Below are 57,671 nucleotides of genomic sequence, written 5' to 3' on the forward strand. Positions count from 1 at the left end.
TAGCGAAAGGGTAAGCTTACGTGGAATTTGTCGTTCCATGGAAGTGAGCATGACTTGGCTGATGAACTTTGCGGCTTCAATCTGGGAGCAAACGCCGGACAATTTGGGAGTAGATTACGAGCTCCTAGAGAATCTGAGTGATGAAGAGCTACAATCCGTTGAAATTCAATTAGATGAGATGTGGTCTTTCGTCGGCTGCAAGAAAAACAAGCGTTGGATTTGGGTAGTCTATTGCCCAGCGATCAAGCAGGTTTTGGCCTTTCATGTTGGAGGTCGAGGCAAAGCGGACGCCGAAAAAATGCTAGATAAGCTCCCGCAACGGTTAAGAGATCACTGCCAGTTTGCTACCGATTACTGGGAGGCATACTACCAGACGATACCAAGTGACCAGCATCATCCGAGTAAGGCGCTTACTTTTTTCATTGAAGGTTATTTTACGGGCGTCAGAGCAAGGGTAAGTAGATTGGTTCGGCGCAGTGTCGCTTTCTCGAAGAAGCTAGAGAACCATGTGGCGGCCATTGGCTACTTCCTCTGGCAGCGAAACTTGATGGCTCACCATTACTATTGATACACCGCAATATTTTTTAATGTTTTTAAAACCCAAATAGATTCTTCAAATACATATATTCTTCGGGAGCAGTATTAGGAATAAACAAGCCTTCTGCTCTTAAAATTACATCCCCGAAGGCTTTTCCGGCGATGGGGGAAGCGTCGGTTACGCTGGCGAGGCGAGTTCCGGTGGTCCCAAGCGCATTCATTCCAGCGATGTGGGTAGTTGCGGTCATGCGGCTAAGATAATGGTTTTTGCGGGGCGGATGGAGGGCTTGGTTTTGGCGCAGTCCAAACCAGCGAATCCGCAGAACTGAACCTCCCTAGAAAAGGCCAGACCACTTGGCTGGTAGTTCTTCCAACTTCAAATCTTAACAAAACAGGCCAGACGGCTGGTTGCCGCTGCTATCTTGTCTGAATTAGGATTTATTGGATTTGAAGATTGGCTAGATGTGCTGGGGAAGCAATGCATTTGGCCTTCGGTGAAGGGGCTGGGATTGGTCGATAGCTATGGTTACGGTTTGATGGCACTGAACAAGAAATATAGTCTAGCTACCCGCTTTTGCCCATGTCTGATGGTTAAACGATACTTGTCACGAAACTTACATATCTAAGAGCTTGTCTAAAATTTTTAAGAACTGATAATCAATGACTTACGGTTCTGGCTAGACAAAAAATTGCGCGCATAGTGAATTACGTAAGCCATTTTTTGTGACGCTAGGTTCGTAAGTGCTTGGTTATCAAGAAGTAAAAATTTGGACAAGCTCTAAATGAAGGAGAATTATAATTTTGGACAGCTTCCCGGGAGACCGGGCTGTATCAATTTATTAGTAAAGGGGTCAAATTCAAATTTATAGTATAGCTCTTTCCCCATAAGTGGAGGGTAATGAATGTAGTGATGATACGAAGAGTCGCTTCTGCTGAGTTCAATTTTTACCGTCGGCTTAACGTAATTACCTGTCACTTCGTAAAAATCGATTAGCCTCATACCGGTATAGAAATCAGGGCACTTTTTATAAATTTTTTTTAGCTCTATTTCAAAAGCTATACGCCTATAAACTTCCACCCCGTAGGGAGCTAAAAGAATCAAAACCGTCAAAAAATAAAACCACAAAGAAATTTTTTTTTGGAACATACTAGCTTATTTTCCGCGTGGAAACCCAACGGGTAGTGGAGAAAAATTTGGTACTTGCCTTTTGTATTGCCCTGCCAATTCACTGTATCTAGGAGCAAATATTGGTATATAGCCGCGCACTGTAGGTACCCCTTTACCTGAATTGCCGCCATTTCCATTGTCTCCATAACCGTCATATCCAGCCACTTCGGTAGGAGGAACGTTGCTCCAATTTGGGGCATTATCAGGGGTAGTAGCATATAAGCCGGTAAACCAGTCTTTCAAAGCAGCAAGAAATTCCGCACCTTCTAGATGGCCAAATTTCTTGGCAAAAAGCTCGCCTTGAAGATTTGATTGGAGATCTTCGTAGCTATAGGTACTCGGGTTTCCCACCAATGCCTGATAGCCTTCCACAACTTCTCCCAAAAACGTTCCAGGGTATATAGAACTTAAACCAGAGTTAATAAAATGCGAGATATCGATCCAGCCTGCTCCTTCTGTATATATGTAAAGCCAGCTAGCACCAGTACCATCTCGTCGGTCACTATTAGTCGCAAACTTCCTCTGAAAGGTCGAAAGCTTGAAATAATCTTGCATCCCTTTAAGGCTAGTTACCCCATTCCCTTCAAGATCGGATATTAGATTGTCAATTGTAGTTGCTCCACTTTTGACAGGTTGCTCTTCATTCATACTATTCTGAAGATTAGCAAAGAAGTCCTGTGCAGCTTGGCCTGTCAGTGTTATTGAATATGCTCCATCAGGATCAATAACGTTGATTGGGTTATTAAGACCATAATTATATGGGGAAACAGAGTTGAAACTTGCGGCTGCTGGATCCACCTGCCCCCATCTCCCCACCGTCGGATCATACCACCTCGCCCCATAATCCATCAACCCCAACTCCTCATTCAATTCCTTCCCATTAAACTTATACCGCACATCCTCCGCCCCAGCAGCATTCATCCAACTGTAGTTTTGCGCCAGGCCGAAGGGGTAATAATGGTTCTCCTGTAGCACCTCGTTGCTGCTCGTGTTCGTCACGTCTATTTTGTTGTCGCCGTTCAGGTCGGCGAAGGTGAGTCGGGTATTCCCCAGGTGGTCGCGAATGGCGTATTCGTACTGCCATCCGCCGCCGGATTTTGGGGTCACGCGCCCTTCTTCGTGGTAAATCGCTTCCAGCAATCCTTTGCGGTATTCGATGCCGCCTTCGTAGTCGTGGACATAATTATCCGCTGGCAATGGCCCGGCAGCGGTGGTCCGCAGTTTAGTGCCCGTCGCGTCGTAAACCATCGTCAGCGACTTTCCGCCGCTGTAGTTGATCGTTTGCGGCAGGTTCAAATAGTTGTAAGTGATCGGGGTCGTGATGCCTTTGTAGGGATCGGTGCTCAAATTCCCGTTGGCGTCGTAGCCGAAGGTGCCCGTGCCTGGTTGGAAGCCGAAGGCTTTGCCGGCGGCGGGGGAAGCGTCGGTTACGCTGTTGAGCGGGGTTCCGGTAGAACAACGCTTGATTATTCCAGCGAAGTGGGCAGCTGCTGTCATGCGGCTAAGATAACAGTTATTGCCGGGCGGGAGGAGGGCTTTTTGCGTGGCGGCGGGGGTTAGTCCTTCAAAATTCGCCAGATATCGGCAGGGGTATTACACATGGCGCCTTCGCATTGGTTCCTGCGAAGTTCCGGCGGGCGCTGAAAGCTGGCAAGATGGGGTTGGCCGGACGGTTACCCAAGACGAATACCGCGTGTAACTACTCATTGGGGCAAGGGGGGGCAGGGTGGCAATGCTATTTTAAATGACCCAGAAGAAATCATCTCCGCTAAAGAAACTGGCCATATTATTGTCTCACAGATACCAGTTTCTACCCGTGTGAGTCCCGATTCTTTTAAAAAAAACTCAACCGTTGCATGTGGGTAGTCATTCATTGCCCCAGGGTACAAATCATCCTTTTTTTCTTGTGCTAATCTTAATGAGGACTCCCATATTGTATTATAATCTTCAAAATCCACGGCTCTGCAATTTTCGGTAAAATCCTTCTTCAAGGGGCCACCACTAATTTCCTTTTGACAAACCAGAAAATGAGTTGAAAACTTTGATATGGTAAATATATTACCATTAAGACCTAGTGGTCTACTTATAGATAGTCGAATCTTGTCCACTGGGCTGTTTTCAAGCATGTCTTCACCATTTAATGACCAGCCATAAATTTCTCTCGCTCGTGCGAGCTCGGCCTCTGATGGTTCTTCATCTTTTGATTCATTACTCGGGCACCCTAACGATATTAGAGTAATAATGAAGTAAAAAATATATTGTTTTCTCATTTTGTTATCTAGGTATTCTATGGCCAAGCCAGTTTATAACTTGCCCAACTCCGTTAGGTATTTCGGTTGCTAAAGTTTTTGGATTCATTCTAGTACTTGAGTAAATACTGTAACCATGTACAGAACCTATCAACAACGGCTGACTACGATCAAAACCCTTACTGTGTAAAGTTTTATCATAGTCTACACCATATCCTCCTAAAAGCGATGACGGTTGATGGATTCTGTATACATTATCTCTAGAAATACTAAGGTTATCTGCTCCTTTCATTGGATGCACGTGGCCAGTCATAACGATTCCTGGGAAACTCTGTTTCAAAGAATACGCAGCTGGCATATCAAAACTATTTGCTGACCGATTTCTGTCGCCTATGTCAACTGCTTGGAGTTGTTTCGACCCTTCGCCAAGCACCAATGCAAATGCCCTTTCTTTATTTTCAGATTCTGCTGTATTTACGACTTCGCCCATCTGTCTTCTTGTTTGAGTACCAATAAAATAAGATGATGATGCTCGATATAAACTTCCCATACTATTCGCATCATCTGCGTCAATTCCAATTGCACTTGCTAAATAAGCTACAAAATCGGAAGTGCCATCTTCTATAAAATGATCTTCATTTACGTGGGAATCATTTATCACATTGACTAAAACACCTTGAGTGTCGTATACTCGAGTTGTATCTCCCAAAGGATCAACATTAGTGATTGGATTATTTAACATTGAATTATATGGCGAAGCCCATGTGAATGCCTCAGCCTTTGGATCCACCTGCATCCACCGCCCCAAAGCCCCATCATAACTCCGAAACGGAGCCATCTCCCAGCCCAATTCCTCCACCCGCTCAATCCCATTAAACTTATACCGCACATCCTCCGCCCCAGCAGCATTCATCCAGCTGTAGTGCTGCGCTAAGCCGAAGGGGTAATAATGGTTCTCCTGCAGCACCTCGTTAGTGCTGGTATTCGTCACGTCTATTTTGCTGTCGCCGTTCAGGTCGGCGAAAGTCAGTCGGGTATTTCCCAGGTGGTCACGGATCGAGTACTCATACTGCCATCCGCCGCCGGATTTTGGGGTCACGCGCCCTTCTTCGTGGTAAATCGCTTCCAGCAATCCTTTACGGTACTCGATGCCACCTGCGTAGTCGTGGATATAATTATCCGCTGGCAATGGCCCGGCAGCGGTGGTCCGCAGTTTAGTGCCCGTCGCGTCATAAACCATTGTCAGCGACTTTCCTCCGCCGTAGTTGATGGTTTGCGGCAGGTTCAAATAGTTGTAAGTGATCGGGGTTGTGATGCCTTTGTAGGGATCGGTGCGCAAATTCCCGTTGGCGTCGTAGCCAAAGGTGCCCGTGCCTGGTTGGAAGCCGAAGGCTTTGCCGGCGGCGGGGGAAGCGTCGGTTACGCTGTTGAGCGGGGTTCCGGTGGTCCCGCGCCGATTCATTCCAGCGTAGTGAGCAGCTGCTGTCATGCGGCTAAGATAACAGTTATTGCCGGGCGAGAGGAGGGCTTTTTGCGTGGCGGCATACCCTGTTCTTTGAACATTCGCCTGACGTTGCCGAGACATTCCGCGTAGCGTCTTTGTATTGTTTCCTGCAAGGTCCCTGCGGCTAATCAGTAAGGCAAATCAGCTCCAAGCCCCTCGCTGCCAACGCTTTGCTACACCTTCTTCACAAATTCAGATTTAAGCGCCATCGCTCCGTAGCCCTCGATTTTGCAATCGATGTTGTGGTCGCCGTCCGTCAGGCGGATGTTTTTCACCTTGGTGCCCACCTTGATGGGTTTAGGGTGGCCTTTTACGGGAAGGTTTTTGATCACCAGCACCGTATCGCCGTTTTGCAGCACGTTGTCGTAGGCGTCTTTGACAACCAAGCCGGTCGGCACGTCCGCTGCTTCTTCTTGCGGGGCCGACCACACCAGGTCACATTCCGGGCAGGCGAACGTGTCGTTTTCCAGGGCGTAGGCGTAGGGGGAGCCGCAACCGGGGCAAGTTTTCAAGGTATCTGGCATAGGAACGGATTTTTAAGCGCATCGGCAACCAACGCAGTTGCCGAAGGACAAAGGTAGGGGAAGGAGCCTTAGGGTCCTTGCTTTTGTATTTTTTGGGCGCGGCCGCAGGTGCGAGGTACGCCACGCTGAAAGCAAGGGAAGCCCTAATCTTATTCCAACATCACCTTACCCATTAGGGTCCTTCCGCCGTCGCGCACCACATTAGGGGGATAACTACAGTCCTTCCGTATGCTCCCCTTCGAACCCAGTCAGGCTAATCTCAATGCCGAAAATATGATACCAAATCCTCATTCCTGTATTTCACCTCCGTCATTCTATGATCACCAAGTTGTCCGTTGTCTCGAAATAAGCGTAAAATTGTTGGCTGCCACTGGGGAAAGCTCCGAATTGTAAATGGTGAGGCAGGCTACGCAGAAAGGTAAAATCAGTAGCGTTAAAAATAGACGTGGAACCAGCCGCCAATTGGCCGTCGTCAGAGATGGCAAGGAGGTAGTCATTGAAAGAACCCGCTAAGCTGTTGAGGGACGATGTTAGTCGTTTCTGTCTTCCGTGAAAAAGGCATGCACCGTCCGCAGAAATAAGGATACGGTAATAAAAGGCGTGGAAGAGATTCGTAATGCTGGTCTCCATGGTAAGTAGTCCATCCGCTGCAAAGTAGCGCTGTAGTGTGCCGCCAAAAGGCTCATCGCTCCCTACGTAAAGCAAGCCACTGGCCGCGTGATAGGTAGCCGTGGGATATCGACCAATGGGTATTTCACTCAATAACTCACCAGAAGTTCCACTGTATAACCGCAGCATACCTGGAAAATCATCAGTAAAATATACCAGATTGCCCATACCGACCTCCACCAGACCTGAAGAATGATTATGTGAATCGTCAGAAGGCAATTCAATCTCAATAGTACGCAGAGCCATCTGACGCTCTAGGTCAAATACTTCTACTACTTGTTGTCCTTCGATAAGCACATAAAGCCGGTCAGCCGAAGTATTCAGATGGAAGGACACCGGTTTGCCATTAAGGGGCAGGCTATGCGTTACCGCTCCTGCATCCACATCGATAAAAAGTAAGCGCTCATTCTGCTGATCAAGCGCATATAGAAAAGAACGCGTAGGGTCGGCTATAAGGCCCCCTAGCTTACCGCCAACATTAACTGTGGGATACTGAAATTCTGCAACCAAATCATCTGACACCAAGTTTCGGGATTCTAGTTGTTTTGTAATCCGGTATTTCGCCTCCCTACCAACTATAGCCTCAGTATCGGTAAAAGTACGCTCCGAAAAAGGCAAGAAAGCAATGTCCATCTCCTCTCCCGTATCCTCATAAATACGGGTAACTACGTAACGAATGAATTGGGTGCTGTCCCTGCTTTCCCATTCGATTACTGTGCCTGTCAAGCTCGCTTGAGCAAGTATCAGTACCGGGGTATCGGGCACAGGCACTACATCGACTAAGCCCCTGTCACTATCAGAGAGATCCGTATCATCTGTAATTTTGAAGGTAAGCTCGTGCCTGCCCAGCGAAGTAAGTGCAAATCTTAAATCACTGGCAAAAAAACCTGTCGGCCCTTGAAAAACTACCCCATCAAGACTACTGGTGATTGTTAGACTCCAAGGTATGCCCATCGGCTGGTCCTCATCTCTGATTAAAAACCCTACTGTTATTGAGTCTCCCAGCAAAAATATAGAAGCAAAGTTCTCATTAAATGAATTAATTTCCAGATCGGGCGGGTTATTCCCCTCTCTAAATTTGATCTCTCCGCGAAATACTGGGTGATCGTTTATGGTGAACGCTACAGACATTGTTCCAAAGACAGTATCTTTAGCAACAAATAAATAATCTCCAGTCGGGATATCGCGAAATCGAACAATCCCGTTTGCATCGGTAACCTGAGCCCCTACACCTTCCACAGCAGGAGTAATGGTAACAACAACACCCGTAAGCGGACCATTGGGATTGGTCACCGTTATCTCTGCTGAACCAGTAAGTATCATCTCTACTTTTTCGCAAGTGGAGCCTAACAATATCACCAGCAGCACTGGCAAGCCATAATAAAGAGATATTTTCATAGCAGAACGATTAAAAAGGGCTAACCAGGATAAGGTTGGAAAACATTTCGTGCGAAAAGAGGCGATTGTTGGCTGCATCGTATGCAGTAAAGTCCACACCGATACGAGAAGGCCCAAGAGGGATAAAGTTTTCCATATCCCAAATCCATTCGGCTCCGAGTGCCCGACTACCATCGCGGTTAGTTGCGTGAAGTTGTTCGCTGGCTCGCCCTAACAACGTCAAATCCGTAGCTCGGTATTTAGCCGTATGGTACATCACTACCCTTCCATCGGTACTTAGCGAAAGCCGTTTACTGCCAAAGTCTTCGGCAATTTGCCTGGCGGTAATTTGCCACTGCTGGTTGGGGCTAATGACAAAACGTACCAATTCGCTAGCTGAACTATTAGTTTGGTACGTAAAAAGCGCGTTGCGCTCCAAATTGGCATGTAGGCCAAAGTAGTTGACTTGAGTAACATCCAATAAAAGGCCATCCGAAGCCCTTAATAGAAAGAGATCAGAGACAACAAAAGGCGCTGCACCCACGGCCAGATAACCGCCAGCCAAGTACTCAATTCGCCCGCCACTAGTAATTGCCTGCGGCAAGGGTAAATAATGGCTAATTTGCCGATTGATAAGATCGACTACCGCAATCTGGTTACTTCCCTCGGCAACTGCATAAAGCGTATCTCCCGTCAAATCAAGACTGAGGTCTTGCGGGTTAGCCCCAACGAATAAGGCACTTTCTACCGCCAGGGAATTTGTGTTGATAAAAAGTAATTGATTGCTGGTTTGGTCCAATGCATATAGGTAGGGCCGTCGTGCATCAGCGGTGAGGGCTACAACTGTGTTTTGAAGGGTGATCGCTGGCAAATCCACTCTCCCGGAGACTAATTCACTTATTTCACTGGCATGAGAGGGGAAATTGACAACCAAAAAATAACGCATCTCTTTATTAAAAGGAAAGTCACTGTCTATGTACGTGTTAGCAGACCGTTCAGAAGAAGAAAAAAGCAAATCTTCTAGGGTCTCCCCCTCTCGGTACCTCCAGAGCTGGTATTCGAAGTCACCCGGCCGCTCCCACTCTTCCCAAGTGATCTTCAGGTCAGTGCCGATTTGCTCAACCGAAACAATGGTAGGAAACTGGAGCATCGGTACTACCTGAATAGTCACACTATCCGTAGCAACACGACCCTCAGTATCTGTTACCTCAAACCGGATCAAATGCTCGCCTACGGTAAGATCATCTCGCAGAAAAGTAGAAGTACCATCAGGCTCTGCCCGTTCTGTTGAAAGCTCCCCGTCTAAGCTACTTGTCCAGCGTACCGACAAGGCGGAAGCCTCATCCCGATCATCTTGGACATTACCGAAGAAGTATACATCTTCACCATTGCGAAATATCGCGTTATCGATATTAGTAGGATGCACCAATTCGATTTCCGGAGGGCGGTTTACCCTCCCCTCCAGAAAAAAATAAAAATCGGATGTCTCCTCATCTTTGACGGAAACCAAACCCGTTGCCATGCCAAATTCAGGGTGGCTGGCTTCGACGAGGTAATCGAGAGGGCTAATATCGACGAATTCAACCATTCCAGTGGTATCCGTTAGCATCGATTGCCCACCAGGGTCCAGCGAAATCATTACACCTTCTACCCGTCCGTCTGGATTGGTAACCGTCACCCGCAAGGTCCCCGCCTCTTCCTTCTGGCAACCTAAAACACTAAGTAGTAGGAAACAGCCATAAACCATCGGGGTCAACAGTCGAATCATAAGGCACTGACTTTAGAAAGGTGAAAATGGGTCTAACGTGGCGGTTGACTCTAAGTATAGTTGATCCTCCTGAGTCAAAACGAAAACCATCATTCACCTGTATAGTTTGACTATTAAATGTTAATCTTTTATCCTACTACGCCTCCATCAAACAGGGCATTCACCCCGCTAAAACCAGTATGCTCAAACGTGCCCGTGCCTGCCTTAAACCCAAAGGCCTTTCCTGCGGCGGGTACTGCGTCGCTTATGCTGTTTAACTTGTTCGTCCCGGCTTGGACGCTGTAAGTCAAATTACCAATCAGCCCCCTCCCTCCAAAACCACCTTCCCCATCATTACCCGACCAGCATCCCGCACGGAAATGAGGTACATTCCTCTAGGAAGTTGGGCTAAAGACAAAGTAGATCCTGAATTGGCGTAGCTGGCCACTAAATTACCCAGTACGGAATAAATTTCAACCGTCGGGGCAGTAAAATCAACGGGCAAATCCAATCGAACCACGTCAGTGGCCGGATTAGGGTAAACCTTCAACTGCTCGGCCACCCGAGACACCGAGGCGAGGTTGCTGATGTAACTGGCCTCCACCTTATCCAGTAGAAAAACGGAATAAGCCATCATCTCCGGCACTAAGGCAAATACGTAGCCAAAAGCCTCAAACTCTACCCTAAACTCCGGATACCGCTCCCGCCACTCCGGCAAGATGGTAATGCTGCGCTGCTGAAATTCTTGGTCGGTAGTCCGAATAGTATCCGAAAAAAGCACCTCGTCTTCGATCCCCGCCCGGATTTCCACCAGGCAGTAGCCCAACCCCGCCAGACTATCGCAGCGGGAGCGGTAATCAATTCGGTCCAAATCCCGCGTGGCAATCGTCTGCGCTATCCATCCCTCAATACTCGCATCATAAGCCCGCTGCTTGCTTTCTATTTTGGCGTAGTATTGCTCGCCTTCAATCAGTCTTTCTACCGAGACGTTATTAAAGCCGAAGAAGTCATTGTGGTTGGAAGTCTCCCACATCACGAGACCAAGGTAGGGTTGAGCCGTATCGATCAGCACCCAATCCCGAAACTCGGGATTCGCGAACTGCGCATTGCCCGTAGCCGGAAACAAACAACTCAAAGCAAAAAGGGCAAAGAAAGTGAAGGCGCAAATAGGTCGCTTTAACATGAGCAGGGTGTTTTCTTAAAGTAAATATAGGGCGTACCTCCCTATTCTGGGCTATTCCGTGAATTTGGCAAGCCAAGCGACAATTTATGGCGTTAAAACACGCAGCATGGGCTCGCACCTCCTGGTTGTTCTCTTCGAAAGCGCCAAAACCCGCTCCGACAATTTACCTCCCTAATGCAAAACCTTCCACCCAGACCCAAAGATCCGCCCAGCGCAGCGAGGGGATTCCTCCCCTCGTTTTCGTTACATCAGGACTGCGCAAAGACGATCACCCCCTACCCCTCCAACATCCTCCGCAATTCATTCAGCTTCATCATACACTCAATCGGCGTCATATTGTTGAGGTTCAATTCCTCCAGCGCCGCTTTGATGCGGCCCGCCGTAGGGTCCACCGTTTCGAAAATGGACAGCTGGGGTGCGGGCTGGGAAAATTGCCGGGCCGCAACGGGTTTCGCCTGAGGGCCCGCCTGGCCTTGCTCCTTATCCCGCAACTCCGCACCTGCGGCCGCGCGCCCATCGGCATCAATGTGCTGTGATTCCAACTGCGCCAGAATATCCGTGGCCCGGGTAATGATCTCCGGCGGCATACCCGCCATACGCGCTACGTGGATGCCGAAACTGTGCTGACTGCCGCCGGGAACGAGCCGCCGCAAAAAGATGATCCGGTTGCCGTGCTCCTTGATGGCTATCGAATAATTGCGGATGCGCGGATGGCGGTCCGCCAACTCATTGAGTTCGTGGTAGTGGGTGGCAAACAACGTCTTGGGCCGCGCCTGCCCGTTGCTGTGCAGGTATTCCGCAATGGCCCAGGCGATGCTGATGCCATCAAACGTACTCGTGCCGCGGCCAATTTCGTCGAGCAAGACCAGGCTGCGGTCGGTCACGTTGTTCATGATCGAGGCCGTCTCGTTCATCTCCACCATGAAGGTCGATTCGCCGCTGCTGATGTTGTCGCTGGCCCCCACGCGGGTGAACACCCGGTCAATGAGCCCCAGCCGCGCCCGCTCCGCCGGCACAAAACTCCCCATCTGCGCCATCAGGCATATCAGGGCCGTCTGCCGCAGCAGCGCCGATTTACCCGCCATGTTCGGACCGGTAATCATGATGATTTGCTGGTCTTCGGGGTCCAGGTGCACGTCGTTGGGCACGTACTGCTCCCCTACCGCCAGCTGCCGTTCAATGACCGGGTGGCGGCCCTGGATGATTTCAATGTCCTTGGAATCGTCCAGCTCCGGCATCACGTAGCGGTTGCGGTTGGCGATCTTGGCGAAGGAAAGCAGACAGTCCAGCTTGCCGATCAAGGCCGCGTTCTGCTGCACCGGCGAAATGTAGTCTTGCAACCACACGATGAGGTCTTCGTAAAGCGCTTCCTCGCGCTGGAGGATTTTGTCTTCGGCGTTGAGGATTTTGTCCTCCAGGATTTTGAGTTCCTCGGTGATGTAGCGCTCGCCGTTGGTGAGGGTTTGCTTGCGCGTCCAGTCGGCCGGAGCCTGGTCTTTGTATTTGTTGGTCACCTCCAGGTAGTAGCCAAAGACGTTATTGAAGCCAATCTTGAGGCTGCTGATGCCCGTCCGCTCGGCTTCGCGGCGCTGGATATCGGCCAGACGGCCCTTGCCGTTGCGGGTGATGTCGCGCAGGTCGTCCAACTCAGCGTCGAAGCCATCGGCGATGACGCCCCCCTTGTTGAGGTTGACGGCCGGCGATTCCTGCAGGCGGCGGTCAATTTCCGCCCCCACGGCCGGCAAGTCATCCAGGCGCTCCGCCATGTCGGCCAGCACGGGGTTAGCCGACTCGGCCAGCAGCCGCCGGATGGGGCCCAGCGCGCTGAGGGCAGCGCGGAGCGACCTTACTTCCCGGGGATTGACCTTGCCCAGCGGGACTTTGGAAATCAGGCGCTCCAGATCGCCAATGACGCGGAGCCTTTCGTCGAGGTCCTGCAACAGCGCCGGCCGCTCCACCAGGGCCCGCACCACCGTATGCCGGGCGCGGATGGCTTCAGCGTCGAGCAAGGGCAACACCACCCATTTGCGCAGCAGACGGCCACCCATGGGGGTGACGGTGTGGTCCAGCACCTCCACCAGCGGCACGCCGTTGTCGTGCGGACTGTACAGCAGCTCCAGGTTGCGGATCGTGAAGCGGTCGAGCCAGACGTAACGGTCGTTGGCCAGGCGATTGATGCGCGTGATGTGCTGGAGGTTGCGGTTTTCCGTAGTTTCCAGGTAGTGCAGTATGGCTCCGGCGGCAATCTGTCCCAGCAGCAATTTTTCAATGCCAAAGCCCTTCAGGCTGATGGCCTGGAATTGCCGCAGGAGCTTTTCCTGCGTGTAATCTTCGGTAAAAATCCACTCGTCACGCGGGGTGAGGTAAAAGCGGTCGCCGAAGCGCTCGAGAAAGTCTTTTTTGCGGTCTTTGCTCAGCAGCACTTCCTTGGGCTGGAAGCTTTGCAGGAGCTTATCGGTGTAGTCCGCCGGGCCTTCGGCTACCAGAAATTCCCCCGTACTGATGTCCAGCAGACTCAGGCCATACTGGTCGCGCTTGCCGCCCGCGTAAGTGACGCAGGCCAGGAAGTTGTTCGTCTTGTGCTCCAGCAGTTTATCGTCCACCGCCAGGCCCGGCGTGACGATTTCGGTGACGCCCCGGCGGACGATCTTTTTCTCCTTCGAGGGTTTCTCCAGCTGTTCACAGATGGCCACGCGGTAGCCCGCCTTCACCAGCCGGGGCAGGTAGGTGTCCAGACTGTGGTAGGGGAAACCCGCCAGCTCTACGTCGCTGCCGCCGTTGTTGCGGCTCGTCTGGATAATCCCCAGGGTCTGGGCCGTCTTGATGGCGTCTTCGCCGAAGGTCTCGTAGAAATCCCCCACGCGGAAAAGCAGCAGGCTATCCGGGTGCTTGGCCTTCACCTGCTGGTACTGTTTCATCAGCGGCGTTACCTTGCCGTCGCCCTTGTCCTTGGATTTTGCCATGTGCGCGAAGATAGGCGGTACGCCGCAATGCAGCCACGGCCCATCCCGAAATGTTTGCCCCAGCCACCCAGCGCCAGTTTTGCGGTGCCGTATTTCCTGCCGGGCGCGGCCGCAGGTGCCAGGGGAAGTCTTGAAGAGCAATGCCCGTCCGCCTCCCGCCAACCCAACCCAGGACGAGTCACTTTTACTTACTCATACCTCTCCTTCTTCTCCCGGGTAATCAGATTATGCACCAAACGGTAAACGGTGGTAATGGAAGGCTGATCTTTATATGGATAGTCCTGGTATTCATCATGTAGGCTTTTGGCACGGTTTATGGCCTCTTCACGGCTGGCGCTAGGGTCTTCTTCCAATCGGTTGGCGATATCCAGTGCGGAAGCCGCTTCTTTGCCAAATTGCTCGTAATCCGTTTCCCAGCGTTGGGACAGATCAGCATACAGTTGTTGACGGGCAATTCGAGTGGTTACGTTTTCGTAGTGGAGGCGAAACCAAATCTCGAAAGAATCAATGGAATAGGCCACTTTGACACCATGCTTTTTGGCGTACTGAATCGCGTCAGCGAATTCGGCGTACTGCTCATCACCACGGGCGGGGTTATAGTCAAGATCGAAAACTACCCAGACCTCAGTGTAACTTTTCCCTTCGGAATTAGCAATGGCTTTTTCCACCAACTGTCGGGTAGAAAGTTTGTAGTGCTTGTAATCAACCTTCAGCACGCCTGGAACACTAAAGGATTCGAAGTAAAACTTCTCGGTATTCTCTCCTTCTCCCACCAAGTAAAACACCTCCGGGCTGTTTCTTTGCGGCGGGTTGAGTCGGGTCGCTCGGGATTTTCCGGAAGGTTTTCTACTCCGCGCCATTATTCCGAAACAATTAAACGCTCAATGTTTGGCACCGCTTCATAAAGCCCGCTCAGGTAATCCTTCTCGTGGCTGGCATCATTGCGTACGTACTTAATGTCCGAAAGGCTGAAAATTTCAGACGCGCCCTCTTCATTTCTCTGTACAAAGGCTACCTGATCCCTCCTCAAGAGATTAGAAGAAAGCAGGTTGGTATCATGCGTGGCAACAATCAACTGGGCGTGATTAGGATTACTGTCCGGCTCAATGAACATTTCAATAATTGCGCGCGATAGTGTAGTGTGTAAACGCGCTTCAAACTCATCAATCACCAATACCTCTCCTTTAAGTATTGCGGAGATGATAAACGGCGCCAGTAAAACCAACCGTTGGGTTCCGGCGGATTCCATTTCTTTCACGGGCCAACCATAGAATTCTTTCTGCTTACTTTTTTTGTTAAAATAAGCGTGCGCAAAAATGATTTTACTTTCTCCCAGTTCTCCAATATCTGCCTTAGCTTCCTTCAGCAGTTCCTGATCATCTTCATGTTCAGGATGAATAATGGAATCTACCTTAATTCCGATTTGGCGAAGAAATTTAAGGGTTAATTTTCTTGCTTGCGGGTCTTTGAGAGCATCCTGGGCCAGATCGCGAATGTGTTCATCGATCACCCCACCAACGACGGTAATTTTACTTATGCCAGCCATAACAGAGGTCAGCACATTGCTTTTACGTATAACGCCTAAGCTAAGAAACAAATCATCCTTGTCCAAGGCATCTATTTTAGGATTCAAGCTTTGGTTGATTTTCTCGCCTTCCGGAAAAACTTCGTCATTGAAAATCACGTCATTTCCTTCTCGCTCAAAATACATATTCTCTTCAGCGCCGGAACGGGCGAATAGCCACTCGGAATGAAATTTTTCTTGATCGACTTCGAAACCGTAGCGGTAAACAACCTCTTCGTGATCAAATTCCAATTCGAAGAAAGTTGGTTTATCCTGTGATTCACCATCCAATAGAAAGGGAACTACTTTTTTAAGAATTTTTTTCTCGGAAATTGATTTTTTGCATATCGTCACAAAAGTGGCGAGACCCATTAGCAAGTTGCTTTTGCCACTACCGTTTGCCCCGTAGGCTACTTTCACTTTTAGTCCGGAGATTCCCCCAACGATCGGTACTACACTATCGTTTTGAAAAGAGTACCTCGGCTTCTTGTTTGTAGCGGCGAGGTTAAAAGTCTGCACCTCCCGGAAAGACCTGAAATTACCGATGCTGAAGCTGATGATCATTGTTGTGAAATTTTCACAAATGTAACAAGCCAAAGCCAGAAGTAGTTGCTGCGGATCCCTCCAATCACTGCTTCTCCCCCACTTCCAACCAAACCAACCAGGAAAAACTTCCTCCCCCCAGCTCCTTTTATTCCACCTCCGCACCTGCGGCCGCGCCCCTTTCCCCCTTTAATCCCTTGCCCCTTTACTCCCTTCCCCCTTTAATCCTTTACTCCTTACCCTCCCATCATGCAGCTATAAACAAAAGCCGGCGGCAAATTTGCCAGGGTGTAACTCACCGAAACCCGGTGGAAGTAGTCTTTCAACAGGCTATAATCCTGGAGGGCGTACTGGTACTGCCGGAATTGCCCGGTAGCGCCCAGGACGATGCGCGTTTGGCGGAGAATCTCTTCTTTCACCTCCTGGGGGATCATTGAAAGCGGCAGGCTGGAAATGACGAAGTCAACGCTGCCGGGCGCGAAGTACTCCGTCAGCCGCTCCGCCCCGACGGCCAACACTTCGAGCCGGTCATCACCAATGTTGGCCAGCTCCGCTACGAAGGATGGGTTAATTTCAAACGCAGTCACTTTACTGCCGGGGTGAATCCGTTCCAGTATGGCGTGAGTGATGCTGCCGTCTCCCGGTCCTAACTCAACAATGTTAACCGGTCGGTCAGCCGGGAGTGCCGCCACCAGCCGCTTCGCCAGCGCTGGCGACGAACTGGCAATTGCCCCGGTAGTGCGGATGTTCTTCACCGCCTCTTTAAAAAAGGACCACTTCTTGCCCATGCGATAAGTCAAATTAAAGGACCAAGGTAGTCTTTTTTCAACAGGTATTGTCGGGGCTTTAGCCCAACTATCCCACCTTCTCGACCAAAGGTCGCCCAAGGTATTGTCGCGGCTTCAGCCCGACCACCCCACCTTTCGGGCGTCGGCCCGACTACCCCTTCCTCCCGATCAAAGGTCGCCCAAGGTATTGTCGCGGCTTCAGCCCGACCACCCCACCTTTCGGGCGTCAGCCCGACTACCCCTTCCTCCCGACCAAAGGTCGCCCAAGGTATTGTCGCGGCTTCAGCCCGACCACCCCAAGACCGCAGACCCCAGGTTAATCCAAAAAATACTCCAACAAAGCCTCCAACTCCTGCCCAATGGTCTGGTCCGGGCGGCTCCGGCCAGCCCTGGCGTACCAGTAATCCGCGTTCGGCTTATCCCCTTCCATGCGGTGCAGTAGTGCGTGTATCCAGGCCGCGTCGCGCCCTGGCGTAGCGTCAATGAGGTCGTGGGCCTCCTGCCAGTGCCGCTTACTGATCAACCAGAGGGCGATGATTTCTGGCCCACAGTCTACCGGGGGGGCATCCCCCTCAAGCGATTGCTGAAATTCGTTGCGTAGCAAGGGAAATGGGGAGTTTTATCGAAAGGAAAATGTTCGTTTCAAAAAGTGAAGGTAGCGCGGGTTCCGCTACGGTAGGCTATCCTCGGCCAGTAATTGCTCCAGGCGGTTCCCCCGGCTTCCTTTTACGAACACTGTTTTGCCAGACCAATCCTGCGCCCAAAACCACTTGGCCAGTTCCGTGCTGTTGGCAAACCACGGGCGCTCAAATTCTCTGGCGGCTTCCCGCGTTCCTTCCCCCACCAAAATCACCGTTTGTGCCGCCTGGCCGGCCCGCAGTGCAATGCGTCGGTGGGCAGCCGCCGCCGCCTCCCCCAACTCCAGCATTTCGCCGAGAATGGCCACGGCGGCCTCCGGACGGTAATCGGCCGCAAAACCCGCTAAGGCCGCTTCCATGCTGCTGGGGTTGGCGTTGTAAGCGTCCCAGTAAAAGTTCACATTCCGGTGTTGCAAAGCCTGGCTGCGGTGGTTGGCCGAACGGTAGGCCTCCAGCGCCGCAACAATCTCCCGCCCCGGTACCTTGAAGTATTTCCCCACCGCAATGGCCGTCTTCACATTCTGCAAATTGTGCTGCCCGCTCAGGTGGACCCGGCAGCGCAGCAACGCTCCGCCCCCGCTCAAAAAACCTACCTCAATTTCCGGATGGAGGGCAAAGACCTGGATTTCCATCTCCGGCACCTCCGCCGTTGGCGCCTCGCTGACCTGGTAGCCAATGATCCGCGTACATGCGGCGGCCATTTGGCTCAGGTGAGATTCATCCCGGTTTACGAAGGCCACTCCGTTGGTAGCGGCCAGGTAATCGTACAGTTCTCCCTTGCCCGCAATTACGCCAGCCTTGCCGCCAAAGCCCTCCAGGTGGGCCTCCCCCACGTTGGTCACCAAACCGTGCGTGGGAAGGCCCAGGGTACACAACTCGGCAATATCTCCCCGCCGGTTGGCCCCCATCTCCAGAATGGTCATCTCCGTATCCTCCGGCGTGGCCAGTACCGTCAGAGGCAACCCAAGGTGGTTATTGTAATTGCCCGGCGTAGCGTGGACGCGGTACTGCCGCGACATCACCGCCCGCACCAGTTCCTTAGTGGTGGTCTTCCCGTTGCTGCCCGTGATGGCCAAGACGGGCATCCGGTGCCTTCGCCGGTGTTCAATGGCCAGCTGCTGCAACGCCACCAGGCTATCTTCCACCAGCAAGTAGCGCTTGTCCTGCGTCACCACGGCCGCAGGGTCATCCACTACCGCGTAGGCCGCCCCTGCCGCCAGGGCCTGGGCTGCGTAGTCGCTCCCCTTCACCTGCGTCCCCGTCAGGCCCACAAACAAATCACCCGGCCCCACCTGCCGGCTGTCAATCCGCACCCGGGGGTGGGCCTGGTAAATGGCGTAAAGCGCAGCGTCGCTAGTGTAAGTCATGGGGCAAATATAGGAAGTCCCCGTTGGCAGTGCCAACGGGGACTTTCAGTCATCTTACCCGCCGGTTGCGGGGCAGCAAAGCTTAGCGGCGGGTACGGCGGCTCTTCTTAGGATCCGCACCGAAGCGGTTGCCACTGCGGCCCGTTCCGGATACGGAGGAGTCTCCACCCACGGAAATCATCGCACAACGGAAGCCAACCGTACGGCTGGATTTGTCTTCGTCCATGAAGCGGCGGGTACCGGGGCTCAGCCAGTAGGCACGGTCGGCCCAGCTGCCGCCCTTGTACACGCGGGCTTTGTCACTGATCAGCGTGTGTTCGTTGGTGGCGTATTCTGCTTCACTCTGGTCGTCACCGTCCAGGTAATTGAATACCCGGCCTTTCTTATAGTTGTCGCGCTCGGCGGCATCAGCGTCGTCCACGTATTCGTACTGGAGGCGACCGAGGCTGTCTTTGGGCAGCGGACGTCCATCAACGGGGTCACGCTTCAGTTGGCGGAAATCGTTACCGCGGAAGGAGTTAAGGTCGTGGTTTTCAAAGTCGTTAAGCGTCTGGGAAGTCAGCGGACGGTAAAGGTCTTCCACCCATTCGTTGACGTTACCGGCCATGTTGTAGAGGCCGAAATCGTTCGGGAAGTTTTCCGTGACGGCGGTCGTTACGGAAGAACCGTCGTTGGGCTTGCCGGCAATACCCATGTAGTCACCACCCCGGCGCTTGAAGTTGGCGTACATCTGTCCCTGGTAGCGGTCGTGGCGCTGGTAACGCATGCTGTTGCCAGACCAGGGGTAAATGCGGCGGTCGGTGTAGTTTTCGTCTTTTTCGTTGGCTTGCAGACCGGGCAGTGCCAAAGCAGCGTATTCCCATTCTGCTTCCGTGGGGAGGCGGAACTCCGGCTGGAGCATACCGTCTTCCTTACGTACCTGGCGGTCACCGCCCGTACGCAAGTCTTTAACTCCTTTGCGCACGTCTCCGGTGTACTGGCCAGCGAAGTAAGAGTCGGTAACGAATACCTGGTCGTCCTTCGGAGCGGGGTTGGGGTTGAGGATGCCTTTGTCAATCAGGATGGCCTCGTTTACCCGGTCGGTCCGCCAACGGGCGTACTCGCGGGCCTGCCGCCAGCTGACGCCCACCACGGGGTGGTCTTTGGTAGCGGGGTGACGCAGGTAGTTTTCTACGTAAGGCTCATTGTAGGAAAGTTCGTCCCGCCATACGAGGGTATCGGGCAGGGCCCCCAGGTACACCTCGGGGTAAGACTCACCGTAGGCCAGGTTGGTCCAATCCAGGTACAACAGGTAGTCAGCATTGCTGATCTCGGTCCGGTCCATGAAAAAGGTAGAGACCGTTACACGGCGGGGAATGTTGTCCCAGTCGTAAGGAACGTCCTCTTCGGTGAAACCCATCACAAAGTTTCCGCCGGGGATGAGCACCATGTTGGGGGGCGTTTCCTGACCAGCGTAGTCTTGCTTAGTTTCGAAACCTCCCCACTTGGTGTCGTTCATTTTCCAATTGGTGGTCGCCGAGCGGTCGTTCCGCCCGCAGGAGGAAAGGATAACCGCCAGGCCGAGGAAGGGAAGTGCTTTGAGCAAATATTTCATAAAGCTGAGGTAAACCGGATTGTTGCCAAAATGAGGGCGCAAAGATACAACGCAGTAATATTCTGCGCAGGGATGACGGCGCCTGTGGGAGTTAAACCGTCAAGGCCTCCCCTCTATTGTGTTGGGATTCTTAATTTTTTCAAGCCGGAGCCGCTTTCGGCCGGGCTGCCACTGTGGCGCCGGATCAGTTTCCGGCGGACTTCCGGCGGTTGATCTCGTCTTGCAGTTCGCGCCGCAATTTTTGCTCTACCTCGAGGCGCTGTTTCTTGCTTTTGTCTAGCTCATCGCTCAGTTTTACGTTGTGGCTGCGGGCTTCCTGACTGCTGGCCACGGCCAGGCGCATCCGCGCCAGCGCAAACAGGGCCACTACCAGAAGCAGGATAATGGCCGTCCACATGATGACACTGTACGTTGCCTTAGGTACCCCCACCCCAAGTAGGTTCATGTTGTCCTGTTCATCGGCCAGGATGCGGATCTTTTCTTCCCGCTCGGTGATGTTGTTGGATTGTTCCAGAATCAGGCGCTCGTTGTCCGCAATCTCCTGTTTCAGCGCAGCAATCGTATCGGTGTAGCCGGAGAGCGAGTCCTGCACGTTGTTGATAAAGGCAGCCAGGTAGGCCTCCCGGATGACCCGGAAATCCTGGTAACGGTTGGAACCCTTCACCATATTCTGAAACTGAATCGTCAGAGAGGAAGAATCGGCACGGGCGGGGTTACCCACTTGAGCAAAAGCCAAGGGGGAGCAGCAAAACAGCAAAAAGCAGGAGAAAATAAGGGATCGCAACATCAGTCGTTGAGGTTTTGGGGCAAGTATACGGCGGTAAAGATAGCCCTACCCGACACGGAAGCACAGAATTTTAACGTTATCCTTCCCACCTTTGGCTATTCCCACAGCCGACGCGGCACTTGTTGCGGAAGCCGTGCCGCAGAAGTGGGCCCTAGCGCGTATTTTCGCTCGTCGCCACCGCCGCCGTCCGTTTTGTCTTCCCAATCCCGCGCTATGAAGTATTACCAACTCCTCCTTGCTTCCTTCCTTCTGGGAGCCTGGCTTTTGATCGGCAGCTACCCCGGGCTTGGGGGCTTACCCGTGCCGGCACTGGGGGAATTTTTCAACCCTGCCACCGGTTTCTGGCGCAATACGCAGCCCGCCCTTTCCCTCCGCCGTGGGCAACGCAGCATCGCCAGCGCACACCCGCTGGCCGCTGGCGACATCTTCTTTGACGACCGCGGCGTCCCCCACATTTTCGCCCCAACCCTGGAGAACGCCTGCTTCCTCCAAGGCTACAGCCACGCCGCCGACCGCCTCTGGCAGATGGATATTTCCACCCGTGCAACCGAAGGCACCCTGAGCGAGGTCCTCGGCCAGCGCACCCTGGAGCGCGACCGCGACCAAGTCCGCCGTGGTTTCCGCTCCGCCGCCCAGCGGGAAATTGATACCATGCGCGTCCATTTCCCCGACGATTACCGCTACCTGGAAGCCTACGCCGCAGGTATCAATGCCTGGATCGATCAACTCCAACCCAGGGATTACCCCGTAGAGTACAAACTTCTCGGCCACCAGCCGCTGCACTGGAGCCCCTACCGTACCGCCCTGCTGATGAAGGGCATGTCCCAATCCCTGAGCGGCTACAACGTCGATGCCAAAACCGTAAAAACCCGCGAGCGCCTGGGGGCGGAACGCTACGCAGAGCTGTTCCCCGAGCGCTTCCCCGGCGCCAGCCCGATCGTCCCCGACGCCAGCGGAGCGAGACCCTCGGCCGTTCCCACACTGCCCGTGCTGCCCATTCCTGAGGTTGGCGATGCCAGCGCCCCCGGCCCCACACTTCCGCAGCGGGACTTTGCTGGCCAGCCTTCCCCCGCACCTGCGGCCGCGCCCACTACTACCAGCCGCTCCGCCTACCACGCAGGCTCCCCCCAACTGAATACGCTGACCGACCCACACGCGGTGCCCGAGGCCCTGCCCTACACCCTTCTCCCCCCTCACCCAAGCAACGGCTCCAACAACTGGGCGGTGAGCAGCGAGCATTCCAACACGGGCTACCCCCTGCTGGCCAGCGACCCCCACCTTAACCTTACCCTGCCCAGCATCTGGTGTGAAGTCCAGATTCACCTGCCCGGCGTAAACGCCCGCGGCGTCGGCCTCCCCGGTGCCCCCGGCATCATGATTGGCTTCAACGACCACGTCGCCTACGGCGAAACCAACGTTGGCCACGACGTGACCGACTGGTTCAAGATCACCTGGACGGACTCTTCCCGCACCCACTATCTGCTGGACGGGGCACCGACTCCCGCCACGCTCGTCCGCGATACGCTGCGGGTGAAGGGGCAGGCCGCTGAGGTCATCGTCACCCCCTACACCATTTTCGGGCCGGTGCCTTATACGGAAGGCCCCTACGCCGACCACGCCATGCGCTACCTGGCCCAGGACGCGCCCGGGGCGGGGCAGCGCCCCCACACCATCGTGGGAACCTTTCTGGGCCTGATGCGGGCCACCAACTACGGCGACTACGAGCAGGCGCTGCGGGGTTACGTAGACCCCGCCCAGAATTTCCTCTTCGCCGCCAAGGATGGTGACATTGCCATCCGCCCCAATGGCTTTTTCCCTCTGCGCGGAACGGGCAACGGCACCACCCCCGCTGCCGGAGACACCCGGGCCAACAACTGGCGGGGCTATATCCCCTTCGAGGAGCGCCCCGTACACCGCAACCCCACCCGCGGCTTCGTCTCTTCGGCCAATCAGGTGACTACCGGCCCCTACTACCCTTACCCCTACACGGGAAATTTTGATGAATACCGTGGCCGTTACATCAACCGAAGACTCAGCGACGAGCCCATCTTCAACCAGCGCACGATGAAGGAACTGCAACTGAGCAGCTACTCCCTGCTGGCCGAAGAACTTACCCCCATCCTCATCGCCCGCATCAACCGCAAATCCCTCACCCCCGAAGGCCAGGCCCTGCTGCGCGTCATCTCCGAATGGGACTACCACTACGAAGGCAATAGCCGCGCCCCTACGCTGTTCGAGGCCTGGCGTACCAAAGTATACGACCTGACTTTCGACGAGATCCCCCAGGATTCCGGCTACGTCACCCCCGAACTCTGGAAATGGAATGCTTTGCTTCGTACCCAGCCCGATCATCCCATCTTCGACGTTCAGGCCAGCGACAATTTCGTCGAAACCGGCGCAACCCTCACCCAGCGGGCCTTCGATGAAATTCTGGAATCCCTGGGCGGCGAACTGCCCGCCACCTGGGCTGAAACCCGCGCTTCCTACGTACGTCACCTCGGGGCCATTCCCGGCTTCGGTTCCGGCCTCATCACCACCGGCGGCGGCCGCCACAGCCCCCGCGCCCTCAACGGCGGCAACGGTGCCAGCTGGCGAATGGTCGTGGAGCTCGGCCCCCGCCCCCGCGCCTGGGGAGCCCTGCCAGGAGGAGCCTCCGGCGACCCCGCCAGCATCTACTACGACTTCGAACTAGACAACTGGGAACACGGTCGCTACCACGAACTCGTACGCTGGGAAGACGTCACCGACGCCAAAAACAAAGCAAACGGACACTGGGCGTTCGGGGGGGATTAGCGCAGGATATTCATAGCAAAAATCCAAAACCAATGAATTGGCTCACAAAAATTATCGTCTACCTGAAGTGGAAGAAAGTTGATGTAGCCACTATCAATCGTTGGATCGAGGAAGGAAACGTGGAATTGCTATCCTTCACTTTAGACCACGGATTTTATAAGGAAAGAATCGGAGCCATCCGGGCGCTTACTAAGCTGAGGGCTAAAGCGTTACTCCCCAAACTCCTGACGGTCGCTAAGAAGGACATTGAAGTCGTGGCCAAAGAAGCCATAGAAGCGATCAAAATAATTGATAGCTCATCCGCCTTTCAGGATCAACTCAACGCCCTAGAAAAATACTGGGCCATAAGAAACAGTCCGTCCTCTAGCGACCCATCAAAACGGAAAGTGGAATGGCTGAACAAGAAAGAGAAGATGAAAATGTTGGAACGGGTGCGCGAACAGCTGAAAACAAGGATGCGGTAGCTAGAACCTTCTCCCAAAGCGTTGGCAAATAGGTCTTGCCGGCCCAACTTTCTCTCAACCTTTCCGCTACAGGAACGGGATCTTCACCACCGTCGCCTCAGCAAATTTGCGGCCCAGGTCAATCTGAATGCGCGTTCCGGGCTGGTGAAAGCCACTTTTGACGTAGCCCAGGCCGATGGGCAGATCGAGGGTCGGGGAATGGGTTCCGCTGGTCACTTCACCAATCACGTTACCGTCTTCGTCCGTCAGCGGGTGGCCTTGCCGGGGCGCCCGCCGTCCATCGACTGTGAAGCCGACCAGTCGCCGCGCTAAGCCCGCTTCCTTTTGGGCCAGCAGGTGGTCGCGGCCGAGAAAGTCGCCCGCCGCCAGTTTAGTAATCCAACCCAGCCCGGCCTCCAGCGGCGTCGTTTCGTCGTTGATGTCGTTGCCGTACAGGCAAAATCCCTTTTCCAGGCGCAGTGTATCGCGGGCTCCCAGCCCACAGGGCAAAATTCCGGCGTCCTGACCGGCGGCCATGATCGCATTCCACACCGCCTCAGCGTCTTTGGCGTCAAAATACAGCTCAAAGCCCCCCGCTCCCGTGTAGCCCGTAGCGGAAAGAATGACGTTATCGAGCCCCGCAAAATCCCCCCGCACGAAGTGGTAGTACGGAATATCGGCCAGCTTTTGCGTGGTTAGTTTTTGCAGCACGTCCGTTGCCTTAGGTCCCTGCACGGCCAAAAGTGCGGTGGTGGACGAGATGTCGATCATTTCCGCCCCGAAGCGGTTGTGGGCGCTTATCCAATCCCAGTCTTTACGGATGTTTCCCGCGTTCACCACCAGCAGGTAGGATGGGTGGCCATCGCCCGCGCCCATGGCCGGGTTGGCGGGCAGGCGGTACACGAGGAGGTCATCGACGATCCCGCCGGCCGGCCGGGGCAGGCAGCTGTACTGGGCTTGTCCCTCCGCCAGGCGGTCCACGTCGTTGCTCGTCACGTACTGCACCAGGTCGCGCGCGCCAGGCCCCCGGACGATGAATTCGCCCATGTGCGACACGTCAAACATGCCCACGCCATTGCGCACCGCCGCGTGCTCCTCCTTCAGGCCAGAGTAGGTCAGCGGCATTTCAAAGCCGGCAAAATCAACGAGTTTGGCACCCAGGGCGCGGTGGGTTTCGGTCAGGGGGGTAGTCTGCATGGTATATTTTTGGGCGGTTTTTGCTTGGGCGCTTACGCAGGTGCAAAGAAAAGACTTTAAGCGCGAAGTTGGTCAGAAGGGACGCTCCTCCGGCCACCCACTTAGGTCCTTACTTGGTGGGGAGGTAGATCCGGAAGCGGGTGCCCTTAGGCAAATTGTCCAGCAACTCCAGTTGTCCGCCGTGCTTAGTCACCAGTTCCTTAACGATGAAGAGACCGAGGCCCGTCCCCTTCGTCGTGCGGGTATCTTCGTTGCCCACCCGGTAAAACTTGGTAAACACCCGCTTTTTTTCCCGGTCGGGGATGCCCATGCCGTTGTCGGCTACCTCCCATACCAGTTCCTTGCTGCCGCCGCGTTGGAGAGAGGTATGGATTACGGGCTCAGGCTGACTGTACTTGGCCGCATTTTCGAGCAGATTGACCGCTACGCTGGTGAGACCCAGGCGATCCCCCACCACCAGCCCGACGTCCGGCTCAATGTCCACGTGGATGTTCGCATTCTTGTACTTCATCGCTACCTGGTCTACGGCGTCCTGGATGAGTCCGCCCAGATCAATGTCTTCAGCGTTGATCTGGTAGTAAACGTTCTCCAGTTTGGCACTTAAGAGTAGGTCATTGACGAGGGCGGTTAGCCGGTCGGTCTCCGCCAGCGCATTGGTGCTCAGCTTTTGCTGGATTTCCGGCTGGAGCTCCCGCCGCTTCTGGAAGGTTTCCAAAATCAGGCGTATGCCCGAGAGCGGAGATTTGAGTTCGTGCGTGATGCTCAACAGGAAGTTCCGTTGCTGTTCGGCAGCACTGATCTCTTTGTTCAAGTTGCGGTAAAGCAAAAACAAGCCCCCGGCCAAGCTGAACACCAGCAACAGGGCTTCCCCCATGATCATGAGTTGCTGCCGCTTAAAGTCTGCGGTGAGCTGGGCGTACTGCTCCGTCTCCCGGAAGTCCGCCGGCGCGTTGATTTGCCGTTGGACCGCCAACCGGTAGGCCAGTTCATTGACCTGCGCCACGTGGGCTTCCTTCGTTTTACGCAACAGCAGTACCGACCACCAGGCGAAGGCCAGCAGCATGTAGGCAATGATGGCGTAACTGATCAGGGGCAGACGGCGCATGGGGCAAAGGTACGTTTAGGCCCCACCTGAGACGGCTGGGGAACTTTTCTGCACTTCCGTTTTCCAGCCCGGGCCCCCCCTTCGTGAGGAGGGTTTACCTACACCGGATGACGAGGCACACGGAACTACCAACCGCACGCTGCGTTGGTACGCTTACTCGAAGAAGGAGTCGTACTGGTTCTTGCTGCCCGTCTGCCGGGCCCGTTCGGGCACGGGAGCATCCAGGTCCAGCACATCCGAGTCATTCTCGGCTTGCAGGAGCAGCTGAGATTTCTCTTCGCCCAACAGCAAGCTGGTGGATTCTTTCTCCCACTGCTCAAGCATCTGCATGCCTTCTTCTTCGAAGACGCCGTTTTGCAGGTCTACGGAGTCCATAAAGTTGGCCGACATTTCCATGAAGCGCTCCATTTCTCCCACCTTGCTCGCCACGTCCTCCGTGATGTTCTCCATGGCCATATCGAACATAGCGCGCTGGTCTGGATCTCCGTTGATGACGGACATGGCCGACTTCATCGCGCCGTGGCTGGCGTGGATGGCTTTACGCTCCTGCTCTTTGACCTTGACCTGATCGTCAATGTCTTCGGCCAGGATCTGGCTGTTCTCGTACATTTTGGTAAGCACCCGGTAGAGGACTTCCATTTTCTTGTACAAGGTCTCCAGGCGGATGTTACTGTCCTTCAAGCGGCCGGCACGGCGGCTCTTCAGAATCATTACGTTGCGCTTGTCGGTCTCCTTGGCTTTGCCCGCCAGCTGGAGGTTGCTCTTGATCTCCCGTTCGTTGTTCACGATCAGTTCTTTGAGCTTATGCATCTGGGCCCGCAGTTGAGAAATCTGCTTGTTCATCTTGCGGAGGTTGTTGTGCAACTCCTCCACGTAGGTCTTCAGAATCCCAATGGGGTCAATCTGAACAAACATCCCAGTGATGCTGCGCATCACGCTTTTATACATATAAAAGATGAGGTTGCGCATCTTGGGATCCAGCACCATGTACACCAGAACACCCAGCACGGCAATCACCCCCGCCATGTAGAGCGTATTGGCCAGGATGGTTCCCCAGGGCAACGCGGCGGCCAGGAAGCCAACCGCTCCCAGGATGGCCACGAGAAAGAGGAGGCCGGTGATGCCTTCCGGTCTTTGCCAGAAGGACTTTTGTTTCATTTGTGGTGCTTCCATAATTTTTTTCGCTTGCAGTATTTACATGGCGGCGGTCAAAGATAATCAACGCGCCGTTCCCTTTCAAAATGTCTGGCGGGTCCAGAAGTTTTTCGCCCTCGACCAGTGCGAGGAAAACTTCGACTATTTGAGGTATTCCTGCATCTTTTCGATGTCTTTTTTAATTCCTCCGGCAATCAGCGTGTAGGTGTACTCAAAGTCGGCCTTGGTTTTGGCCAGCTTATCTGCGTTGGCCAGGATGGCGTCTTGCAACTCCTTCTGCTCAGCTTCCACTTTCTGAATTTGCTCCTGCAAAGCTTTGATCTGGGCCTGGTGCTGCTGGATGGTGGCTCCCAACGATTTGAGGCGAGTCTCCTTGTCCTGGATCTGTTGCGATTCCTGTCCCTTCAGTGCCTGACCAAACTTGGCTTCTTCTTTGCCCAGAGCACCCAAATAATGCTGGGCGGAAGCGACCAGATCCTGCGAAGTCACCCCCATACTTTGGGCTGCGGCGTACGCGGTACGGTAGAGTACATCATCGTTGAAGTTCATCTTCTTCAGGTTCTGTAGCGATTTTTTGTACTCCAGGTAATCGAAGCCGGGCAGGTTCACGCCCTCCATGGCCTCCATCAAGACTTGCACAAACCGATCGTTTACCGCTCCGGCAGTGGTGCCTTCCCCCTGCTTTCCCTGCTCCACGCGGATGGCTTCCGCGTTTTTCTTTACCCCCGCAGGCAACTTGGGGGAAGGACCTGGTTTGGCGAGATCGGGGGCGGCAGGCTGGTTAGCACCTTCTTCCTCGATGATGAAGTAAGATTTAAGATTCTTCCACATAGTTTATCGCGGCATTACTCCGGCGGGCCAAATTAATAAAGTTTAAGTCAGATCAGACGTTTTTCCCCGCAGTCCAGGTCAGATTAGCGCGCACGAGGGGAGAAAATTAAATTCTCCTTCCGAACGGGGCGGGCAGCAAAGCGCTGGGTTCAGCCCTGGCACGTGTCAGTACGCAAGCTACAACAATTTGGCGGCCCACAAAAAACGAAAGCGGCCCCGCCGGATTTCTCCGACGGGGCCGCCTTGCATTACCCCGGAGGGTAGACTGAAGGATCAGCTATGCTTAGCGCACAACAACCATCTTCTTGGTAGCGGAGAAGTTCTCAGCCGTCAGCGTGTAGCTGAGTACACCGCTAGCGGCACCCAGTTCGTTCACGTTGAGGGTGATGACGTTGCGGCCAGCAGCACCTTCCAGTTCGCGTACCATAACCGTGCGGCCCTGTACATCCTGAACGCTCAGGGTGACTTTGCCAGCAGCAGCCAGGGTGTAACCGATGGTGGTTACTTCGGCGACGGGGTTAGGAGCGTTCTGCTCGAGGCTGTTTACCAGCTCAGCAGCAGCAACACCAGAGAAGTTCAGCGTCAGGGCACCACCGGCACCGTTCAGGCTTACACCTTCACGAACCGTCATGGCATCCGTCAGGCTTACCAGGTTGCTGAGCGTGCCAGCTTCGGTAGCCAGTACTTCCAGAGAAAGGACAGCGTCACCACGGAGGGCTACAGCGATCATACCGTCACCAGCGCGGTTCAGGTTGATGGCACCTTCGCCTTCGTAGCTGGCAGCAACCAGTTCCAGACCAGCGGCCAGTTCGATCGTACCCTGGAAGCCAGCGAGATCAGCACCGCTGATTACGATGGTGTGGGTCTGACCAGCTTCCAACTTAGCGTCAGCAGCGTTGATGGCAGCAGTAGAACGGCCGTCACCTACTACATCACCGTATGCGAAGGCTACGAAGTCAGCGTCGAGGATGTTGCCAGCCAGGTCGTTAACGTTGTATACACCGGGGAAGGTAGAAGCGTAAGGGTTGCTTACGTTGACATCAGCGGGTACGAAGCCCCAGCTTTCGCCGGTAGCGAAGTTGGCGTCGAGGCCCAGGATTACGCGCTGGATAGCAACGAGGTCAAGTACGTTCAGGCTGCGGTTCTGGTCAGCGTCAGCAGCGAGGTAGTCGTAGGGAGAGTCGAAGTCCTCAGAACCCAGGATCACTTTCGCGATCTTGACGATGTCAGAGGTCTTAACTTCCTGTACGTTTACACCTACGCGGTAGTCAGGCTGTACGGTGTAGTCACCACCTGCAGCGAGGTTGGTGAAGCTGAACTGGCCAGCAGCGTTGGTGAGAACCGTCTGGTCCATGTCGTTAGAACCAGTGATGGTTACTTCAACATTTTCCATGGCACGGTTGGTACGGGTAGCGATGGCACCGGTCAGGTTAGGACCGCCGTCACCACAAACACCTTCCTGGAAGGCCTGAACCTGTACGATTACGGAACAGTAGTCAGCACTGCCGTTGTCAGCAATAGCGTAGACGCGGACGGGTACGTCCTGGTTTACTACGTCGCAGTCCAGGTCGATGCCCAGGCGGCCAGCTACGGGAGCGAAACCAGCAACACCAGCTTCTTCTTCCGTGTAGATGCTGTACTTGTCGATCAGGTTACCGAAGCAATCGAATACATCGCTGGCGATGAAGTCCGTAGCCCAGATGGCAGCCATACCACCGCCTTGGCCGTTAGGCATCAGCGTTACGGTCAGCGTTTGGATACAGATGGGGGTAGGAGCTTTGTCGGGAGTTACACAGAACTCGAGGATCTCCACGTCGAAGTTGCCACAACCGTCAGCCGCACGGATGCGGATAGCGTGCTCGCCTACGGGTACGTTCGTAGCGCGGATAGAGTAGCTACCGTCGCCGTTGTTGGTCAGCGTGATGCCTACACCAAGTGCAGCAGCGTTGTCAGGACGGAAACCTTGGGCTACGTCGTAGTTAGCGTCCAGTTGCAGCGTGATGGCTACATCAGAGCACTCGTCTACTGCCGTGAAGGTCAGCGTCAGGTCAGCCGTGCAAGTTACGCTCGTACCACCGAAGCATTCTTCGGGCTCGTCCGCCTCGATGACCGGAGCCACCTCGTCGTAGATTTTTACGAACTGGATGTAGCGGAAAGCACCGCGGCTGTCGTCAGTAGCGTAAACGTCGGTGTCGTTGTTGTCAGCACCGTTGTCGTCATCGGTACCGTCGTTGTCGTTGCCGTCGTCAAGCGTACGGTCGAACTGAGGAGCGGTTGGGTTGTAAACGCGGTCGGTGAAGCGGCTCAGGAACGCGAAGTCGTCGTTCAGGGTCGTCGTTACACGGGGGATCACGTTCAGGTAGAGCAGTTGCGTCTCGGGGTTGCGGATGCCGTCGCCGTCCCGTGGGATCAGGTAGGGCTGGCCCAGCGTGTTGTACTCACACCAGTTAACAACGTCGTAAGTGATGCGCAGCTTGAAGCACTCTTCACCGGCGGCAATGGTGCGCAGCGTGTCGATGTGGCTGGTGATCGTGATCAGGTCACAGGCCAGTTCTTCGGCTACGATACCGTCGTAGTCAGGAACAGTGGCACAGATGCCCTCTTCGTCCGTTGGGAAGGTGATCCGGTAGTCGTGGATACCGTAAACGGTGATCCGCTGCTGGCAAACCTGTACGTTGGTCAGGCCCTGGCCGTCGGTGGCACGGAAGGTACGCGTGAAGCTACCTACGCCACAGCTGTTGACGCTGCCAGTGATCGTTTCCGTGATTTCAACTTCACAGTTGTCAACACCAGCGGCAGCACCGAACACGGCGTTGCGCTCTTCGATGGTCGTTTCGGTGATGTCAGCAGGCAGTGATGCATTGTACTCGATGCAGCTCAGGGTTACGGGGCTGGGGGGAATACATACGGGTGCGTTCTTGTCCTCAACCAGTACGTCCAACCAGCAGAAGTTTACGTTACCGGCGGCGTCCTCTACGCGAAGACCTACGCGTACCGTGCCGAGGTCAGCACAGGTCAGGATCAGTTCCTGGTCGTATACTTCGAGGGCGATGTTGGCAGCGTTAACGCGGGCGATAGACAGGGTTACACCGGAGCAGTCGTCGTAAGAACCGTTGTCGATGTTAGCAGGGGTCAGTACGGCGAAGCCAGTAGAAAGGCCGGTCGTAGAAGAAGAACCGGAAGAGATACCGATGTTCAGGCCGTCTTCGCAGATCGCAACGGGAGCGGTGCGGTCTTCAACGGTGAAGATGTAGTCAGAGAAACCGGTGTTGCCACACTGGTCAGTGTAGGTGTAGCGCAGCAGGTGCGTACCTACGGGGATGGCGCTGGTGATTTCGGGGGTAGCGTTGTTGGGGTTAACCACGAAAGAGCCGATCGGCGTAGCGTTCAGGTTGGCACCGGGGTAGATGTTGGCCGTGATCGTTACGTTAGTGCCAGAGCAGTTGTCTACCGCGCGGACACCAGCGGCGTCGAGGCGGATGAAAGCTGCACATACGTTGCCAGCGTTGGTAGAGTATACCAGGTCTTCGTCAGCGATGCCGTCGAAGTTACGGTCCTGCGTTGGGCCAGTGAATACTGGAGCAGTCGTGTCACCCACTTTCACCACCTGGGTGAAGGTACGAACTACGCTAGGCTCACACCAGTCGATGACGGTGTAGGTACGTACGAACTTGTAAGTGAAGGGGCAAGTAACGATGGGGTCACCGTCAGCGTAAGTAACACCAATGTTGCAGATGGCTTCGCCAGAGCGGAGACCGAAGATGCGGCCGTCGATGTTCAGTACGGGGAAGTCACCACGGAAAGTGGGGGTCATTACCCGGGGAGCGGGGTAGTTGGCACGGGTTGGGTTGGCAGTACCACACTGCTCGTAGTATACTACGTCTTCGATGGCAGAACCGTCCAGGTTATCCAGGGTAGGACGACGGAAGATGATCTGGTAAGAAGAAGTGGTAGGAGCGTTGCCTTCACCAGCGGCGGGCTGGCAAGAAGCGCTGCGGATTTCCGTAGCCGTGAAGGTACGGGTCAGGACTACGTCCTCACACAGGGGATCCTGAGCATCGTAGGTAAGTACGTCGTTAACACAAACGCGGAGTTCCTGAGAACAAGCGTCGGTGAACAGGGGAACGAGGGGGGTAAGACCACCAGCCAGCAGGCGGGCCCGCAGCTGGGGAGCCATCGTAGATACACCGTTTACCACAACGGTAGCACCGTTGCTGGCAAAAACACGGTAACACTTGCTTACGGAAGTAGGCAGCGTGGTCAGGGTGTTGTTGTCGATGTCAACGCAAAGCAGGTTGACGTCTTCGATTTCCTGAGCAACGGCGGGAGAAGTCTTATCCTCGGCGTTAACGGTACCCCAAGTGGTAACGAAGTTGCCAACGCGGTAGCCATCCAGCTGAGCGGGGAAGAATACGAAGTCGGTGATAGAGATTTCTGAGTCTGGGTCGCTGTTAGCGGGGGTAGACTGCTCGTCATCACCATCCAGCAGGATGGTCAGTACGTTACCTGGGGCAACGGGGAGCTCGGTGAAACGGGCAGAGAAAGGCGTAGCACCGTTGGGGTCACCGTTGACGGGGTCAGAGAAAGAAGGCTCGAAGATCAGGGTACCTTCAAAGTCAACGATGATGACGTCGAGGAAAGCACCAGCTTCTTCGCGCTGTCCTTCAATCATGAAGCTAACGAAACCATCTTCGGGGAAAGTGATTTCCACCAGTGCGTCGTCAACGGGAGTGAAGGCAACGGGGTTGTCAACGGCAACGTTAGAAATGATGCTGATCTCTTCGGTAGAAGTAGTAAGTTGAACTTCCTCACCGACCTCAATGCTGACGTTGGGACCGCCGATGGCGAAATCTTCCGTAAAGCCGAAGGTAGGAGCCTCAAAAGTGCTGTTGTTAACGGTTACGCGGTACTGGAAGGTACCACACTCATCAACGATAGGACCGTTAGAGGGGTCGCTGTCCATTACTACAACGTCAAAAGCGCTGGATGGAACGGAGAAACCGTTGTCATCAGCGTCAAAGTCACCAGTCAGTACCATTTCGGGGATTACCAGACCACCGCACTCGTCGTTCAGCGTCAGGTTGATCGTCCGGATACCGGCCAGGTTTACTTCTTCCGTAGGAACGAATACAGCAGAGTTGAATGGCGTGAACACCAGTGAGCTGGAGAGCATCGTGCCAGAGTCACCGCCAGCGGTGTCGTAGATGCGCATACGCCAGGTACCGTTGATGTTGGAACCACCGAAAGCAGCGTTGAGGTAGCCACTTTCCGCGCGGAAAGAGGTGTTGGCGAAAGGACCAACTGCACCTTCAATGCTGTTAGCAGCGCCGTCAGTGAAAACGATGTTACGGAGGTTATCCGTAGAACCGCCTTCGCCCCGCATGATTTGCAGGGTCTTGCCATCAGGAGAGGTGAGGTCAATGTACAAATCGCTTACCCAGGTGTGGTTAAGGTCGATGTTCAGAGACTGGAGCGTACGGGATTGGCCGATAACACCGGAAGCGGTAACGTTAAAGGTAATAACCGTAGGGGTGAAAGGAGCGCCACCGGTTCCCGTCGGGGGGATGGCTGAACCTGCGCCGGAACCAGCGAAGGTTTGGGCTGCCAGCGCAAAACTGCCAAGGCAGCAGATCGCCAACATAAGCAATTGTCTTGCTTGCTTCATAAGATTACGATTTAAAAGATGAAAATGAAGGTCGCCTTAAGAGGCATAATTATGGTTATTCGTCTTCTACCACCGGATACCGGGGTAGATGTAGGTCTCTTTTACCGCGTAAAGCTACTAAGAGATTCTATTTGAGCAAAGCTCCGGGTCAACTTTATGAAAATTTCCTCTCCGGAAGGGCGATTTTAACACTCCTGGCTCCTTGTTGGTCGCCCAGCACCTGCGGCCGCGCCCGTTTATTAGAGACGGCACACCGGGTTACTAAAAAGACGGGAGGCCCGCCCTTACTAGTGGACGAGCCTCCCGAGCCGCTGCTTGGCGCGGTAAAATTAGAAGCGGAGCACGACGGTTTCCCCGATGCCGCAACCTACTTCGATGCGGTCGCCTTCGTTGTGTCCCCGGCTGAAGGACTCACTACGGATGGGCATGGAACCGCTGTAGTTGCTGATGCGCTTGTTGGCGTCGTCAGCCACTTCGGCGTCGATGCTTTTGGCCTGGCGGTACTTATCGATGGCAGCCAGTACGGCGAGGCGCTGCTGGTAAGAGTCTCCACAGCTGCTGCCCAGGCGGGCGTAGATGTCGCCGATCAGCATATAAGGCTTGCCCCAGTTGGGGTTGAGGGATGCGGCCTTGTTAGCGTTCTGGCGCGCCACGCCGTACTGCCGGAGTTTGCCAGACTGGATGGAGGCCATCTGGTAGTAGTACTGCGATTTTTTCTCGTTGTCTTCGGCCGAGTCGATGGCTTCCTGGTAGCGGCGTACGGCACCGTCGAAGTCTTCTTCTTCCACCAACAGACTCGCGTCGTAGGCAGGGTTCAGGCGACGTCGCTCGGCCTCGTATTCGGCGGCTTTGACGGCGTACACCGCGTCGTACTGGGCCTGAACTTTCACCACGGCTTCGTCGGTCTCGGGGCAGCCCTGGGCCTTGAGTTTGGCCACAATGAATTTCAGCACCTCGAGGTCTTCCTTGTTTTCCTCAAACTTGGGCATGAGGGTTTCTTTGAAGTAGGCACAGTCAAAGATCTGGTCTTCGTACTCCAGTACGCTGGCCTCCAGGTTGGCACGCGCATCCTTATAGTATTGTGCGTACGTGCCGTTCTTCTCGATGTTGTGATCGGCAATAGCGATTCCTTTCTCGTAAAGGTCGCGCACGCGGGCATTGTCGATTTGTTCCGTCTTAAAGTAGTAGTTCAGCAACTGACCCAGTGGGGGCAGTACGATGTACTCCGTAGCGTTTCCGCCGGCGGCCATGGCCTGCTCCAGCGTCTTGAGCGCGTCCATGCTGTAACCGGTCAGGTAGAACTGGTCGTAGCCCTTGCGGCCCAACAGGTAAGCTTTGGCATCGGGGTAGCACTTCAGCTCTTCGTCGTAGAAGGCGAGGAGCTTGGCGTAGTGCTCGGCCTTTACCGCTTCATCGGTGGCTTTGGCGGCCAGGGCGCGGTAAAACATCCGTCCGTCGCGGTAGTGGAAAGGGCGCTGCCCGTCGGCCGCCGGAGCGATGTCGTAGGCGATCTTCCAGTTTTTAAACGCGGTCTCGAACTCTTCGGCGGGCATTTCCGTGAAGTCCGTATAGTTCTTAACAAAGTTGCGGTACGCCACGTGGGCATTCTCGGCTTCTTCCTTCTTCGGGGAATTTACCCAGTTGTCGCACTGGGCAGGAAGCGTTGCTGCGGCGACGCAAAAGACCAGCACCAGGGCAATGGAGCGAATGATGGTTTGCATGTTGGTTTAATTGAGTTTACGTTTGAAGAACCACGAGTTGTCGTTGAGGGAAAAACCCGCGGTGAATTGAACATAGTTTTCGTCAAGGATATCCGGAACCCCAAACTTACCAATTTCTACGGCAAGATCAAGGAAAGAAACCTGTTGGCGGGGTAAACGGAGCGGAAACCCGGCTCCCAGCGTCACGGCATTGCGCCGTGCCTGTACCCCATCTACCAGCCGTCCATCCCCTTCCAGGCGCAGTCCGGCCCGGTAACGGACCCTTTTCCAGGCCTGGTTGTAGGATCCCGCGTCGGGGATGTATTGCAGGCCAAAAGCAAAGCGGTTGGCGTCGGCCAACACATCCGGCTGGGCGTCATTGCGGTAATTGCCAAAAAGACGGCGGCCGTATTCCACCCCAACGAAGAGGCGGTTGATGTCCTCAAAGGCAATACCCGCTGAATAGGAGGCGGGCAAACTGAGGGTGCCGCGCTGCCCCGCTTCCGAGCGCAGGGTATCGGAGACAAAGAGTTGACCATTGGGGCTGAAACGGCGGAACAGAAAGCTGGACTCCGTGCGGATGTCGCGACCAATCTGACCGTTGAGCCCGAAGATGACCCGCTTGCCGGTGGGTATTTTTTCCCCTTCCTCGTTGGGTTTGGTGAAGTTGTGAACGTACTGCAATCCGTAGCCTACGTTGAAGCCATTAATGGAGTACTCTTCCAGAAATTCCGTCGCCAGGGACTCCGTAATATCGTCAAAAGACACGATGCGGCTGTTCGTGATTTTTCCGAAGTTGTAATTCGCATTTAATCCCAGCGAAAGGGCGCGGTAGCGGAAAGCCGTAGACCAGGTAAAGCGGTAGGCCCCACCATTACCCTTCAAAATGTTGGAGGTAGCACCAAAGTCGGGGTCCGTATCCCCCACCAGCAGGTCGTAGCCTACCTGCGTGGTTGGGGCCAGGGAAAAGGCCATCCCGGCGTTCCAGGTGTTCTGGATCCGGTCGAGGCTGAGGTTGATGGGGTTGCGCAAGGGGAAGCCGAGGGCGAGGTAATTGAGGTTGCCCTGCCAGGTATTGGCCGTAGTGGTGCGGTCGCTCAAAGCAGCATTACGGGCGTAAATGCCCACCTCAAAACTGGTCGTTTGCAAACTGGCGAGGCTGGCGGGGTTCTGGATGTTCAGGTGCCAGGGGTTTTGGTAGGTGGTTTCCAGCGCACCCATGCCGGCTGCGGCGGCGTGGATTTGATCGAGGGGATTGCCGAGGCCAAAGCGGCTCAGTGGACTGTTCAACTTCGGCTGAATGTCAACGAAGTCTGAGGCCAGGTTTTGGGCCTTCAGGGCAGCTCCCACTCCGAGTAGCAGCAGGAACAACGCGAGCAGACTTGGTTTACAATTCGTTTTCAACATAATAAGACAGTATTTGATGGAGGCCGAACAAGACCAGGTTGGGGTGAAGGGAACAGGGAATGGATAATTGGCCGGCCAGCCATTCGGCGTCGCCTCCGGTGAGCAGGAGTTCGAGCCCGGGGAAGTCTTCCACCAGGCGGTGAAACATTCCTTCCGTCTCGTACACCAGTCCCATTTGCCCACCGTGCTGCAGTGCTTCTACCGTACTGCGCCCTACGGCATCCGGGAGTTCCGGAGCGGATTCCACCAGGGGCAGGCGCGCCGTGAACTCGTGCATTGCCCGCAGGCGCATGCGCAGGCCCGGGCCGATGTTACCGCCCAGGTGGACGCCGGCGGCAGTGACCAGATCATAAGTCACGCAGGTGCCCGCGTCGACAATCAGTTTGGGCGCGGCCGCAGGTGCGGTGGAAGGTGAAAGAGCCAGGCTTCCCGCCACCACCGCAATACGATCCTGGCCCAGTGTTGAGCGCGTAGCGTATTCCGTTGCGAAGGGCAGAGGCAGCGCCGGACTGAGTGCCAAAACGAGACAATCGTCTTTTTCCCATTTATCTATCCACTGGGATGGAGGCACGTTTGCCACCGTGGAATAGATGATTTTTTTCACCCCATGGTTGGTTACCATCCGGTCGGCCACCTCCCACTCAGTGTGGGTAAAGCGTTGGACCGGCCCGATCATGGCCTCGCCCCGGAACACGGCCGCTTTCGCTCCGGAATTTCCGATGTCAATGGCGAGGTGGCTGAACATGGTCTTGGTAGCCATCAATTAGAGTCGCAGGTAAGACGCTAAGCCGGGGGCCAGCGGTTCTTAAGCACGCGTTAAAATTTGGATTAATGTTTAAAATGCCGAACGCCCGTGGTGACCATGGCCATCCCGCGGGCATTACATGCGGCGATGGAGTCTTCGTCCCGAATGGAGCCTCCTGGCTGTACAACTGCCGTTACGCCCGCCTCGTGGGCCAGCTCAATACAGTCGCTGAATGGGAAAAAGGCATCGGAAGCCATCACGGAGCCCGCCGTGGCGAACCCAAAGGCTTTGGCCTTTACAATGGCCTGCTTGAGGGCGTCCACCCGGCTGGTTTGCCCGCAGCCCATGGCAATCATCTGGTTGTCTTTGACCAGTGCGATGGTGTTCGACTTGAGGTGCTTGGCACACTTGTTGGCAAAGACCAGGTCGGCCACCTCTTCGGCCGTCGGGCTGCGCTCCGTAACGGTGGTGAAGTCCGCAGGCGTTTCCGTACTGAAGTCCGTATCCTGGGCCACGTAACCATTTAATAAGGTCTTCACGCTCCTGCTCTGCTGGGTGAGGTGGTGGTACTGCAACAATACCCTACCCTTCTTTTTGCTGAGCAGTTCCAGTGCCGAATCGGTAAAATCGGGTGCCAGGAGTACTTCGTAAAAGAGTTTATCAATTTCCTGGGCCGTGCTGAGCTCTACCTGGCGATTGGTAATCAAAATTCCTCCGAAGGCAGAGACGGTATCGGCAGCAAGCGCAGCTTTCCACGCTTCCAACTGCGTGGGCCGTACCGCTACACCACAGGCATTGGTGTGCTTAAGGATGACAAAGGCGGGTTTGCCGTCCTTAAACTCTCCCATAATGCCCACCGCTGCGTCAATGTCTACCAGGTTATTGTAGCTCAGCTCTTTGCCATTCAGTTTGGTGAACATACCCTCGAGCCGACCGTAGAAAGAGGCTTTCTGGTGAGGGTTTTCCCCGTAGCGCAGTTCCGTAGCCCGGGTTTCGCTGAGTTTGAGTGCGTCCATGCCCCCGTCTTCGTTAAAGTAGCTGAAAATCGCCGTGTCGTAGTGGCTGCTGACGGCAAAGGCGCGCCTTGCCAGATCCCGTCGGTCCTCCAGGGTGGTAACCCCGTCGTTGGTGTCAAGGATTTTCTGGAGCGTGGCGTAGTCGTCGCGGCTGGGGACGATGACGACGTCGCGGTAGTTTTTCGCGGCGGCGCGGATCAGGGCAATCCCTCCGATGTCGATTTTTTCAATGATCAGTTCCTCTTCCTCCGTATTGGCCACCGTCTCTTCAAAGGGGTAGAGATCCACGATAACGAGGTCGATTTCGGGAATCTCGTACTGGTTGAGCTGGCCGAGGTGGTCGGGCTCCCGGCGGGCCAGGATGCCGCCGTGGACTTTGGGGTGCAGCGTTTTTACACGACCGTCCAGAATAGAAGGGTAACCCGTAAGTTCTTCGACGGGGATCACCTCAATGCCCCGCTCGCGGATGAAGGTTTCGGTGCCTCCCGTACTGTAAAGGGTTGCCCCCAAACGGTGTAGCGCGTCAATGATGGGTCCTAGGCCATCCTTGTGGTACACGGACACTATTGCCGATTTGATTTTCCTCTCGGTCATGCTTGCCTGGGGTTTTGCGGGCACAAAGATAGACATTGACACTTTCCCGGCGGTAGTTGATTGTTGGGAAGCATTGCTCACGCTCAGGCAACGCCCAGCACCCAACCTTCGTGGTCGAGTACCGACTGTCTTTCGTTTTCGCAAAGGTCAGTGGGTCCCGCCAGCCAGTGCGCCAGGGTTTGGGCGGCTTGCTGCCCCCGCAACCAGGCCAGGTAAGTAAGCACCTGCTCCCGGTCGGCAATCTCATCCCTGCGGGGGCGGGGCAACAAACTGGGGTAAATCTCCGCGTGTAAAACTAAGCCTCCCCGCTCCGGAAGGTGGCGGGTAAAAGCCGTAGTAAACGGCCACACCTGGCTCACCGCCCGCAGGTCCGCATCAGTAAAAGCCAGGTCCAGAAGCCGGCGAATACCCAGCAAACTTTGCCCTCCTACACTACCGGCGTAGGCCAGCTTCCAGGGCGCTTGCATGCCCGGGCTGCGCCGTTCTACGCGCCGACGTTCAGGCAGGGCAATGCCGCCGGAAACCTGAACGGGGTACTCGAAATCTTTTTTCATTTTCAGAAAAGCACTGGCGCTGGCGGCGGGAGTTCCCCAGAATGGACCCGCCGCGGCCCCAATCCGGCGGTTGAGTGCGGCCCCCACGGCAAAGCGGTTGTTTTGGTTGTCAGGCCCATCCTCTACCCTGGCGGCAATCTCCCGCCACACGGCCAACCACGCCGGCGTGTCAACGAGGCCGAGGGCGGAGGCCAGACCTTCGGGGTACCCAAAGGCAAAATCCCAACCCACCAGTATTCTTTGGCCTTCCCCAACGAGTACCCGCAGACGGCCCGCCAAATAATCCGTCGTAGCGGCCCGGGTTGGGAAGTAGTGTAGCTGGACAGCCCCCGTTGCGGCCCCTTCGGCGAGCCATATGGCGTTGGCCGTTGGCCGGGCCGGACTGGGCACCGCTCGTGCACTCCAATCAATAACCACAAAATAATCGAAGGGAGCCAAGCAAGATTTTATTGTACCGCTTTAAACCGCTGCTCCGTACAGGGCCAGTTTACGGGCCTCAATGTCTTTTGAGGTCAGGTAATCATCGTAGTTCAACAGGCTATCAATCATTCCTCCGGGCGCAATCTCGATGATGCGGTTGGTGGAGGTTTCCACGAGTTTGTGGTCGTGACTGCTCAGAATGAAGTTGCCTTTGAATTCTACCAAAGCGTTGTTCAGTGCGGTAATGGCCTCCAGATCCAGGTGGTTGGTGGGCTCATCCAGCAACAGAAAATTGGGGGAGTTGAGCATCATTTTACTCAACATACAACGCACTTTTTCGCCACCGGAAAGCACGCTGGAATCTTTGTGCACTTCCTCCCCGGTGAAGAGCATCCGCCCCAGGAAGCCCCGGATAAACTGCTCGTCTTTGTTGATGGAATACTGCCGCAGCCATTCCACCAGGTCAAGACCGTTGCTCTTTTGGAAGTACTCCGCGTTTTCGTTGGGCAGGTGCTGGGTAGTGATGGTTTGGCCCCACTCAATGGTGCCCGAGTCAGCGGGCAGCAAGCCGGCGAGGATTTCGTAAAATGCGGTCAGGGCCGTCGCTTCCTGGGCCAGCAGCGCAATCTTTTCCCCACCGTTGACGGTAAAGGAAATGTTGCTGAAGAGCAGAGTGCCATCGGGCGATTTTTTGCTCAGGTTGCTTACCTTCAGAATCTGGTCTCCGGGTTCCCGCTCGGGCTGGAAGGCAATGAAGGGGTACTTGCGGGAGCTGGGCTTGATCTCTTCGATGTTGAGCTTTTCCAGGGCTTTCTTGCGGCTGGTAGCCTGTTTGGACTTGGAGGCGTTGGCGGAAAAGCGCTGGATGAATTCCATCATCTCTGCCCGCTTTTGCTCCATTTTCTTGTTTTTGTTGGCCTGTTGGATGAGGGCCAACTGGCTGGACTCGTACCAGAAACTGTAGTTGCCGGTATAGATGTGGGCCTGCTGCCGGTCAATATCCACGATGTGGGTACAGACCATGTCCAGGAAGTAGCGGTCGTGGCTGACGATGATGATGGTATTGGGGAAGTCGGCCAAAAAGTCGGCTAACCAGTGAACGGTGGGCGCATCCAGGTCGTTGGTCGGCTCATCCAGCAGCAGAATATCGGGGTTACCGAAGAGGGCCTGGGCCAGCAAGACTTTCACCTTTTCCGGCCCGCTCAATTCAGCCATGGCCTTGTAGTGCAGGTCCTCCTGGATGCCCATGTTAGAGAGCAATTCGGCGGCGTCGGAGTCGGCCGTCCAGCCGCCCATTTCGCCGTACTGGTTTTCCAGGTCGGCGGCGCGCATACCGTCGGCATCCGTCGCATCGGGGTTGGAGTAGATGGCGTTCTTTTCCTGCTCGATGGCGTAGAGCCGCTCGTAGCCCATCTTCACCGTGTCCAGTACGGTATGCTCCTCAAAGCCAAAGTGGTTTTGGCTCAACACCGCCATCCGGTTGCCGGGCTCCAGGCTGACGCTGCCCCGGGTAGGGTCCAGATCGCCGGAAATGACTTTGAGGAAAGTGGATTTGCCGGCACCGTTGGCACCAATGATGCCGTAGCAATTTCCGTGGGTAAAGCGCAGATTGACCTCATTGAAGAGGATCCGCTTACCAAACTGTACCGTTAAATCATTTACCGTCAACATGCTGCGAGGGGGTTAAGAGCGCGCAAAATTAGGCATTTTTTCCCTAACCCGCTGCAGCCGGGGCGGCCAAAGCAGCAATAAGGCGCGGCCGCAGGTGCTCCCCCCCGCCCCCCCGATGGGGGGAGTCAGGACAAGGAGCGAGGGACGGGAAGCCGGGAGACGGACGCGATCATCCTCCCAGGCTTCCCTTGCTTCTTCCCCAACCTTGCACCTGCGACCGCGCCAAAAAAATGTCGCCCCGCCAGAAGAAAATCCGACGGGGCGACACCCTAAAAGGTCCTGCGCATCAGGCCGGTTACTCGAGAATAACCCGGTGCGTCTCCGTACGATCACCTACCGTGAGGCGGAGGAAGTACACGCCCGCCGCCTGGGCGGAGGTGTTGAGGTTGATCACGCCGGTACCCGGTGCGAGGAATTGCCGCGGGCCCACCGCATTGCCCCGCACGTCGTAAAGTTGGACGCTGGGGGCGAGCTCGGCGGTGGCTTCAGCGCTCATTTCGACGTGGAGGTTGTTGTTCGTGGCCGGGTTAGGGAACACCCGACCGAGCGCGGTGGTCGCGCCTCCCAATTGCAGTTCCACTACGTTGGAGAGCATATCGCCGTGCACATCGTCCAGCATCCGGACCCGGTAGAAGGTGCGGCCCGCCAGCGGACTTACGTCGTCGTAACGGAACATGGCCATATCTCCACTGGTCACAAAAGCTGGTGCCGTCACATCCGCAATGGCGCGGAAAGTCTGGCCATCGGTGGAGCGTTCGAGCGCGAAGGTGTAGTCCGTGCCATCCGCAGGGACCATCCATTCCACGCTTACTTCCCGCGCCTGGAGGTTGTTGACCGAGCCGGATGCCGTCAGGTTTCCGCCGCAGCGCGTAGGATTGTTGAGCACGGAGACGTGGAAGACCTGGGTACTCGTACAACCATTGGCCGTTACGCTCAGGGTGGCGGAGAACGAACCGAAAGTTGACCAGGTAGTGGTGACGATCGGGGAGTTGCTCGTTTGGACGGAAGAGTTGCCGGTAAAGGTCCAGCTGATCTGGGCGCCCGCTCCGGGGTTGGAAGCCTGGAAAGTCGCACTTTCGCCTACGCAAACGGAGCTGGGACCACTAACCTGGGCTACCGCATCGTCGCCTACCTCAATGGTCAGCACGTTGCCTTCAATGAAGGGGCAGTTATTGCGACGTACACAGCGCACGAAGTAGGTGGTTTGATAAATTGGTCCTGGCGCGTAATTGGGAGTGTTCGAGTTGGGAACGGTTTGCCAGTAGGCAATGTCCTGCCCGGCACTCACGGTATTGAACATCCACAGGTACTCAATTTCGCCGATGCCGCCGGAGGCTGGGACGATTTCCACCAACGGCTGGGGGACATTGCCCGGGCCGCAGAGTTCCTGGCTGGCGGCGATGGTGCCGGGGTTGGAAACATTCTGGATACAGGGGCTGACGAAACCAGCGTCGATGGTGAAGTTCATCTCATCTGGCCCAACGGTGTAGAAGGGCGTCATGAGCGTCGTCGGGTTCATGTCACTATCCAGGGCATCGTTGCCGGCGTTTGGAGTGGTTGGGGAAAAATCAGCCGGTTGCTCGAAGGTGATCTTGTAGGTGCCGGGAGGAACGGAGAACATGTACATGCCCGCACCGTCGGTGGTGGTCATATCCATATAGGTTCCATCCTGGCTGGTTACGGTTACCTTCACACCGGAGATACCTGGTTCGCCGGGGTCCTGGACGCCGTTGGTGTTGTTGTCTTGCCAGACGAAGTCACCCAGCTTGGCATTACAGTCGTCAAAGATGACAATTTGGGTTTCCAGGATGGGAATACACTCTTCTGGGTCGTCGGGGGTAAATTCGGCGGTGAGGATGTTCGTACCCAGCGGCAGGTCGGCGGGGTTAATCTCCGTTACTTCCATGCCGTTGACGGTAAACACCACGGTGCCCGGCAGGGGCTGGCCATTGAGCAAGCCGAAGCCATCCAGCACTACAGGTTCGTCGAAGCGGCATAGCTCTTCCGGTGGCGCTTCCACGTAGCGGACGATGGGGTAGAAACACTGGTTGGCGATGGTGAGCTCGTAAACGCCGTTGGTGATGACGGAGAAATAGTTGAAACTATCAACCAGGCGGAAGGAGATGCCGTAAACCGCCTTGGTGGAATCTCCTTCTACGAAGCGGAGGAAATCCAGCGTGGTACCAATGGGAACGGGAATCGGAGCAAGCGGCGGTTCGGGGCTATCGAGGGTAAACATATTGGCCCGTTCGATGATGGTCCAGGTTTGCCCGACGTTGGCCGTCACTTCGATGGCCTCGGAGAATTGCCCGTCGATATCGTTGGTATTGTTGTTCAGGCAGTTACAAGGGTCAGCGATGACTCCGCCGGGCTCGGCGAAGAAGCCGGCGTCTACCGTCATGTTGAATTCGCCGGGAGCCAGGGTGTAGTTCTGGGTCATGCCGCCCATCGCCGGGTCGCCGTCGCTGTCGGTGGCGTCATTGCCCGTGTTGGCCAGGGTTCGGATGCCACCCGGCGGTTCGGGGAAAAGCACGGAGTAGGTGCCGGGGTTAAGCCCCATGAAGGCATAAAAGCCGCTGCTGTCCGTCCGCGTGGAATCAATGATGATGCCCGCCGCATTTTTAAGGTAAACGGGGTAGTCGAAGATGCCCGGTTCATTGGGGTCTTGTTGGCCGTTCACGTTGAAGTCTTCCCAAACGAAATCGCCGAGGCCGGAGAGGGCGCGAAGCGTTGCGGAACAGGTTGTGGTACAGCCATTAGCATCGGTTACCGTGGCGGTGTACACCCCGGCGGCGAGGCCGGAGATGGTCTGGGTAGTCGCGCCATTGCTCCAGGCATAAGTGTACGGGATGGTGCCGCCGCTGGGGTCCACCCGCAGGCTGCCGTTGTTGCCTTCGGTGGCCTCCTGGAGGATAGTCACTGCACATTCCAACGCGGGCAGTTCGGTCAGGGTGATGCCAGAAGTCACGTCCTGGCAGCCATTGGCGTCAGTGACGGTCACGGAGTAACTACCCGCAGCGAGGCCGCTGACCATTGCGGTGGTCGCCCCGTTGCTCCAGAGATAAGTGTAGGGTGGCGTACCTCCGGTGACTAAAACGGTGATTGTTCCGGTGGGGGTGCCTCCACAGGTAATGGTGGGGGCAGTTACGGAAACGCCAATATCGGTGGGTTCCGTCACCGTGAAGGAGGCCACAGCATCACACGCGTTGCCGTCACTGACGGTAAGGGTGTAGTTGCCAGCCGCCAGTCCGGTCAGGTCCTGGGTCGTTGCGCCAGTACTCCACACGTAAGCGTAAGTTCCGGAACCACCGGCCACCGTAACGTCAATCGCACCGGTGTTGCCGCCGGCACAGCGCACGGGGGAGACGGTTCCGGTAATGGCAATACCCGGGTTGGAGGTCACGGTGAACGACTGGGTCAGAAGACAAGCATTGGCATCGGTAATGGTCACAGTGTAGGTACCGTCCGTAAGGCCCGTCACATCCTGGGTCGTTGCCCCGGTGCTCCAGAGGTAGGTGTAGGGAGAGGTACCGCCAGTGACGGTGAGGTCAATCGATCCGGTAGCATCACCGGGGCAGGCCACGGAGGTGACTTGCCCGGTAGCCGCAAGCGGGGTGGGTTCCTGAACACTGACGCTCAGAGAGGCCCGGCAGCCGTTGGCATCGGTTACGGCAACGGTGTAAACGCCCGTGGTCAGGCCCGTTAAATCTTCGCCGGTGGCGCCGTTGCTCCATAGGTATGTGTAAGGTGCGGTCCCTCCGGTGACGCTGAGGTTGATGCCTCCATCGCTGCCCCCTGCGCAATTTACGTTATCGGGGGTGGCGGTCAGGGCCAGGGCATTTGGCGATCGCACGACGAAACTGCGCGTAGCCTCACACTCATTGGCGTCGGTTACGGTTACGGTGTACGTTCCCGCCGCAAGGTTCATCAGGTCTTCAGTGGTAGCACCGTTGCTCCACGCGAATGATAGCGGAGCGGTTCCACCAGCTGCGGTGATGTCGATGCTGCCCGTATTGTCTCCGAAGCAACGTGTGCTGTCGGCAAGACCAACGAGGGACAGGGCGGGGGGTTGGGTGACAGTGTAGGTTGCCACCAGCTGGCAGCCCCGCGCGTCGGTAACGGTAACGGTGTAGCTGCCCGCTACCAGGCCCTGGATGTTGCGGGTGGTGGCACCGTTTGTCCAGGCGTAGGTGTAGGCAGGGGTGCCTCCGGTAACGGTCAGGCTAATGGCTCCGGTAGCATCTCCCGCACAGGCTACGTTGGTAATTTGCGGGGTGATGGCCAGGGGAGTCGGTTGGGTAACCACTACCGAGGTATTGGCCGTACAACCGTTGGCATCCGTAACGGTCACGCCGTAGGTTCCTGCCGTGAGGTTGCTCAGGTCTTGGGTCGTGGCGCCGTTGCTCCACAGGTAGGTATAGGCTGGGGTGCCGCCCGAAACGGAAACGTCAATGGAACCATTGTTTTCACCGGCGCAAACCACGTTGGTGGGCGTGGCGCTGATGATCAGGCGGGAAGGTGCCGTAACCTGCACGCTGCCGCTGGCCTTACAGCCGTCTGCTTCGGTAACCGTCACGGAGTAAGTACCAACGGTAAGACCAGTAATGGTGGCAGTGGTGGCACCATTGCTCCATACGTAGGTGTAAGGCTCCGTGCCGCCGCTGGCCGTGGCCGTCGCAGTGCCATCGTTGCCGCCAAAACAAGAGACGGGCGTACTGGACAGAGAAACGGAGACGTCGACCACTTCCACAGTGGCCGTTGCTGTCCCCGTACATCCATTAACATCGGTGGCGGTTACGGTGTAGGTGCCCGCTCCCACGTTGGTAATGGTAGGAGTGGTCGCCCCGGTACTCCACTGGTAAGTGTATTGATTGACGGGACCACTCACCGGTGCTGCGCTCAACGTGCCCCGGGTGTTCAATCCACAGAGCAGCTCGTCTCCGGTGATGGCTACCGCTACTTCGGGCGACTCCGTAACGAGGAAAGTACTGGTGCGGGTACAGCCATTGGCATCCGTCACGACGACGGAGTAAGTACCTGCGGGGAGTGGCCCAACGCCTTGGCCAGTAAATCCGCCGGGGCTCCACACGTAGGAATAAGGAGGCGTCCCTCCCATGGGGTTGATCCTCAGAAAAGCATCAGCCACGCCCGGGCAGACGCTGTTGTCCCCAAAAATATTACCGGTAATGGCTGGTGGCTCGCTGATGGATGTAGAGGCCGTGGCCGTACAGCCGCGCGCATCCGTCAGGGTAACCTGGTAGCCACCCGGAGCCAGTCCGGTAATGGTTTGGCCGGTTCGGCCATTGGACCAGGCGTAGGTGTAAGGGGCGGTGCCTCCTACTGGGGTAGCGGTGATGGAGCCGTTGTCGGCGTCAAAACAGGTAGCGTTTACGCCTACCAAGGTCACCGTCGGTGGGTCCTCTTCGAGCGTAGTACAAGCTACGAAACCACACTGGTTGGCGTCAACTACCGTAACGCAGTAGGCCCCGGCGGGTACCAGTACGGCGCGGGTATCTGCTCCGGTAGACCAGTTGTAGCGGTAGGGTACTACGCCTCCTTCGGGTTCGGCAGCAATCATGAAGGGCCCTTCACACTGGTTGGGAACCGAAATGGTGGCCGTCACCCGGGTGGGCTGGGTCAGGGTGATGCTGCCCGTACCCGTCATGCCGCCGGCATCGGTAACGGTAACGTTATAAGTACCTGCGTTAAGGTTGCGAATCGTTGCGGTGCTGCCGCCATTGCTCCATGCGTAGGTGTAAGGCGCAGTGCCATTGTCCACCTCGGCCGTGGCCGTGCCACTGGAAAGACCGAAGCAAGCGATGTTCTCTCCAGTAACCTCTACACTCAATTGAGCGAAGACAGCCATGGAAAGTAAGGAGAGAAAAACAGTAAGATAACCACGGGGATATCTGGTAGTGCGTAGAGATTTTGCCATAGTGGAATTATGATTAGAATAGCTGGATTGGGATAATGACACCCCAAAGACTGGGGAGTAAACTTAAATCGGTCTAACAGTAGTCCTGCAAGACCATACCGCGCAAGGGCCGCTACTGGCCACCACCTCGGTCAATTCGTTTTTTCGTCAATAACCTCTTAAAGCTCTTCTTTCGACGTCACTAAGACGCTCTACCACTGCAAGGTAACACATTTTACATCTTCCACACAAATCGAAAATTTACTCCTATGTTCACCTGCTTACCTAAAAAAGAAAGGGCCACATCTGGCTGCTTTAGCCTGATGTGACCCGTTCGACAAATCGTAATCTCATGAAAATATTGCGAAAGGTGGGGTTGAAGCCCCTATAATCTCTGCGTTTGTGGTCAAAACGAGGGGAGAAAACTTAGGTAGTAAGTTGGACTTTCTTGTATCCAGGCCAACTTACTACCTTAGGCGAATCTCTGTGTAATTTTCCAATGACCACCGCGTTCGGCGGTCGTTGCTTTCGTTTGACAGTACAATAATCGCACCTCATCACCCCAGGCACAAAGACATATTTGCCCAATTGTGAATCCGAAAACAAAGCAAAAACATTCAAAACCCCTGAATTACAGGCATTTGCAAAACGCAAAGTGAAAAAAAATTAGCCTTCCCCCCTGCCTTCGGCGGCCAAATAATTTGCATTTTTTTTCGATCTGCCCCCAATTTTTCTGCTTTCCGTGCGCGCAGGTTCTGAATGGTGCGAAATTTGGGACGCCTAAAAAGGGCTGGAAAAACGGGGATCAGTAGGCAAACTTTCGTCCGTCAAACTGCGCAGGAAGGCGAGCAGCGCCGTCTTCTGCCGCTCGCTCAGCGGAAAGCCGGTGATGTTGGGGTCCTCGTTCTCCACCCCGTGGCCTCCACTGGCGTAATGGTCCAGGACTTCTTCCAGGGTATTGAAGCGCCCGTCGTGCATGTACGGTGCCGTCAGGGCAATGTTGCGCAGGGTGGGGGTACGAAACTTCCCATTGTCGAAGCGGCTTCCGCTCACGGCACCGAAGCCGATGTCCTCAAAGTCTTCTAAGCTGCTCACGTTGTCCAGCCCGTTGTTCCGAAAGCGGTTGTCCCCAAAAGTCGGGGCGTTGTGACAATGACCACAGCCGGGGTGCAAGGCACCTACCGGCACGTCCTCAATAAAAAACAGGCTATCCGCCCCCAACTGCTCTTCTTCCGTAAAAAACTCGGTGTTGCGGTACACCACCCGGTCGAAATGGCTGTCGGCGGCAATGATCGTCATCTCAAACTGCGCAATGGCCTTCACGGCCAACTCCTGGGTGATCTCGCTCGTCCGGCCAATCCCAAAAGCGGCCCGGAAACGCTGGGGGTAATCCCGGCTGCGGCGGAGACGGATCAGTACGGCTTCCCAGTCCTCGTCCATTTCCAGCATGTCTTCCACGGGGTGCACGGCCTGTTCCCACAGTTTTCCATCGCGGCCATCCCAGTTGAATCCATTGGGGTTAAAGGCCATGTTGACAATTGACATGGCGCTACGCCGCCCGGTCCGTCCACTAACCCCTACCGCCTTGGGCAATCCATCGGTGAAGGCCAGTTCCTGCTTGTGGCAATCGGCACAGGAGAAAGCGCTGTCTCGCCCCATGATCCGGTCGTAGAAAAGCCGCCGCCCCAGTTCGATGCCTTCCACCGTCAATGGGTTGGTTTCGTCCACGATGGGCCGGGGCAGGTAGCTGGGAACCTCCAGGGTGTAGGCCGTAGGATTCGCCGGCCCGGTGATGGGTGCGTCGGTTTCTTCCTCCGGGCAATTTTCGCAAATAGGAGCATCCGGCTCACAACTGGCGGCCAGAAACAGGGTAAAAAGACCACAAAGCAGCAAAAAACGGGGCATAGCAGAGATTTAACGCAGCAGCATTATTGATTGGGTAACAAACGAGCTATCCGTAAGGGTTTGCAAAAAGGCTACCAAAGCTGTCGCCTGCACGCTGTCCAGCCCCAGTGGGAAAACGTTGGCACTTTTGTTTTCCGCGTATTCCCCTCCTCCGTTGTAATGAGCCACCACTTCTTCCAGCGTAGCCATGCGGCCGTCGTGCATGTAAGGAGCCGTCAGCGCTACGTTGCGCAATCCAGGTGCCCGAAAAAGCCCCAGTTCCGCCTTGCTACCCGTAATGCCTCCCCTCCCCGGGTCCCCAAAGTCTTCCAGGTGGGCGGCGGCATCCAGGCCATTATTGAAAAAACGTTGGTTCGTAAAGTGCGGCGGGGTGTGGCAGTGGGCGCACTCCCCCGTCGGCAGGCCCGCGTAGGGTCCCTCCGGGTCATCGGCAAAGTCGAAGAAAATGGCTTCCCCCAGCGCCTCGGCGGTGCTGAAGACCGCCTCCCCCCGCTGCACCCGGTCGTATTTACTATCGGAAGAAACCAAGGTGCGCTGAAACTGCGCCAAGGCTTTGCCGACGTGGCTGGCCTCCAATTGATCGGGGGAACCAAGTCCAAATGCGCTGCGAAAACGAGGCCAGTAATCGGGGTGGCGCCGCAATTTTCCGAGCACCGTGGCCCAGTCGCCGCCCATTTCGTGCGGCTCCGCAATGGGGTGGAGCGCCTGGGCTTCCAGGCCCACCGCCCGGCCATCCCAAAAAAGGTGCTGGTGCAGGTAGCCGACGTTGGCCAGGCCCGGCGTATTGCGCCGGCCCAGCCGGCCGCCAATACCGCGGCTCAGCGGAAGGCCGTCGCTGAAGGCCAGTTCCGGGCGGTGGCAGGTGCCGCAACTGATGGTGGAATCAGCAGAAAGCAATGGATCGAAAAAGAGGTCGCGGCCCAGGGCCACCCCCTCCAGGGTCGCAGGGTTATCGGCGGGCACCAACATATCCGCAAAGGCCTCCAGGTGCTCCCGTTTGGCCGTCAGCGCCACCTCTCCCCCGTCGCACGCAAGGGTGCCTAGCAGGAGGAATGCGCCGGCCAGTCCGCTGATCATTCTCCGCAGCGCTTGCAAGCTAGCGGGTTTCGAGACTGAATTGGTCCGCCAGACGATTCCAAAGGTCGGTCGCAATCGCTTGGTTGCCCCCGTGGATGCGTTGTTGGTCGGGGTTAGCAATGTCGAAACTATCCGTATCATCGGCCAGGGCCTTCAGAACGTCCGCCACGATGGTAAAATCAGGATCCTGGGTACCGTCGAGGGTGAAGGTCCGGTTAAACGTCACCGTTGTGTAGAGCGCGTCACTGCCCAGGTGGTAGGTCAGGGGGGTATCGAAGGTTCCGTCGTTTTCCAAGTCGGCGTTGGCCTCGATTTTGGCAAAGACGTAGCGCGTGCTGGGCCCCCAAAACTCGTTTTCGTTCAAGACAAAATCGGCCGCAAAGTTGCTGGGGTCCTGGGCGTTCAGGTCGGGGCTTACGCCTACCCCAAAACGCAGCCCTACGTAGTCACCGATGGGAGCCTGGAAGGTCCGCGTGGTCGTCGCCGCTTCGGTGGCCGACATCCAGCGGATCAGCTCAATGTCCGAAAGCTGGACGGGGTCGCCGCCGCCAGCGGGCAGCAACTCCAGGTCAGAAACGTAGTACTGGAAGAGTTGAATTTTCAGGTCCGCTCCCGTCGGATAAGCATAATCCGCACTTTGGATGGCCAGCGGAGTCCCCCCGAATTCCGCCCGGAAGGAGATGGGGAAGTCTACTTCCTGGGTGCTCAGGACGTCGTCATCGTCGCAGCCGAGGGCAAAGAGCAAAATAAAAAGGGGGAGGTAAAGCGCGTACTTCATAAGGCATTTAATTTGGGCGCGGAGCGCAGGTGCCGGGAACGGGACAAGAGGCAGTGGCCGTCAAGCTCGCCAGCAATTCTTGTATAAAAGTAACGCCGACCCGTAAACTAAAGATGCATAAACACCCGAGTAAGCTGGCTTCCCGACAAATTTTCCATGCCCCAGTTCCTCTACTGCCTTAGCCGCACCACCTGCCCCGCCGAGCCTGCTTCTACGCGAAAGGCCACCTCCTGAAATCGCGGCAAACGGAACAAACTGCGCAGCCGACCGGAAAAGCCCCAGGGTTCAGCGGGCAGGCCCAGCCAATTGGTGTCAAACTCTCCATTGTCGTTCACATCGTGGAAGAGGCCCAGAGCGTACTCTTTGCCCACCACCATTCCGCTGATGTCAATCATCGCACTCCCCGTCGTATTGACCCGCAGTGCCACCAGCCGGGCTTTCTCCCGGTCCAGGAAATCATCGGGAGATTCATATACCCCTACCCAGATCGTACCACGGGCCGACGTCACGTTATCGACTTTCACCCGGACGGTCCTGGTCATTGCAGCAGCCCCGGTCCACTCCGGCGGGAGGGCCTGGGCACTGCCAAACACCAAATAAACGAGGAGGAGAAGAAGGAGCCGTTGCATGATCAGGGAGGATTTAAGGATTACATAGAGAATACGTTCCGTGCGGGTACATCCCGCTCTACTTGGGGTGGTGCTTGTTATACGCTAAAACCAAGCGTTTAGGTTTGTGGCGCACGCTTTGAAAATGTCCGTTGCCGACTTTCCACTTGCGTGCGCTAAAATGCGATGGCCGCCAGCGGAGGATTCCGGGCGGCCATCGGTGGTTTTAAGTCTTTATTGGCGGGGGATACTACTGCTCAGCCTGCTTGACGATGCCGTAGGCAACCGTCCGCTTAGGATCGTCGGGGTAAACGCCTTCCAGGGCAACGGTGCCCGCAGCGCGGCTGATGACCCTCTCAAAGTCGGTGATGCTGCCCACCTTGCGGCCATCTACCCTGGTGATGATGAAGCCGGGCCGGATGCGGGTTTGGTCCGCGAGAATACCGGAGCGGATTTTGGCCACAATCACACCACCAGCTAATTCCAGTTCCTTAGCGGTGGACGCTTCCAGTTCCACAAAGTCGGCACCCAGTTCGGTCACTTTTTCGGGGGCGGGCTTGGGGCGGATGGCTTCGGTTTTGCCATCGGCGTTTTTCAGGCGTGCGGTCGCATTGCGCTCTTGCCCGTCCCGCTCGAAAGTCAGGACTACGGCATCGCCCGGCCGGCGGCGGCCCAGTTGTTCGAGCAGCTCGCTGTTGCGCAAGGTGGGGACACCATCTACCGCCAGGATGACGTCGCCTTTCTGGAGGCCAGCTTCTTCGGCGGCACTGCCGGCAGTTACTTCAGCTACGTAGACGCCGTTGTCGCGCTTCAGGCCAATTTCTTCGGCGTAGCGGGTGTTGAGCTCCGTGATCCGTGCGCCCAGCAGGCCGCGTTGGACGATGCCGAACTCGCGCAGGTCCTGCACGACCTTACGGACGATGGCCGAAGGGACGGCAAAGCTGTAGCCGGCAAATACGCCCGTGGGGCTGCTGATGGCGGTGTTGATGCCAACGAGGTCGCCGTTGATGTCGACCAAAGCCCCCCCGGAGTTCCCCGGGTTAACGACCGCATCCGTCTGGATAAAGGATTCAATGGCCAAATCGCCGCCCGTCCGCCGCACGATGTCAATGCTGCGTCCCTTGGCAGAGACGATGCCGGCAGTGACGGTGCTGGTGAGGCTGAAGGGGTTGCCTACGGCCACCACCCACTCCCCGATGCGGAGCTTATCGCTGTCGGCAAACTGCACGGTGGGCAGGTTTTCTGCTTTGATTTTGATGAGGGCAATGTCGGTGGTGGGGTCCGTACCGATGATTTCGGCCTCGTAGGTCCGCTGGTCGTTAAGGACGACCTCCAGGCTTTCGGCACCATCCACCACGTGATTGTTCGTTGCGATGTAACCATCGTCGCTGATGATCACGCCCGAGCCGGAGCCTTGCTGGAGGGGAGCCTCCCCGCGCTGCCGCTGTCCGGGGTTACCAAAGAGATCACGGAAACTTTCGGGGAGCTGATCGGGCTCAATACCGAAGGGCAAGCCGCTTTGTCCGCCAGGTTTGCTGGCTTTGATGTGTACCACGGCAGGAAGGGCTTTTTCAGCGGCCGTGGCGAAGCCCGTGGTAGGAACGGGAGGAGCCGTGGAAGGGTCCGCGAAATTGGCAAAATTGCTGGCCGGAGGAGCGCTTACCTGGACGTACTTAACTTGTTGGTTCAGGCCCAGAAAGTGAGCGCCACCCAAGGCGGCAAGACCACCCACTACGGCGGCCAGGACGATAAACAAAAGTTTTTTCATGTTTTTGCGCACTTTGTTTGGGGTTAGAAATTGCAAAGGTTACAAGGCTTAAGACCGTTGAAACAGTATTTTGGTTGGTACTATTAACTTTCCTTAACACTTCTTAACGCTTGAAGGATTTTCCTGCCCCGGCTTACGAAGCCCGGGGTGGTGCCCTCGGCCAGCGTCAGTTCGATGATGCCCGCCAGCTCGTCTTTGAGCTCGGGGAACTCCGGACAGAAATTGGCGACCACCTGCATGGCAAACACCCGGATGGCCACCGCCTCGGTGGGTGATTCCAGCAGGCGAAAGGCCAGATCCAGCAAGTTCCCCCGGTCGGGTTCGGCTACTGCCTCCAGGGGGAATTCTGAGAAATAGCGCATGACGTTGCGCTTGACGGCATCGCGGCCGGGGGTATCGGCGGCGGCCAGCAGTGCCCCGTGGTAGGGCTGCAGCCAGTAGGGTTCCACCCGGCCCAGGTCACCCACCACCATCGCGGCCCGCTGCACAATTTGGTACTCCTCGTGCAGAAATACTTCCAGCAGTTGGGGGAGTCGCCGCTGGTCTGCCAAAACGTAATTCAGGACCAGATCGGCGTTGGAACGGGAATGTGCGACGAGCAATTGCTGACGGATGTTCATACTGACGGTGGGGCTGGGTGGTTTTCTCCATTGATTTACAAGCAAGGCACGCTTTGGGTTGAAGTCCTGGCAGCCCGCGTCCTTACCTTGCTGCTCCCCCCTTGGGGGTTGGGGGGCAAGACCTTACCTTGCACCTGCGACCGCGCAACTACCTGAACTGCACCAGCGGCAAAATGCCCTGGCTTCGCTCCGGCACTGCGCGGCGTCTTACCCCTTCGCCCAGCCCTCCTCACCATGCTGATCAAAACCCGCGGCCTCATTTTTCGCGCTACCAAATACGGAGATTCCAGCCTGATCCTGGAGGTCTACACCGAGGCGCGGGGCATCCGTAAATACATCGTCAGTGGCGTACGCAAGGCCCGCAGCACCACGCCGGCCAGCGCCGTACAACCGATGAACCTGGTGGAGCTGGTCGCTTATGAACGGGAGGGCAAAGACCTCACCAGGATCAAGGAAGTGCACCCGGGCTACGTCTACTCCCGCATCCCTTTTGATGTTTACCGCGGCACCCTTGGCCTGTTCATGCTGGAAATGGCCCGGCTGGCAATCCGGGAAGCCGAAGAAAATCCCGCCCTGTTCGATTTTCTCTTTACGTCTTTTGTCTTTCTCGACGCCACCGAAGGCCCCATCGGCCACCTCCACCTGCACTATTTGCTGGAACTGACGGCCTACCTGGGCTTTGCCCCGGCGGGAGACTACTCGGCCAACACCCCGCTCTTTGACCTCAAAGAAGGGCAGTTCATCGCGGGTTTTCCCGGCCACCCCGAATACCTGGAGGAAAAGCGGGCGGAATTGCTCTTCCAGCTCCTGCAAACCAGCCGCGAAGGCCTGGCGGACATCCACTCCACCCGCGAAGAGCGCCTGGGGCTGCTCACCGACCTCATCCGCTACTACCACCACCACATTGAGGGGATGCGGGAAGTCAATAGCCTGAAAATTCTGCGGGCGGTTATGGGGAGATGATGTTTGATGTGAGATGTTTGATGTGAGATGTTTGATGTCAGATATCGGATGTTGGAGGTCGGATGTTGGGTATCGGAGGTCAGATGTTGTGCCTTGCTGCTGTGTGCATTGCGCGAAGGCCATATCTTCGCGCCATGTCGCATCAGCTCCGCCGCCTGCTGGCCTTTCCCTTATTAGCCATTGCCGGGTTCATCGGCCTGAATATGTACTGGCGTTACCAGCGGGATGAGCTGTGGGGCCACGCTCCGCTGTTCCTGTATTTGTTCGTGTACGCGGCGGTCTTGCTGTTACTGACGTTGCGGCCTGACGGCAGCGTGCGGCCCAACAACTTGCTGAGTGTGCTGAGTGGGGTGCTGCTGGGCCTGGGTTTTCCGGGCTATCTGCCCTTTCCTTTTGCCTTATTGATCGCTTTTGTGCCCTTGCTGGTTTTGCACACGCGTTTGCGGGACACTGGGGCGGGCTACGGCCGGATGTTCTGGCACGGGTTCAGTGCTTTTCTGTTGTATAACGTCCTGGCGACGTACTGGGTGACGAATACTTCGCTGGCCGCCGGGCTTTTTGCCATCCTCGTCAACAGCTTGTTGATGACGCTGCCCTGGCTGGCTTTTCACTGGACGAGCCGCAAATCCCCCCGCGTAGCCTACCTGGCCCTGGGGGCCTTCTGGATTTCCTTCGAGCACCTGCATTATAATTGGTCGCTCAACTGGCCCTGGCTGACCTTAGGCAACGGTTTTGCCCAGTTCCCTGCCCTCATTCAGTGGTACGAACTTACGGGCGCCTTAGGCGGTACCGTCTGGATTCTGGGTGCCAACTACCTGGCTTTTCGCTGGTACCAGAGCACCGAGCGCAGGGGCCGACCGCTGCTGGCCCTGGGGCTGGTGGTGCTGCTGCCGATGGCTTTCTCGCTGCTGCGGTACGCAACTTACCGTCCGGCGGGGGATGCCGGGACGATCTCCGTGGCGGCCATCCAGCCCAATTTCGAACCCCACTACGAGAAGTTTGCCGACGACGACAGTGCCCAGCTGGACACCTTCCTCAACCTCAGCCGTGCGGCCCTGGCCGTGGGTCCGGTCGATTACCTCCTCTACCCCGAAACGAGTTTTGCCCGCGTCGAAGAAAACCGGCCCCTCTCCAACCCCAGCATCCGGGGCTTATTCGAGGCCCTTTCCGGCCAACCGGCCCGCTACCTGGTTACGGGATTCGATGGCTACTACATTTTTGCCGCTGGCGAGCCCGTCACCGAAGCGGTGCGTTACTTCGACCGGGCTGACGGCAGCATTCTGGCCCTGGAGGCGCTGAACGCCACCTTACAAATTGACCTGGCCACCGGCGAATACCAAACCTACCGCAAGGGCGTCTTCGTGCCCGGGGCGGAGAGCTTCCCCTTCAAATCGGTCTTTTTCTTCCTCGAAGACTGGGTCAACTCGCTCGGCGGCACCGTGGCGGGCCGCGGCACCCAGTCCCGTCGGTTACCGCTGGTGGGCGAAAAAGCCAAGGTAGCGCCCGTCATCTGCTATGAGTCGGTCTTCGGAGACTATTT

40 protein-coding genes (1 of these 40 running past the window's edge) are annotated in these 57,671 nt (G+C 55.8%); 5 read left to right on the forward strand and 35 right to left on the reverse strand.

Annotated features, from left to right (window positions below):
- Positions 1 to 568: IS1 family transposase (locus tag H9S92_RS06375; RefSeq protein ID WP_187465300.1), on the forward strand; the 568-nt coding region annotated here is incomplete at its 5' end.
- A gap of 25 nt (positions 569 to 593) precedes the next feature.
- Here the strand turns inward: H9S92_RS06375 and H9S92_RS06380 are convergent.
- The 17 genes from H9S92_RS06380 to H9S92_RS06460 all read right to left on the reverse strand — a co-directional run bounded on the left by H9S92_RS06380 (position 594) and on the right by H9S92_RS06460 (position 21,202).
- Positions 594 to 785 carry a hypothetical protein gene (locus H9S92_RS06380; RefSeq protein WP_187465878.1) on the reverse strand — a complete coding sequence of 64 codons (192 nt, stop codon included), beginning with the start codon at positions 783 to 785 and terminating at the stop codon, positions 594 to 596.
- A 545-nt stretch (positions 786 to 1,330) separates the two neighbouring features.
- The gene (locus H9S92_RS06385) at positions 1,331 to 1,684 is read right to left on the reverse strand and encodes a hypothetical protein (RefSeq protein WP_187465879.1); all 354 of its coding nucleotides are present in this window, start codon (positions 1,682 to 1,684) and stop codon (positions 1,331 to 1,333) included.
- Between the two features lie 6 nt (positions 1,685 to 1,690).
- A complete protein-coding gene (locus tag H9S92_RS06390; RefSeq protein ID WP_187465880.1) occupies positions 1,691 to 3,202 on the reverse strand; it encodes an RHS repeat-associated core domain-containing protein in 1,512 nt (503 codons plus the stop codon).
- 206 nt (positions 3,203 to 3,408) lie between these two features.
- Positions 3,409 to 3,975 (reverse strand): hypothetical protein, encoded by a 567-nt coding sequence (locus H9S92_RS06395; protein WP_187465881.1) that lies wholly within the window; start codon positions 3,973 to 3,975, stop codon positions 3,409 to 3,411.
- Positions 3,976 to 3,979: 4 nt separating this feature from the next.
- On the reverse strand, positions 3,980 to 5,539 hold the full coding sequence (locus H9S92_RS06400) for an RHS repeat domain-containing protein (RefSeq protein ID WP_187465882.1): 1,560 nt from the start codon (positions 5,537 to 5,539) through the stop codon (positions 3,980 to 3,982).
- A 92-nt stretch (positions 5,540 to 5,631) separates the two neighbouring features.
- Positions 5,632 to 5,982 (reverse strand): zinc ribbon domain-containing protein YjdM, encoded by a 351-nt coding sequence (locus H9S92_RS06405; protein WP_187465883.1) that lies wholly within the window; start codon positions 5,980 to 5,982, stop codon positions 5,632 to 5,634.
- 309 nt (positions 5,983 to 6,291) lie between these two features.
- On the reverse strand, positions 6,292 to 8,049 hold the full coding sequence (locus tag H9S92_RS06410; RefSeq protein WP_187465884.1) for a hypothetical protein: 1,758 nt from the start codon (positions 8,047 to 8,049) through the stop codon (positions 6,292 to 6,294).
- A 10-nt stretch (positions 8,050 to 8,059) separates the two neighbouring features.
- Complete coding sequence (locus tag H9S92_RS06415; protein WP_187465885.1) at positions 8,060 to 9,796, reverse strand: YncE family protein; 1,737 nt, start codon at positions 9,794 to 9,796, stop codon at positions 8,060 to 8,062.
- 298 nt (positions 9,797 to 10,094) lie between these two features.
- Positions 10,095 to 10,958, reverse strand: a complete 864-nt coding sequence (locus tag H9S92_RS06420) for a T9SS type A sorting domain-containing protein (RefSeq protein ID WP_187465886.1) — start codon at positions 10,956 to 10,958, stop codon at positions 10,095 to 10,097.
- 275 nt (positions 10,959 to 11,233) lie between these two features.
- A complete protein-coding gene (gene mutS, locus H9S92_RS06425) occupies positions 11,234 to 13,921 on the reverse strand; it encodes a DNA mismatch repair protein MutS (protein WP_187465887.1) in 2,688 nt (895 codons plus the stop codon).
- 188 nt (positions 13,922 to 14,109) lie between these two features.
- Positions 14,110 to 14,706, reverse strand: a complete 597-nt coding sequence (locus H9S92_RS06430; RefSeq protein WP_187465888.1) for an RloB family protein — start codon at positions 14,704 to 14,706, stop codon at positions 14,110 to 14,112.
- A 74-nt stretch (positions 14,707 to 14,780) separates the two neighbouring features.
- A complete protein-coding gene (locus H9S92_RS06435; RefSeq protein ID WP_187465889.1) occupies positions 14,781 to 16,049 on the reverse strand; it encodes an AAA family ATPase in 1,269 nt (422 codons plus the stop codon).
- Positions 16,050 to 16,264: 215 nt separating this feature from the next.
- Positions 16,265 to 16,828 carry a class I SAM-dependent methyltransferase gene (locus H9S92_RS06440; RefSeq protein ID WP_187465890.1) on the reverse strand — a complete coding sequence of 188 codons (564 nt, stop codon included), beginning with the start codon at positions 16,826 to 16,828 and terminating at the stop codon, positions 16,265 to 16,267.
- A 304-nt stretch (positions 16,829 to 17,132) separates the two neighbouring features.
- Positions 17,133 to 17,420, reverse strand: coding sequence for a hypothetical protein (locus tag H9S92_RS06445; protein WP_187465891.1), 288 nt, complete (start codon positions 17,418 to 17,420; stop codon positions 17,133 to 17,135).
- 66 nt (positions 17,421 to 17,486) lie between these two features.
- Complete coding sequence (locus tag H9S92_RS06450; protein ID WP_187465892.1) at positions 17,487 to 18,821, reverse strand: UDP-N-acetylmuramoyl-tripeptide--D-alanyl-D-alanine ligase; 1,335 nt, start codon at positions 18,819 to 18,821, stop codon at positions 17,487 to 17,489.
- A gap of 82 nt (positions 18,822 to 18,903) precedes the next feature.
- A complete protein-coding gene (locus H9S92_RS06455) occupies positions 18,904 to 20,415 on the reverse strand; it encodes an SUMF1/EgtB/PvdO family nonheme iron enzyme (protein ID WP_187465893.1) in 1,512 nt (503 codons plus the stop codon).
- A 184-nt stretch (positions 20,416 to 20,599) separates the two neighbouring features.
- Positions 20,600 to 21,202, reverse strand: coding sequence for a hypothetical protein (locus H9S92_RS06460; RefSeq protein ID WP_187465894.1), 603 nt, complete (start codon positions 21,200 to 21,202; stop codon positions 20,600 to 20,602).
- Positions 21,203 to 21,415: 213 nt separating this feature from the next.
- On the opposite strand from H9S92_RS06460, the gene H9S92_RS06465 reads away from it, so the two are divergent.
- Positions 21,416 to 23,995 carry a penicillin acylase family protein gene (locus H9S92_RS06465; RefSeq protein WP_187465895.1) on the forward strand — a complete coding sequence of 860 codons (2,580 nt, stop codon included), beginning with the start codon at positions 21,416 to 21,418 and terminating at the stop codon, positions 23,993 to 23,995.
- Between the two features lie 32 nt (positions 23,996 to 24,027).
- Positions 24,028 to 24,459 carry a HEAT repeat domain-containing protein gene (locus tag H9S92_RS06470; RefSeq protein WP_187465896.1) on the forward strand — a complete coding sequence of 144 codons (432 nt, stop codon included), beginning with the start codon at positions 24,028 to 24,030 and terminating at the stop codon, positions 24,457 to 24,459.
- A gap of 66 nt (positions 24,460 to 24,525) precedes the next feature.
- On the opposite strand, the gene gcvT is transcribed toward H9S92_RS06470, so the two are convergent.
- The 18 genes from gcvT to H9S92_RS06560 form a co-directional block, all read right to left on the reverse strand.
- A complete protein-coding gene (gene gcvT, locus H9S92_RS06475; protein WP_187465897.1) occupies positions 24,526 to 25,635 on the reverse strand; it encodes a glycine cleavage system aminomethyltransferase GcvT in 1,110 nt (369 codons plus the stop codon).
- Positions 25,636 to 25,744: 109 nt separating this feature from the next.
- Positions 25,745 to 26,740, reverse strand: coding sequence for a sensor histidine kinase (locus H9S92_RS06480; RefSeq protein WP_187465898.1), 996 nt, complete (start codon positions 26,738 to 26,740; stop codon positions 25,745 to 25,747).
- Positions 26,741 to 26,893: 153 nt separating this feature from the next.
- Positions 26,894 to 27,898: a hypothetical protein gene (locus H9S92_RS06485; RefSeq protein WP_320055156.1), complete on the reverse strand. Its 1,005-nt coding sequence runs from the start codon at positions 27,896 to 27,898 to the stop codon at positions 26,894 to 26,896.
- 138 nt (positions 27,899 to 28,036) lie between these two features.
- On the reverse strand, positions 28,037 to 28,726 hold the full coding sequence (locus tag H9S92_RS06490) for a hypothetical protein (protein ID WP_187465900.1): 690 nt from the start codon (positions 28,724 to 28,726) through the stop codon (positions 28,037 to 28,039).
- A 283-nt stretch (positions 28,727 to 29,009) separates the two neighbouring features.
- Positions 29,010 to 34,391, reverse strand: coding sequence for a proprotein convertase P-domain-containing protein (locus H9S92_RS06495; protein WP_187465901.1), 5,382 nt, complete (start codon positions 34,389 to 34,391; stop codon positions 29,010 to 29,012).
- A 329-nt stretch (positions 34,392 to 34,720) separates the two neighbouring features.
- Positions 34,721 to 36,112, reverse strand: a complete 1,392-nt coding sequence (locus tag H9S92_RS06500; protein ID WP_187465902.1) for a tetratricopeptide repeat protein — start codon at positions 36,110 to 36,112, stop codon at positions 34,721 to 34,723.
- 6 nt (positions 36,113 to 36,118) lie between these two features.
- Complete coding sequence (locus H9S92_RS06505) at positions 36,119 to 37,462, reverse strand: hypothetical protein (protein ID WP_187465903.1); 1,344 nt, start codon at positions 37,460 to 37,462, stop codon at positions 36,119 to 36,121.
- 16 nt (positions 37,463 to 37,478) lie between these two features.
- A complete protein-coding gene (locus H9S92_RS06510) occupies positions 37,479 to 38,258 on the reverse strand; it encodes a type III pantothenate kinase (protein WP_187465904.1) in 780 nt (259 codons plus the stop codon).
- A gap of 68 nt (positions 38,259 to 38,326) precedes the next feature.
- Entirely contained in the window at positions 38,327 to 39,853 is a 1,527-nt protein-coding gene (gene purH / locus H9S92_RS06515; protein WP_187465905.1) for a bifunctional phosphoribosylaminoimidazolecarboxamide formyltransferase/IMP cyclohydrolase, read from the reverse strand.
- Positions 39,854 to 39,936: 83 nt separating this feature from the next.
- Positions 39,937 to 40,845 (reverse strand): hypothetical protein, encoded by a 909-nt coding sequence (locus H9S92_RS06520; protein WP_187465906.1) that lies wholly within the window; start codon positions 40,843 to 40,845, stop codon positions 39,937 to 39,939.
- Between the two features lie 21 nt (positions 40,846 to 40,866).
- Positions 40,867 to 42,498, reverse strand: coding sequence for an ABC-F family ATP-binding cassette domain-containing protein (locus tag H9S92_RS06525; RefSeq protein ID WP_187465907.1), 1,632 nt, complete (start codon positions 42,496 to 42,498; stop codon positions 40,867 to 40,869).
- Between the two features lie 295 nt (positions 42,499 to 42,793).
- Complete coding sequence (locus H9S92_RS06530; protein ID WP_187465908.1) at positions 42,794 to 48,364, reverse strand: SdrD B-like domain-containing protein; 5,571 nt, start codon at positions 48,362 to 48,364, stop codon at positions 42,794 to 42,796.
- A gap of 828 nt (positions 48,365 to 49,192) precedes the next feature.
- Entirely contained in the window at positions 49,193 to 50,317 is a 1,125-nt protein-coding gene (locus H9S92_RS06535; RefSeq protein WP_187465909.1) for a cytochrome-c peroxidase, read from the reverse strand.
- Between the two features lie 9 nt (positions 50,318 to 50,326).
- Complete coding sequence (locus tag H9S92_RS06540; RefSeq protein WP_187465935.1) at positions 50,327 to 51,394, reverse strand: cytochrome-c peroxidase; 1,068 nt, start codon at positions 51,392 to 51,394, stop codon at positions 50,327 to 50,329.
- 19 nt (positions 51,395 to 51,413) lie between these two features.
- The gene (locus tag H9S92_RS06545; protein WP_187465910.1) at positions 51,414 to 52,172 is read right to left on the reverse strand and encodes an MbnP family protein; all 759 of its coding nucleotides are present in this window, start codon (positions 52,170 to 52,172) and stop codon (positions 51,414 to 51,416) included.
- A 170-nt stretch (positions 52,173 to 52,342) separates the two neighbouring features.
- Positions 52,343 to 52,801, reverse strand: coding sequence for a DUF2141 domain-containing protein (locus H9S92_RS06550; protein ID WP_187465911.1), 459 nt, complete (start codon positions 52,799 to 52,801; stop codon positions 52,343 to 52,345).
- 229 nt (positions 52,802 to 53,030) lie between these two features.
- The gene (locus tag H9S92_RS06555; RefSeq protein WP_187465912.1) at positions 53,031 to 54,548 is read right to left on the reverse strand and encodes a Do family serine endopeptidase; all 1,518 of its coding nucleotides are present in this window, start codon (positions 54,546 to 54,548) and stop codon (positions 53,031 to 53,033) included.
- 83 nt (positions 54,549 to 54,631) lie between these two features.
- Positions 54,632 to 55,168 carry a hypothetical protein gene (locus tag H9S92_RS06560; RefSeq protein ID WP_187465913.1) on the reverse strand — a complete coding sequence of 179 codons (537 nt, stop codon included), beginning with the start codon at positions 55,166 to 55,168 and terminating at the stop codon, positions 54,632 to 54,634.
- 234 nt (positions 55,169 to 55,402) lie between these two features.
- Here H9S92_RS06560 and recO point away from each other — a divergent pair, with 234 nt between their 5' ends.
- Both recO and lnt read left to right on the forward strand, forming a co-directional pair.
- Positions 55,403 to 56,131 (forward strand): DNA repair protein RecO, encoded by a 729-nt coding sequence (gene recO / locus H9S92_RS06565; RefSeq protein WP_187465914.1) that lies wholly within the window; start codon positions 55,403 to 55,405, stop codon positions 56,129 to 56,131.
- Between the two features lie 134 nt (positions 56,132 to 56,265).
- Positions 56,266 to 57,671, forward strand: partial view of an apolipoprotein N-acyltransferase gene (gene lnt / locus H9S92_RS06570; protein ID WP_187465915.1) — the 5' portion only. 376 nt of this gene lie beyond the right edge of the window; 1,406 of the gene's 1,782 nt are visible here — the first part of the coding sequence; its start codon is at positions 56,266 to 56,268; its stop codon lies off the right edge, out of view.

This window comes from Neolewinella lacunae (assembly GCF_014349155.1).
Classification (GTDB): domain Bacteria; phylum Bacteroidota; class Bacteroidia; order Chitinophagales; family Saprospiraceae; genus Neolewinella; species Neolewinella lacunae.

What these genes read in the sequence shown, in the direction of transcription:
- H9S92_RS06470 (WP_187465896.1), top strand. Translation starts at nt 24,028, where the DNA reads ATGAATTGGCTCACAAAAATTATCGTCTACCTGAAGTGGAAGAAAGTT.
- recO (WP_187465914.1), top strand. Translation starts at nt 55,403, where the DNA reads ATGCTGATCAAAACCCGCGGCCTCATTTTTCGCGCTACCAAATACGGA.
- H9S92_RS06400 (WP_187465882.1), bottom strand. Translation starts at nt 5,539, where the DNA reads ATGTCTCGGCAACGTCAGGCGAATGTTCAAAGAACAGGGTATGCCGCC.
- H9S92_RS06385 (WP_187465879.1), bottom strand. Translation starts at nt 1,684, where the DNA reads ATGTTCCAAAAAAAAATTTCTTTGTGGTTTTATTTTTTGACGGTTTTG.
- H9S92_RS06510 (WP_187465904.1), bottom strand. Translation starts at nt 38,258, where the DNA reads ATGGCTACCAAGACCATGTTCAGCCACCTCGCCATTGACATCGGAAAT.
- H9S92_RS06560 (WP_187465913.1), bottom strand. Translation starts at nt 55,168, where the DNA reads ATGAACATCCGTCAGCAATTGCTCGTCGCACATTCCCGTTCCAACGCC.
- H9S92_RS06540 (WP_187465935.1), bottom strand. Translation starts at nt 51,394, where the DNA reads ATGATCAGCGGACTGGCCGGCGCATTCCTCCTGCTAGGCACCCTTGCG.
- H9S92_RS06550 (WP_187465911.1), bottom strand. Translation starts at nt 52,801, where the DNA reads ATGCAACGGCTCCTTCTTCTCCTCCTCGTTTATTTGGTGTTTGGCAGT.
- H9S92_RS06395 (WP_187465881.1), bottom strand. Translation starts at nt 3,975, where the DNA reads ATGAGAAAACAATATATTTTTTACTTCATTATTACTCTAATATCGTTA.
- H9S92_RS06450 (WP_187465892.1), bottom strand. Translation starts at nt 18,821, where the DNA reads ATGACTTACACTAGCGACGCTGCGCTTTACGCCATTTACCAGGCCCAC.
- H9S92_RS06460 (WP_187465894.1), bottom strand. Translation starts at nt 21,202, where the DNA reads ATGTTGCGATCCCTTATTTTCTCCTGCTTTTTGCTGTTTTGCTGCTCC.
- H9S92_RS06405 (WP_187465883.1), bottom strand. Translation starts at nt 5,982, where the DNA reads ATGCCAGATACCTTGAAAACTTGCCCCGGTTGCGGCTCCCCCTACGCC.
- H9S92_RS06530 (WP_187465908.1), bottom strand. Translation starts at nt 48,364, where the DNA reads ATGGCTGTCTTCGCTCAATTGAGTGTAGAGGTTACTGGAGAGAACATC.
- gcvT (WP_187465897.1), bottom strand. Translation starts at nt 25,635, where the DNA reads ATGCAGACTACCCCCCTGACCGAAACCCACCGCGCCCTGGGTGCCAAA.
- H9S92_RS06545 (WP_187465910.1), bottom strand. Translation starts at nt 52,172, where the DNA reads ATGAAGTACGCGCTTTACCTCCCCCTTTTTATTTTGCTCTTTGCCCTC.
- H9S92_RS06480 (WP_187465898.1), bottom strand. Translation starts at nt 26,740, where the DNA reads ATGCGCCGTCTGCCCCTGATCAGTTACGCCATCATTGCCTACATGCTG.
- H9S92_RS06485 (WP_320055156.1), bottom strand. Translation starts at nt 27,898, where the DNA reads ATGAAACAAAAGTCCTTCTGGCAAAGACCGGAAGGCATCACCGGCCTC.
- H9S92_RS06380 (WP_187465878.1), bottom strand. Translation starts at nt 785, where the DNA reads ATGACCGCAACTACCCACATCGCTGGAATGAATGCGCTTGGGACCACC.
- H9S92_RS06390 (WP_187465880.1), bottom strand. Translation starts at nt 3,202, where the DNA reads ATGACAGCAGCTGCCCACTTCGCTGGAATAATCAAGCGTTGTTCTACC.
- H9S92_RS06495 (WP_187465901.1), bottom strand. Translation starts at nt 34,391, where the DNA reads ATGAAGCAAGCAAGACAATTGCTTATGTTGGCGATCTGCTGCCTTGGC.
- H9S92_RS06465 (WP_187465895.1), top strand. Translation starts at nt 21,416, where the DNA reads ATGAAGTATTACCAACTCCTCCTTGCTTCCTTCCTTCTGGGAGCCTGG.
- H9S92_RS06435 (WP_187465889.1), bottom strand. Translation starts at nt 16,049, where the DNA reads ATGATCATCAGCTTCAGCATCGGTAATTTCAGGTCTTTCCGGGAGGTG.
- H9S92_RS06490 (WP_187465900.1), bottom strand. Translation starts at nt 28,726, where the DNA reads ATGTGGAAGAATCTTAAATCTTACTTCATCATCGAGGAAGAAGGTGCT.
- H9S92_RS06415 (WP_187465885.1), bottom strand. Translation starts at nt 9,796, where the DNA reads ATGATTCGACTGTTGACCCCGATGGTTTATGGCTGTTTCCTACTACTT.
- purH (WP_187465905.1), bottom strand. Translation starts at nt 39,853, where the DNA reads ATGACCGAGAGGAAAATCAAATCGGCAATAGTGTCCGTGTACCACAAG.
- H9S92_RS06500 (WP_187465902.1), bottom strand. Translation starts at nt 36,112, where the DNA reads ATGCAAACCATCATTCGCTCCATTGCCCTGGTGCTGGTCTTTTGCGTC.
- mutS (WP_187465887.1), bottom strand. Translation starts at nt 13,921, where the DNA reads ATGGCAAAATCCAAGGACAAGGGCGACGGCAAGGTAACGCCGCTGATG.
- H9S92_RS06420 (WP_187465886.1), bottom strand. Translation starts at nt 10,958, where the DNA reads ATGTTAAAGCGACCTATTTGCGCCTTCACTTTCTTTGCCCTTTTTGCT.
- H9S92_RS06410 (WP_187465884.1), bottom strand. Translation starts at nt 8,049, where the DNA reads ATGAAAATATCTCTTTATTATGGCTTGCCAGTGCTGCTGGTGATATTG.
- H9S92_RS06555 (WP_187465912.1), bottom strand. Translation starts at nt 54,548, where the DNA reads ATGAAAAAACTTTTGTTTATCGTCCTGGCCGCCGTAGTGGGTGGTCTT.
- H9S92_RS06525 (WP_187465907.1), bottom strand. Translation starts at nt 42,498, where the DNA reads ATGTTGACGGTAAATGATTTAACGGTACAGTTTGGTAAGCGGATCCTC.
- H9S92_RS06455 (WP_187465893.1), bottom strand. Translation starts at nt 20,415, where the DNA reads ATGAAATATTTGCTCAAAGCACTTCCCTTCCTCGGCCTGGCGGTTATC.
- H9S92_RS06535 (WP_187465909.1), bottom strand. Translation starts at nt 50,317, where the DNA reads ATGCCCCGTTTTTTGCTGCTTTGTGGTCTTTTTACCCTGTTTCTGGCC.